Genomic DNA, 56588 nt, shown 5'->3' with positions numbered 1-56588 from the left:
TGTGCGGTCCCGTTGCGCTGACGGAGGTCAGCGACCGGCGCGGCTCGGCTGTGTGGAAGGCCGGCGGTCCGGACGGAGCGGCGGCCATCAAGCTCGGCACCGGAGAGGCCGCCGAGGTCACCGCCCGCGAGGCGTCCGTACTGGACCGGCTCCCCGGTTACCGGGTGGCTGTCGGCCGGATCTCCGAGGGCGTCTGGTACGTCACGCCGTGGGAGGAGGGGCCGAGCACCTGGCAGCAGTTCACATCCGTCCGCGCCGGGCGGGACGCCGCTCGGCCCGAGGCGCTGGCGAGCGCCGTCCAGGTCACCCGGGCGGTGGCGGACCTGCACGGCCTCGGCTGGATCCACGGCGACCTCCAGCCCGCCCACGCCATCCACACCGAAGGCGGGGTGCGACTGATCGACTTCGCCTGGGCCCGGCAACTCGGCGAAACGCCCTGGTCGGCGTTCCGGGGCACGATGGTGCACCTCACCGCGCCCGAGCTGGCCGCCGAGATCACGACCGACGGCCAGCCCGTGCTGACCACCTTCATGTCCGACGTGTACGCCCTCGCCGCCTCCCTGTGGACCTGCGTCACCGGAGACTGGCCGCTGGACTACGAAGCGGCGGGCATCGACCGGCAGAGCATCGGCCCGGCCGCGCTGCTCGGAGCCATCGGCGAACGGGCCGTCCCGCTGGCCGGCACCGAGGTCTGGCCCGAGCTTCAGCAGGTACTCAAGCCCGTGCTGCTCGGCAATGCGAAGGACCGTCCGCTGGCCACCGAACTCGCCGACCAGCTCACCGCCTTGCACGAGGCGGGCCGCTGATGGTCGAGTTACGGGAACTGCGGCCCGGGGACGCCTCGGCCCTGCCCGGCATCTACACCGCCGAGGCGGTGCGGTACCTGGGCCGCCCGCCGATGGAGCGGACGGAAGCGGTCTTCCGCATCCGCCAGGCGCTCGCGCCTCCCGTCGGGCTGCCCCGCGACCACGTGCTCGGCATCACCGCCGACGGCGCACTCGTCGGCGTCGCCACCCTGCACCAGCGCTCCGCCGACGGTGCCGCCGTCAGCTACCTCCTGCGACCCGACGTCTGGAACCGGGGATACGCCACCCTCGCCGTCCGCCACCTGCTCGACCTGGCCCGACGCCTCGGCATCTCCCGGGTGCACGCCCGGCACCACCCGGACAACCCGGCCTCCGGCCGTGTCCTCACCAAGGCGGGATTCGTCCCGACCGGCGAGCACTCCGGGTTCCTGACCTACTCCGCCGTCCTGCCGTAACCCGTTTCCCCTGTCCGTCCCGGAGCACCCCCGCGGGGCCCGGGCCGGGGGCGGGGCGGGTCAGTGGCGGCGGGTGAGGAGGGCGGCGGTGCGGGCGCGGTGGTGCCAGGCGGTGCCAGGCGATGAAGGCCAGCGGGAGCATGAAGAAGAACGGGGTGCCGGCGTTCTCGCCGTGCATCGCGGTCAGTTGGGTGATGAACGCGCACAGCAGGAAGCCGATCAGTGCGGTCGCGGCGGGTCCGGCCAGCCGGGGCAGCAGCAGGCCGACGGCGCCGGCCAGTTCGACCGCGCCGGTCAGGTACATGAACCAGTCGCCGACGCCGATCGCGTCGAAGACGGTGGTGGCGGCGGGCAGCGCCAGCAGCTTGGGCGCCGCGCTGGCCAGGGCGAAGAAGAGCGCCAGCAGGATCCGCAGCGTCAGGACCGTGCGGGCCACGGCCTTCTTCGGAGCGGCGGCAGTGGCGGCGGTGGTGGCGGTCGTGGTGGTGGACATCTTGTCGGTTCTCCCCGGTCGGTCGGTGGGTTGTCGTTGCTCTCACTGGCTTCGACGGGCCCCATCGCCCGGACTCATCGGTCCGGGGAGGAGAAGTTTCCGTTCCCGCAGGGACGTTCACGGCACCGGGGGGACGTCCCACCAGCGGTCGGCGGTGGCGCGGGCGAGTTCGGCGTCGTACTGGCGGGCGTCGAAGTGGAAGTCGGGCGGGACCGGTTCGTCGGCCGGGGTCTCCCAGTCGGACCAGACCACGAGTGCGCCGTGCCGCCGGACGACGGCGGCCAGGTAGCCGCAGCAGCCGCCCGTGCACTCGGGTTCGCCGAGCTCGACCCGCCGGGCCTCGCCGGTCGCCCGGAGCGGGCCGTCCCCGGCGGCGGGCAGCAGCCACGGGGCGTGGGCGCCGAAGCCGTCCGGGCCGGCCGCCGTGTCGACGAGGTCCTCGCCGTCGACCCGGATCCGTGCTTCGGCGGGTGCGCGGACGCCCGTGCGCACCTCGATCTCCAGTCGGTTGAACACCGCCCCACCCTAGGACGCAACGGCGCGCGGGCACCGTGCGTTGCGGCTCCGTCACCGCACGCCTCCGACGGTCGACCCACCGCGTCCGGGCGGGTACGGCGGGTGGATCGGGCGGCGGGCGGGGCGGGGTCCGCGTTGCGGTCGCGGGCGGGCGGGCGGACGGTGGAAGCAGCCGTGTCCGGCAGCCCGCCGCTCCCCCGGAGAGCGTTCATGACCGCAAGGCCGATCAGTCCCGCCAGGCCCGTGCCCGGGGCCGTCGCGGTCCCGTTCGCCGGTCCGGCGGATCCGCACGCGACGGTGGCGGAGCTGGCCCGGCAGCTGGCCGGGGCGGCTCGGGCGGGCGATCCGCTGGACGCCTTCCTGTACGCGGCGGGCATGGTGCAGGCCGCCGAGGACCGGCTCGCCGGTACCTGGACGGCTCCGCGCCGCCTCGCCCGCCACCTGCGCGACCGCACCGGCCCGCCGGCCGAGCCTCCCGCCGGTCCGCCCACCGGTCCGCCCACCGATCCGCTCGGGTCCGCGCTCGACCGGGCGGCCCGGCTCGCCGCACGAACTCCCGTGCTGGACAAGGCCGTTCGCTGGACGCGGGATCTCGCCGACGCGACCGACGAGTTGGCCGCGCCGGTGCTGGACTCGGCGCCGCTGCCCTCCGCGCTGTACCGGCGGCTGTTCCGGCTGGTCGAACGGTTCGACGCCGCACCGGTGTTGCGCCGCACGCTCGGTTCGGCGGTGCGCCGGCCGCCGTCCTGTTTCTGCAGTTTCGACCAGTATCCGGCGGACCTGGCCGAGTTGGCCCGCCGGTTCGACGCGGCCCGCCCGCTGCCGGCCGGGCTGCCGCTGCTGGTGGTGGGGGTGCGGACCTCCGGGAGCTACCTGGGGCCGCTGCTGGCGGCGGCGTTGCGGCGGGCCGGGCACCGGGCGGTGACGGGCTGCACGGTGCGGCCGGGGCAGGCCGTCCTGCCGGGCCGGGAACGGGAGTTGGCCCGGCTGCTGGCGGCCGGCGGGCAGGCGCTGGTGGTGGACGATCCACCGGTCACCGGGCGTTCGCTGGCCGAGGTCGCGGCCGGGCTGTGCGGGCAGGGGTTCCCGGTGGACGCGGTGAGCGTGCTGGTCGCGGTGGAGCGGGAGCCGCCGTCGCTCGGCCCGTACCGGGTGGTCGCGCTGGCCCGACCCGACTGGGAGGTCGACCGGTTGACCTCGCCCGACGCCGTCCGGGCGCTGGTCCGCCGGGCCGTCCCGGGCGCCGCCGACTGGGCCCGGCTGGAGGTCGGCCCGGCCGGTTCCCCGGGGCGCGGCCTGCACCGCACCGTCCCGGTGACGGGGCACCCGGCGGACGGGCCGCCGGTGCCGCTGCGAGTGGAGACCGTCGGGCTGGGCCACCTCGGCCGCCGGGCCGCCGAGTACGCCGCGCTGCTGCCCGGTCTGGTGCCCGAAGTCCGTTGGCTGGAAAACGGGTTGATGGTCCGTCAGGATATTTCTTCTGCCGCCCCCGTCCGGGCGCTGGACGCGGCCCGCTACGTGGCCGCGCGGCAGCGGGCGCTGGCCGTGGGCGTCGACCGCAGCGTCCGGCTGGTCGGGCGCGGGCCGGTGTGGGAGGAGGCGGGGCGCCTGTTCGCGCCGCTGTTCGGCCGCGGGGCGGTGGTGCTGCGTCCGCTGCTCGCCGACCCGGTGGCCCGCGCGCTCACCCGCGCCGCCCGGCCGTACGTGGTGGACGGGCGCACCGGCGCCGACCGGTGGACGGGCCGGGACGGGCGCTGGGTGAAGACCGACTGGGCGGAGGGCGCGTTCAGCCACCTGGACCTGGCCGCCTACGACCCGGCCTGGGACCTGGCGGGCCTCGCGCTCTCCCCGCCCCACCACGCCGGCGCTACGGACGAGGGCCCCGGGGCCCGGTACGGCGCGGAGGTCCGCTCCGCGTACGAGCGGCTGACCGGGGAGCGGATCGACCCGGCCCGCTGGTGCCTGGCCCGGCTGGTGCAGGTGCAGCACGGGGTGTCGGCGCGGCCGCTGGGCCGGGCGGAGCGGCGGCGGGCCTCGGCGCGGGCGGTGCAGGAGTTCCTCGCCGAGGTCTACCTGCGCGACCTGCCCGCCGCTCCGACCGGGGCGGACGGGGCGGACGGGCCGGGCGCGGGGTGGTGCGTGCTGGACCTGGACGGGGTGCTGGAGACCGATCCGCTGGGGTTCCCGGCCTCGTCGCCGCTGGGCATGCTCGCGCTGCGGGCGCTGCGGGCGCACGGGTTCCGCCCGCTGCCGGCCACGGGGCGTTCGCTGCCGGAGGTCCAGGACCGTTGCCGGGCCTACGGGTTGGCGGGCGGCGTGGCCGAGTACGGGGCGGTGCTGCACCTGCCGGGCCGGCCGCCGCTGCCGCTCGCCGACCGGGACGGCAGCGAAGTGCGCGCCGTGGCAGGGGAGTTGGACGGCCTGGTGGTCGATCCGCTGGCCCGCTGGACGGCCCGGGTCTCGCGCCGCCACCCGGGCGGGCGGTACACGGGGCTGGACCGGCGCACCGCGGACCGGATCGCCGCCGCGACCGGCACCCGGGTGGTGCGGGGCGAGCAGCAGACCGATTTCCTGCCGCCGGGGGTCGGCAAGGCGGCCGGAGTGCGGGCGCTGCTGGCCGAGTTGGGCGATCCGGGCGCGGTGCCGGTGTTCGCGGCCGGGGACGGGCCGGCCGACCGGGAGCTGCTGCGCTGGGCCCGGCTGGGCACGGCGCCCGCGCACGCGGCGCCCGAGGCCAAGGCCGTGGCCCGGGTCGGCGGCTCGTCCTACCAGGCGGGGCTGGCAGAGGCGGTGGCCGTCCTGCTCGGCCACCGCCCGGGCGGCTGCGCCCGCTGCCGACCGCCCCGCCCCTCGGCGCAGAGCCGGGCGCTGCTGGCCCTGCTGGCCCTGCCGGAGGCGGGGATGCCGGGCCTGCCCGCCCGGCTGCTCCGACTGGCCTGCCGGTCGGGCGGGTTGGCGGTCGGCGGCGGCGGACGGAGGGCGGGATGAGTGTCGGCGGCCGCGTCCCGGTGTACGAGCTGATGGGGGTGCGGGAGGTCGCGGGCGGGCTGCTGCTGGTGCCGCCGGGGTCGGCGGGCCGGGCCGCGGACGAGCTGCGACTGCGGTTGGCGGCATGGGAGTTGGGGCGCGGCCGGTGGGAGGCGGTGGCGCAGGGGTTCTCGGACGTGCTGGTCGCGCGTTGGCGTCCGGCGGACGGCGGGCCGCCGGTGCTGGTGAAGTGCCCGCGCACCGGGGAGGCGGTGCGGGCGCTGGTGCGCGAGCGGGACGCGATCGCGGTGCTGGCCGCACAGGTGCGGCGTCCGGAGCTGCGCGAACTGCTGCCCCGGACGCTGGACTCGCGGCTCGGCGGCCGCCCGCCGGTCCTGGTGCAGGAGGTCCTGCCGGGCGTCCCGGGCGACGTGCTGCTCTCCCGCCGTCCCGAACTGGCCGCCGCGCTGACCGCGTCCGCGTTCGACGTCCTGGCCGAACTGCGCGGCGCGACGAGCGGATCGAGCTGGGACGGGCGGTTGGTGGACGGCTGGCTGGGCCACCGGCTGGCGGTGCTCTCCGACCGGGTCCGCTGGTGCCGGGGCGCGGAGGGCACGGCGGGCCTGCTGGCGCTGCGCGCCCGCCTGCGCCGCGAGTTGACCGAGCACCCGACCGAAGTGGCCTGGACGCACGGCGACTTCACCCCCGGCAACCTGCTTCTGCGCTCCCCCGTCCCGAACGAATCACCCGACGAATCGCCCAACGGACAGCCCCCCGCCCCCTCCTCCGGCGGGCAGCCGACCGTCACCGGCCTGGTCGACTGGGCGGACGCGCTCGCCGACGGCCCGGTGGTGGTCGACCGGGCGAGCTTCGCCCTGGCCCTGGGCTGGCTGCTGGAGGGGCGTTCCTGGGGGGAGCAGGTCGTCCACGCGCTGCGCACCGGGGGCCTGCGGCGGCCCGAGACCGGCGAACTCCCGCTGTCCGGCGTCCTGTTGGCCTGGCTGTGGCACGTCTCGGCGAACCTGGAGAAGTCCCGCCGCTTCGCCCGCAACCGGCGCTGGCTGCGCGAGGTCCTCGTCCCGGTCCTGCGCGAACTCGCCGGCTCCGCGCCACCGCCCCGGTGACACCGGCCGGACGGCGGCTCAGTGCTGCCAGACGCCGATCCAGGCGACGTGGAGTTGGGCGGTGTCGGTGGTCGGGGCCTCTTCGAAGCCGACGGCCAGGTTGATCAGGAGTTCCATGGGGGTGTCGGGGATCGCGGCGGGGTCGGTGACCTGGAGGCGGGGGGTGCCGTCGACGTACCAGGTGATGCCGTCGGGTTCCCAGTCGACGCCGAAGACGTGGTAGCCGGCCGCGAAGTCGACGGGGCCGTAGCGCTGGTGGGCGTTCGCGTCCCGGCCCTGGGGGGTGCGGCCGTGCAGGTTGAGGTCGACGTAGCGGTTGGAGTTGATGAACTCGGCGACGTCGATCTCGGGGAGGCCGCCGCGGGTGGCGGCGGGCAGCAGCCAGAAGGCGGGGAACATGCCGGTGGAGTCGGCGGGGGCCTGGATGGCGGCGGCGACGTAGCCGTAGGTGAAGGTGTGCCGGGGCTGGGCGTTCCAGTTGTCGCGGCCGGTGGAGACCAGGCCGGAGGTCCAGGGGTAGGTCTTGCCGTCGCTGCCGGTGGTGGCGCGGCGGGTGGCGGTGAGGGTGAGGGCGCCGTCGGCGACCGTGACCTGGCCGGGGCGGTACCACTCGCTCTCCTGGTTGCCCGCGTTGGTGCAGCCGTTCTGGTTCCAGTCGTAGCAGGTCGTCCAGTTCGCGGAGTCGAGGCCGTGGCCGGTGAAGTCGTCGTACAGGGCGGGGTGCCAGGGCCGGGGGCTGTCGGGCGGCGCGGCGGGGGGCTCGGTGGCCGGGACGCCGGTGGGGACGGTGGAGGCGGTGGAGGCGGAGCCGCGCGGGTCCTGCATGCTGCCGACGGCCGGGCCGCCGCAGGCGGTGGCGGCCAGCAGCGCGGCGGCCATCCAGATCCGCCCGCGTCCCTTCCGCCCGGGCCCCGCCGCTCCTCCCGGGCCTTCCGGGCTCTCCTGACCCTCCGGGCCGCCGGGCGGCTCCCGCCGGACCGCCAGGACCAGCACGGTGGTCAGTACGGCGAGCACCAGGACCACCCGGGCGGAAGTGAACTGCCTTGCCAGGTACAGGGTTTCGGTGACCAGTGCGGTGAGCGCGGCACTGACCGCGACGGCCAGCACCGCCGTCGACCACCACTCGCCGGGCCGCAGCGCCGGGCGGGCGAGCCGGACGGCGGCCGCACCGGGGCAGCTGAGCAGGAACGCGGTGACGGCCGCGACCCGCAGCGGGCCGGCGGCGGGCAGCGCGGTCGCGGCGAACGCGATCCAGCCGGAACCGGCCAGCAGCAGCGGCCACCGGCTCCCGGGGTGTCGCCGGACGGCTTCGAGGGTCCTGCTCATGACGCGCCTCCTTCCGTGACGGATCCGACAGGCCCGACGGATCCGACAGGCCCGACGGGCCCGGCGCCCCGGACCGGCCCGGCGCCCCCGCCAGGCCCGACCGGAGCCCTCGGCCCCGCAGGCCCCGCAGGCCCCGCCGGCCCCGTGGGCCCGGCCGGGGCGGTGGGCGGCAGGTACTGGTAGACGATCGCGTCGGGGCTGCTGTACACCGGCCGCAGGGCGGTCAGGTGGGCGGCGGTGTACTGGATCTCGTCGACCGCGGCGGCCGGGAGCAGGCCGGTGAGCCGGCAGGCGGCGAGCTGGGCGCGGGTGAGCACCAGGTAGGAGGGCTGTCCGGTGGAGAGCGCGTCGGTGAGGGCGGTCTGCGGGTCGGTGGCGAGCAGGAGGCGGCCGGCGGGGTCGGCGTCGGTGAGGATGATCCACGTGTGCTGGTCGTAGTGGAGTTCGCCGCCGGGTTCGTCGGAGGTGAGGGAGACGATCCGGGAGCCGGGCGGGGTCTGTTCGGTGGCGTAGCGGACGGCGGCGGCTTCCTGCGGGGTGAAGTGGTTGACGGCTTCCTTGCTGTAGTAGCCGAACAGCAGTCCGCCGAGCAGGGCGAGCAGGACGGTGCCGGTGACGGCGGGCCGGACGGGCGGGTGGGGCAGGCCGGGGGCGAGCAGGGCGGCGATCAGGAAGGAGGTGGCGGGCAGCGCGAACAGGTAGGCGCGGAACAGCATTTCGCCGTCGTAGCCGTTGGCGAGGAGCAGCACGAGCGGGGCGAGCAGCAGCAGCGGCAGGGTGGTGCGGCGGACCCAGCGGCGGCGCAGTACGGCGGCGAGGGCGAGCAGCAGGACGGCGGCGGTGGTGGCCCGGTCGGTCCAGGAGGCGAGGACCTGTCCGGGGGCGGCGGCGCCGAGTTGGGCGAGGCCGGAGACGGCGTTGCGGTCGGGGGCGGCGAGGGCGGCGATCAGGCTGTGCAGGTTGGCGGCGACGAACGGGCGGGCGACGGTGGCGTCCCAGGCGACGGTGAGGGCGAGGGCGGCGGCGAGGACGGGCAGCACGGTGCGGCGGTTGCGGCGGGGCAGGGCGAGGACGGCGAGCGAGCTGACCAGCATGACGGGGGTGAGCTGGTGCGAGGAGGCGATCGCGGCGATCAGCACCAGCAGCAGCGCGTACGGGCCGGCCCGCCAGCCGAATCTCCCCGCTTCCCGTCCTCGCAGCGAGAGTTGACGCATCGTCAGGGCGATGACGGTGACGTACAGCAGGTAGGCGAAGGCCTGCGGGGAGAAGTAGTCCTGGCCGACCCAGGAGGTGGCGTAGTAGAGCCACAGGGCGCACCAGACCAGGCGGCGGTCGCGGGTGAGGCTGCGGAAGAGCAGCAGCAGCGGGCCGAGCAGCAGCAGGTTGGCGATCAGCGGGTACCAGGAGGCGTAGCCGAGGGCGGAGTGCAGGCCGGTGGCGCGCAGGACGAGGGCGTGGAGGGCGAAGAAGCCGGGCCACTGGTTGTAGACGTCGAGCTTTCCGGCGTCGGGGACGGTGCCGCCGTGGCGGAGCATCGCGTCGACGACGGCGATGTGCTTCCAGGCCCAGGAGTAGCGCAGGGTGGGGTAGAGCAGGCTGGGGGTGGCGTGCACGAAGGCGATCAGGGCGAGGACGTACCGGGCGAGGTGGCGCTGCGGCAGCCAGGGGGTGCGCAGGGCGGTGAGGAAGCCGGCGGTGAGGACGGCGAGCGCGGCGTAGTAGGTGGGCGGGAGGGCTTGGAGCAGGCCGAGGTCGCCGATCCGGTCGAGGCGGGTGGTGCGCAGGGCGGTCAGCCAGAGCAGGACGGCGAGCGGCAGGGCGTAGCGGACGGTCCGGGCCCGCCGGGGGGTGGCCGTCCGGGTGGCGACGGGGCGGCGGTCGGGGCGGCGGTCGGCGGGGCGCAGCGGGGTGGCGCCGGCCGGGGGGTCGGTGGCGGGTGCGGTCCTGGCGGGTGCGGTCACGGCGGGCTCCTGGCCGGGGGTCACTGGCGCGGCGGTCCGCCGGTGGGGCGGCCGAGGCGGGCGCGCAGGCGGCGGTAGGCGCGCCAGCCGAGGGTGGCGGCGCTGTCGCGGAGCGGGCCGGTACGGGTGGCGCGCAGGTGGATCCAGTCCTCGAAGGTGCGGGGGGTGGTGGTGTTCAGGACCATCAGGCGGCAGATCCGCAGCGGGTCGTCGGCGGCGGAGCTGAGCGCGTTGCCGACGGCGGCGGCGGAGGTCCAGCCGGCCCGGGCGACTTCGCGGCGGACGGCGGGGCTGTGGTAGCCGTGGGGGTAGGCGAAGGCGGTGGCGGGGTGGCCGAGGGCGTCCTCCAACTCGCGTTTGCTGCCGGCGACTTCCTGCCGGAGCCGGTCGGGGCGGGCGGTGTCGAGCGGGAGGTGGGTGCGGGAGTGGCCGCCGATCTCCAGGCCGAGGGCGTCGAGGGTGGCGACCTGCCGCCAGTTGAGCATGGGGGTGGGGGGCAGCAGGCTGCCGCCGGGGAGCGCGCCGGGGGCGTGGACGGCGCCGGTGGTGAGGTAGACGGTGGCGGGCAGGCCGCGGTCGGAGAGGATCGGGGCGACCGTCCAGTAGAAGTCGGCGTAGCCGTCGTCGAAGGTGAGCACCGCGCAGTGCGCGGGCAGTGGCGGGCCGCCGTGCAGGGCGGTGACCAGCCGGGCGAGCGGGACGACGGACAGTCCGGCGTCCTGGATGCGGTCGAGTTGGGCGCGGAAGGTGTGCGGGGCGACGGTGTAGGGGGCGAGCCAGGGCGGCGGGTCGTCGGACACCGAGTGGTAGAGCAGCACGGGGGCGACGCTCATGGCGCACCCCGTCCCTGTCGCGCACCGTCGTTCTGACGGTCCGTCAACTGCCGTGCCCTTCCCAGGAGGTAGCCTCCGGTGGTGAGCAGGACGCCGGTGGTGAGGGCGGTGGCGGTGCCGAGCCGGCCGTGGCGCAGGGCGGTGCCCAGGGCGGCGGGGACGGTGCGGCGCAGGTAGGCGCGTTCGCTGGCGAGGGCGGGGCCGGGGCCGCTCCGGCGGGCGACCAGGGCCTTGGAGCGGCCCTCGGCGAGGCAGCGGGCCGCGAAGTAGCGGGGGGTGGCGCGCTGCCGGGGCACCTGGTGGCGGACGGCGGCGGCCGGGTCGTAGTGCATCCGGGTGCCGGGGTGGCGGGCGGTCAGGCGCAGGCACAGTTCGGTCTCCTCGCAGCCCGCGGGGTGGCGGCCGACCCGGCCGAGTTCGGTGCGGAAGCCGCCGGCGGCGCGGGCGGGCGCGGTCCGGAAGGACATGTTGGCGCCGATCAGGTTGCGGACGTCGCCGGGTTGCCGGGGCATGCCGCTGTGGCTGCAGCCGACCACCCAGTCGAAGGCGGGCGGGAACCAGCGGGGGCGGCCGTGCTGCCAGTGCGGGGCGACGAGTCCGCCGGCGCCGAGGACGTCCTGGTCGCGGTAGGCGGCGAGCAGGGCGGCGGTCCAGCCGGGGCGGGCGGCGGCGTCGTCGTCGAGGAAGGCGGTGACGGTGCCGCGGGCGGCGGCGAGCGCGGTGTTGCGGGCCCCGGACAGGCCGGGCCGTTCGCGGTTGGCGAGCACCGTGACGTCGGGCAGCTCGCGGGCCATCCGCTCCAGCCGGTCGTTGTGGTCGATGACCAGGAGCAGTTCGCCGGGCGGCGGGCTCTGCCGTCGCACCGAGTCGACGGCGGCCTGCAGCAGGGTCCAGCGGTCCGGGGTGTAGGCGCAGATCGCCACCGTCAGCTCGGCGGCGGTCGGGGCGGGGCTGGTGCTCATGTCGGCTCCTCCTCGGGGCGGGGGCGCCCGGACGCCGGCGCGGGGGCCAGCAGGCGGGGCAGGGCGGCGAGCAGCGGCAGGGCGATCGCGCATTCGGCGATCAGCCAGGCGGCGCCGATGCCGGTGAGGCCGAACGGCGGCAGCAGGGCGGCGGTCAGGGCGACGACGGTGGCGGCGAAGGCCAGCCGGATGCCGACCATCCAGGGCAGTGCGCGGCGGACCCGGGCGATCTGCAGGACCACGTTGGGCACCGTGTTGGGGATCGCGGACAGCGCCATCAGGCGCAGCGCGGTGCTGCCGCGGGCGGCGTAGTCGGGGCCGAACAGGCCGAGGATCCAGGGTGCGGCGGCGGCGATCGGCAGGGCGGCGGCGGTGACCAGCAGGGTGGAGTGGCGCAGCAGGCGGCGGGCGTGCTCGGCGAGCCGGGCCGGGTCGCGGGTGCCTTCGACGACCAGCGAGTGGCCCATGCTGAACGCGGCGACGTACAGGGTGGAGGCGATGACGTACGCCAGCGAGTAGTAGGCGCTGCCGTCGGCGCCGAGCCGGTCCAGCACCATCAGCGGGAGCACGGTCGTCCCGGCGAAGGTGAACAGGTTGCCGAGGTAGTCGGCCCCGGCCCAGCGGGCGATCCGTTCGGGCGGGCGGGGGCCGCCGGTGTCCGCGGCGGGGGCGGCCTGGTGGGCGGGGACGGCGCTGCGGAACAGCACCAGGTTGGTGGCGGCGATGGCCAGGACCAGGGCGGCGGCCCAGGAGACCAGGATGCCGGTGCCGACGGCCAGCGCGGCGCACAGCGCGAGCAGTGCGGCCTTGGCGACCGCGAACAGGGTGTTCTCGCCGAGCACCCAGCCGGCCCGGCGGACGCCGGTGAGCGCCCCGTCCTGGAGCACGAACACGGCGTACCCGGCGGTGGCGGCGACGAACGCGACGGCCAGCACGGGGCGGCGCAGTTCGCCGAGCGCGGGTGCGACGACCGGGACGAGCAGCAGGAACGCGACGGCGACGACGGCGCTGCCGGCCGCGGCGACCAGGTAGCAGCGCAGCACCAGGCTCCGGGTGCGGCGTCCGGCGGTGGGGACGAACCGCACCAGGGCGTCGCCGAGGTTCAGGCTGCCGAGCGTGGACAGGAACATCGTCGCGGACAGCGCGGTGTAGCTGCGGCCGACCTCGGCGGCGCTGTAGGAGCGGGTGGCGAGCACCCAGAACAGCGAGCCCAGTCCGGCCGACAGCAGCGAACTCGCGGCCAGCAGGTGGCCGTTGTGCAGCAGCGGCTCCTGCCGGGAGCGGGCCGTCAGCGCCCGGACCCGGGCCCGCAGCAGCGTCGGGTAGCCGCACGTGCAGGGTTCCGCGGCGGGGTGGGGCCGGATCCGGGCGCCGGTGCTCATCGCCCGGCCCCGTCCGCGGGCCGCCTCGGGTGCCGTTGCCGGTCGGTGCGGTGTTGGGCGTGCAGGCTGCGCAGGTAGCCGAGCGGGCCGTACAGCAGGCCGAGCAGTTCCCGGCGGCGCAGTGCCCGCAGCAGCGGGTCGTCGGCTCCGGCCGGGGCCGTGCCCCGGTGGGCGGTGCGCCACAGGCCGCGCGGCAGCAGCGGCAGCAGCCCGGCCAGCAGCCGGGGTTGGCGGCGGACGGCGGCGGCCAGGTAGGCGCCGAAGCCCGCGCCAAGGCCGAACGCCTGCGGCGGCAGGGTGTCCAGGGCGCGCCGGTGCGGGTGCCACACCAGCGCGTCGGGCCGGTAGCTGACGGTGTGTCCGGCGGCCAGCACCTGGAGGAAGGCGAGCAGGTCCTCGCCGCCGTACGCGGGGGTGCCGGTGCCGGTCGCGGGGTCGAACCCGCCGACGGCCCGCAGCACGTCGGTCCGGAAGGCCATGTTGGCGCCGGTGCCGAGCCGTCCGGTGGCGAACGGGTACAGCGGGTCGCCGGTCCGGGTGCGCAGCGTGTAGTCCCGGGGGGCGAACCCCTTGCCGTAGCCGCTGTAGCGTTCCAGGAGCAGTTGGGCCCGGGTGTCGAGCTCGGCCGGCATCACCAGGCCGGTCACGCAGGCCGGGCCGGGGGCCGCCCGGAACCCGGCGACCAGGGCGGGCACCCACCGCTCGTCGAGGATCAGGTCGTCGTCGGCGAACGCGCAGATCCCGCCCCGGGCCGCCGCCAGCCCCCGGTTCCGGGCCCGGGCCAGCCCCGCCACCGGCTCGCGCACGTACCGCACCCGGTCCCCGTACCGCTGCGGCAGCAGGTGCCGGACGGCGTCGTCGGCGGGCGCGTTGTCCACCACGATCACGTCGAGGGACGGGTAGCCGCCGCGCAGCAGCGAGTCCAGGCAGCGCACCAGCAGTTCGGGCCGGTTGTGCGTGCAGACCACCACGCTGACCACCGGCCCGGCCGTACCGGCACCGTCCTCCGGCTGCTCCCCGCCCGCCCCGAACCGCTGCCGCGCCGCGGCGTACAGCGCGGCGTGCAGGTGGTCGGGGCGGTCGGCGTCGGCGGTGACGGTGCCGAGGGGGTGGCCGGCGGAGCGGACGAGGGCGAGGGTGGGGCCGGTGGGGTGGTAGGGGGTGCGGTGGCCGGGGCGGTGGAGTTCGCCGGGGCGGGCGAGGTCGAGTTCGGCGACCCGGACGGGGGGTGCGGTCGGGGTGTTCATGGTCGGTCAGCCTCCGCCGGGGGTGCGGTGCTGCTGTCGGCGGGTGTAGAGGTAGCGGGGCGGTCCCTGAGCGAGGCCGCGGCGTTCCATCCGGCGCAGGGCGCGCAGGCGGCGGCGGTCGAGGGGGGTGTCCGCGGCGGGGGGCCGGTGGCCGCGGTGCCAGCCGATCGCTCCGGCGGGCAGTCGCAGCAGCAGGTCGCCGAGCAGCGCGGGGTGGCGGCGCAGGGCGGCGGCGAGGTAGGCGCCGAAGCCGATGCCGAGGCCGCTGACCTGGACGGTGAGGGCGTGCAGGGTGCGCCGGTGGCGGTGCCAGACGACGGCGTCGGGCCGGTAGGCGACGGTGTGTCCGGCGGTCAGGACGAGGTGGAAGGCGAGCAGGTCCTCGCCGCCGCGGGCGGGGGTGCCGGTGCCGGTGGCGGGGTCGAACCCGCCGAGGGTGCGCAGCAGTTCGGTGCGGAAGGCCATGTTCGCGCCGATGCCGCAGCGTCCGGTGGAGTACCGGTCGAGCGGTCCGGCGCCGGGGGCGTCGAGGTTCCAGTCGCGGGGGGTCCAGCCGCGTTCCGTCCCGGCGTAGCGTTCGAACAACTGCTGGGCGGGGGTGTCGAGTTCGGCGGGGACGACGAGTCCGGTGACGCAGCCGGCGCGGGGGTCGGCGGCGAACGCGGCGGCCAGGGCGGCCAGCCAGCCGGGGTCGGCGAGGGCGTCGTCGTCGGTGAAGGCGCAGAGCGTGCCGCGGGCGGCGGCCAGGCCGCGGTTGCGGGCCCGGGAGAGTCCGGGGGCGGGTTCGCGCAGGTAGCGGATCCGGCCGGGGTAGCGCTCCGCGACCAGCCGTTCGGTGTCGGGCCCGGCGGGGGCGTTGTCGACCAGCAGGACTTCGACCGTCCCGCCGGGGCCGGCCGCGGTGAGGGTGTCGGCGGCCCGCAGGACGGAGTCCAGGCAGTCGGCGAGCAGTTCGGTGCGGTCCCGGGTGCAGATCACCACGCTCATCCCGCCGGCCGGGCAGCGGGCCGCCCGCGGCGCCGGCCGCCGCGCCGACCGCCCTTCCGGCCCGCCGCGCTCGCCCGGTGCTGCGGGGGCGTCCGGTACTGCGGGGGCGCCCAGTTCCCGATGAGCGGCGGCGGCCAGCGCCCGGGCGAGCGCGGCGGGCCGGCCGCTCGTCCCGGTGGCGTGCACCATGCCGAGCGGGTGTCCGTGCAGCCGCACCAACGCCGACACGCGTCCGTCGGGGGCGGCGGGGCCGCGGCCGCCGGGCGAGCGCACCTCGCCCGGGTCGGCCAGGTCGAGTTCGACCACGGTGACGGGGGTGTGCGGCGAGGCGGGTGCGGCGGGCGGCGGGCAGGCCGCGCGGTGGCGCCGGTCGCGGCCGTTCATCGTCCTTCCCCCGCGCCGGGGCGTTCGGCGAGCAGGGTGCGCAGCACTCTGCGGCCGTCGGAGACGGCGTGCAGGTGGGAGCGTCCGCTGCGGCGGGGGAGTTCCAGGCTGGGGACTTCGGCGATCCGCAGTCCCGAGCGCAGCGCGTGCGCGATCATCTCGGCCTCGATCTCGAACCCGGTGGCGCGCAGGTCGAGTTCGGCGAGGAAGTCGCGGCGGAACGCGCAGTAGCCGTAGCACAGGTCGGTCAGCAGGCCGCCGTAGAGGCGGTTGACGACCAGCAGCAGGGCCTTGTTGCCGAGCGCGCGCAGCGGGGTGAGGTCGAGCGAGCCGCCGCCGGCCATCCGGCGGGAGCCCTTGACGAAGTCGTAGCCGTGGTCGAGGAAGTGCAGGAAGTGCGGGATCTCGCCGGGCCACATCGAGCCGTCCGCGTCGATCATCACGATGTACTCGCCGGTGGCGGCGGCGAATCCGGTGCGCAGCGCGCTGCCCTTGCCGGGGGCGCTCTGGGCGACGTTGCGGACGGCGGGGCGGCAGGTGCGGGCCATGGCGACGGTGGCGTCCCGGGAGGCGCCGTCGACCAGGATGACCTCGTCGACGCAGCTGGGGATCTGCTCGAACACCCAGGGGATGTTGCGGGCTTCGTCCCGGGCGGGGACGACCAGGCTGACGGTGTGTCGGGTCCGGTAGTCGCCGGAGCGCCGGCTGGGCCCGCGGGTCAGCGGCCGGGCGGGGGCCCGGTCGCCGGTGCGGCGCATCGGCGCGTGGTCGGCGATCCGGTCGGCGGCCCGCCGCCGGGGGCGGGCGTCGGTGGGTGAACTGCCGTCCGGCAGTGCGTGGTTGGCTGGGGGTTGCCCGGTGGGCAGGGTGGCGCTCATCGCGGTGTGCCTCTTCGCCGAGGCGGAAGCGGGCAGGTCGGTGCCCGCACGGAGGACGGGTGCGGCGGTCGGGGACGCCGGCGCGTCGAGGCGTCGGTGTGCCGGGGCGTCAGGACGTCGCCGCGGTGGTGGTGCTCCCCCCGGTGCTCCCCCGCTGCCCGGTCTCCCTGCCGGTCCCCCGTCGGGACGGTCGGCGCCGCAGAAGGGCGATCGACGTCCGGGGCGCGTGGTGCGCCGTGCGCGGCCCGCTCGGCGGGTTCGGGAAGAGTGCCCCGTACCGGCGGTGCCAGGTCCTCATCGTGCGCCCGCCGCCGACGGGCCGTCAACCCCCTTCGCCCACCTTTGTCCGTTTCTGCCGCATGCTCCGGGCGCTCCGCCGGCCCGGCCGTCCCGGGAACGGAAGGTCCGGGGGTCCGGAGCGCCCGGGCGGTCCGGCACCGTGTCCGAAACTGCCAACCCGGGCCGGGACCCGCGCGGAGGGGGCCGGCGGCGAGGTCTCAGCTCTCGGGGCCGGACTCGAAGGTCTCGGACGTCCCGCTCTCGGGCGACCCGCTCTCGGGCGACCCGTTCTCGGACGGCCCGTTCTCGAACGACCTGCTCTCGGACGGCCCGTTCTCGAACGTCTCGGCCTCGGCGATCCGGCGGGCGATCTCGGCGGGGCGCACGGGGCGGCCGAAGTGCCAGCCCTGGGCGAGGTCGCAGCCCATCAGGCGCAGGCGTTCGGCGTCGGCGCGGCTCTCCACGCCCTCCGCGGTGACCGACAGGCCGAGGGTGTGGGCGAGCGAGACGAGGCCGCTGACGATCCGCCAGCCGAGGTGGGTGTCCTTGGCGGGGTCGTGCAGGTCGCCGACGAAGGAGCCGGCGATCTTGAGGTTGGAGACGGGCAAGTCGCGCAGGTAGGCGAGGTTGGACCAGCCGGTGCCGAAGTCGTCGACGGAGAGCGAGACGCCCATGTCGACCAGGGCGTGCAGCGCCTTGAGCGCCTCGTCCTCGGGGCCGACCACGGTCGACTCGGTGATCTCCAGCTGGAGCATCGACGGGTCGAGGCCGGTGCTGCGCAGGGTGCGTTCGATGTCGCCGACCAGCCCGGCGTTGCGGGCCTGCCGGACGGCCAGGTTGACGCTGAGCCGGGGGGCCCGGTCGCCGAACCGGGCGACCCAGTCGGCGGCCTGCTCGCAGGCCTGCTCCAGGACCCAGCGGCCGAGCGGCATGATCAGGCCGGTCTCCTCGGCGACGCCGACGAACTCCTCCGGGCCGAGCACCCCGAGCTGCGGGTGGCGCCAGCGCACCAGTGCCTCGACGCCGGTCATCACGCCGGAGGAGAGGTCGACCATCGGCTGGTAGTCGATGAAGAACTCGCCGCGGTCCAGGGCGGCGGGCATCCGCACGGAGACGGCGTACCGGCTGACGGCGCGCGCGTTCTCCTTGGGGTCGAACAGCGTCCAGCGGCCGCGGCCGGCCTCCTTGGCGCGGTAGAGCGTGAGGTCGGCGGCCCGGACGGCGGCGCCGGGGGTGGTGGTGGCGATCCGCCGCTCCAGCACGCCGACGCTGGCGCCGACGGCCAGCCGGTGGTCGCCGATCACCACGGGTTTGGTGAGCGCGGCGAGGACGGTCTTGGCGGCGGCGACGGCCTCCTGCTCGCCGCGGCAGTTCTCCAGCAGCACCACGAACTCGTCGCCGCCGAGCCGGGCCACCATGTGCCCGAGCGGGCTGAGCGCGTTCTCCAGCCGGCCGGCCACCACGGTCAGCAGCTGGTCGCCCATGTCGTGGCCGAGGCTGTCGTTGACGATCTTGAAGCCGTCCAGGTCGACGTAGCACAGGCCGAAGCGGACGTCCGGCTCCGGGTCCTCGAAGAGCTTCTCCAGGCGCTCGAAGAACGCGGCCCGGTTGGGCAGGCCGGTCAGCGGGTCGTGGGTGGCCTGGTGGCGCAGCCGCTCCTGCAGGCGGTAGCGGTCGGTGACGTCCTCCAGCATGGCGACCTGGTAGAGCGGCGCGCCGTCGTCGTCGCGGATCAGCGAGACGGTCAGGTGGGTCCACACCACCTCGCCGTCGCGCCGGTAGTACGGCTTGTCGAACTGGAAGTACTCGCGCTTGCCGCTGATCAGCTCCTCGTAGGCCTCCCACACGCCGGGGGTGTCCTCGGGGTGGACCAGGTCGTTGACCCGCACGCCCCGCATGTCCTCGGGGCCGCCGCCGAAGATCTCGCCCAGGGCCCGGTTGACGGCCAGGATGTTGCCGTCGGTGTCGCCGAGGCCGATGCCGATCGCCGCCGACTCGAACAGGGCGCGGAAGCGGGCCTCGGAGACCCGCAGGGCCTTCTCGACCTCCTGCCGGGCGGTGTCGGCGGCCAGCCGGATCGCTTCCTGCTCGCGCAGCGTGCGCTCGCGCAGGGCGGCCGCCCAGCCGGCCGCGAAGGCGCCGCCGAGCTCCGGGCCGCGGCCGTCGGGGACGGGGCGGCGCTGGAGCAACTGGACGGCGTCGGCGAGCAGTTGCGGGTCGGTGAACTGGTTGTCGATGAGCAGCGCCCCGACCTGGCCGGCCAGGTCGGGGCGGAACGGGTGCTCCCGGGCGGCGCGGTGCAGCAGTTCGGAGGTGCGGGCGATCAGCGGGTTGAGCACGCCGGGGCGGACCGCGGCGCCGTGCCCGGTGCGGAGCATGGCCGCCCAGGCCTCGTGGAACCCGGCGGCGTCCGCACCGGGCACCCCGTCCTGACCGGGCACCCCGTCCGCGCCGGGCGGTGCGTCCGTGTCGGCCGGCCCGGTCACCGTCCGGGGGTCCGGGTCGGGCACCCCGTCCGGGCCGGGTGACTCGTTCACGACAGGCGCCCGACGCCGGCCATGCCCGTCATCCGCTCGGGGTGCGGGCCGACCGACGCCTCGTCGTCGGGGTGCCACTCGGGCAGGTAGACGACGCCGGGCTCGACCAGCTCGTAGCCCTCGAAGAAGGCGGTGATCTGCTCGCGGCTGCGCATGGTGAGCGGCGTGGGGGTGGAGCGGTACAGGCTCTGGTGGGAGCCGGCCTGGTCGGGGCGGCCCTCCAGGGAGGCGTGCGAGAGGATCAGCATGCTGCCGCTGGGCAGCGCCTCGCGGAGCTTGGTGAGGATCCGGTCGGGGTGGTCCGCGTCGGTGACGAAGTGCATGACGGCGTTCAGGATCACCGCGACGGGCTCGCCGGGGGCGAGCAGTTCCTCGACCTCGGGGCGGGCCAGCAGGTCGTCGGTGTTGCGCAGGTCGGCGTCGACGATCCGGCAGCGCGGGTCGTCGGCCAGGATGAGGCGGCTGTGGGCGACCGCGACCGGGTCCATGTCGACGTAGACGACCCGGGCGTCGGGCTGGTACTCGCGGGCCACCTCGTGGACGGCGCCGAAGGTGGGGATGCCGGAGCCGATGTCCAGGAAGCGGCTGATCCCCTCCTCGGCCGCGAACTGGGTGGCGCGGCGCAGGAAGGCCCGGTTCGCCCGCATGATCTTCGGCAGGTCGGGCCAGAGCTCGATCGCCTTGCGCGCCATCTGCCGGTCGACTTCGAAGTTGTGCGAACCGCCGAGGTAGTAGTCGTACACCCGGGCCGCGTTCGGCTTGTCGAGGTCGGTCCCTGCGGGCACCCAGTTCGGACGCGCCATGACGGCACTCCTTCCGGCCTTCCGGCGTGGCAGTCGAAAATGGCAAGAGGACATAAAGATCTTCCTACACCTGCGATCTGCGCCGCAAGCCGCGGCGTCCGAACGGTGGCGTGGCGCGTCCCGTGTGGCGGTGGCCCGCGATCGGCGCAGAATCACCCCCATGGGCGGTCGCATCGAGGACTACGCGCTCCTCTCCGATCTCCAGACCGCCGCCCTGGTCGGCAGGGACGGCTCGGTCGACTGGCTCTGCCTGCCCCGCTTCGACTCCCCCAGCTGCTTCGCCGCACTGCTCGGCACCCCCGAGCACGGCGCCTGGCGGATCGCCCCGCTCGGCGCGGGCGACTGCACCGGGCGCCGCTACCTCGGCGACACCCTGGTGCTGGAGTCCCGCTGGCGCACCCCGGACGGCGAGGTGAAGGTGACCGACCTGATGCCGCACCGGGACCGCGCCCCGCGGCTGGTGCGGATCGTCGAGGGCGTCAGCGGCGCCGTCCCGGTCCGCGGCGAGCTGCGGCTGCGCTTCCACCACGGCCGGGTCGACCCGTGGGTGCGCCGCACCGAGCACCACCGGGTGGCCGTCGCCGGGCCGGACGCCGCCTGGCTGCGCGTCCCGCCCGGCGTGCACACCTACGGCGCGAACGGATCCGCGGCCGGACCGGGCACCGGGGCCGGGCTGGCCACCGTCTCCGAGTTCACCGCGCTGCCCGGCGTGCGGGTCCCGTTCGTGCTGACCTGGCAGCCCTCCCACCTGGCCACCGCCCCGCGCACCGACCCGGAGGCGCTGCTGGCCGCGACGCTGGCCGACTGGCGCGCCTGGGCCGGTCAGCTGAGCTACCGGGGCGAGTGGCGGGACGCGGTGCTGCGCTCGCTGCTGACCCTGAAGGCGCTGGCGTACGAGCCGACCGGCGGGATCGTCGCCGCACCGACCAGCTCGCTGCCCGAGGTGCCGGGCGGGGAGCGCAACTGGGACTACCGGTTCTGCTGGCTGCGCGACTCCGCGATGACGCTCTCGGCGCTGCTGCGCGGCGGCTTCCGGCAGGAGGCGGCGGCCTGGCGCAAGTGGCTGCTGCGGGCGGTGGCCGGCGACCCGTCCGACGTGCAGGCGGTGTACGGGGTGGCCGGGGAGCGCGGCCTGCCGGAGACCGAGGCCGACTGGCTGCCCGGGCACCTCGGCTCGCGGCCGGTGCGGTTCGGCAACGCGGCCGTCGGGCAGCTCCAGCTGGACGTCTACGGCGAGGTGGTGGACACCCTCGACCTGGCGCTGCGGGCCGGCCTGCCGATGGAGCGGCAGGTCTGGGGCCTGCTGCGCACCCTGCTCGGCTCGCTGGCCGCCCGCTGGCGGGAGCCCGACGAGGGGCTGTGGGAAGTGCGGTGCGGGCGGCGGCAGTTCACCCACTCCAAGGTGATGGCCTGGGTGGCCGCCGACCGGGCGGTGCGGATGGCCGAGGCCACCGGCCTGCCCGCCCCGCTGGAGCAGTGGCGGGCGCTGCGCGACGCGGTGCACGCCGAGGTGTGCGAGCGGGCCGTCGACCCGCGCCGCAAGGTGTTCGTCCGCTCGTACGGGGCGACGGAGCTGGACGCCGCCACGCTGTTCGTCGCCACCACCGGCTTCCTGCCGCCGGACGACGAGCGGGTGGTGCGCACCGTGGAGGCCGTCCGGCGCGACCTGGACCACGGCGGGCTGGTGCGCCGCTACCGGACGGGGGCGGCGGACGGCCTGACCGGTTCCGAAGGGGCGTTCCTGGCCTGCTCGTTCTGGCTGGCGGACGCGCTGGCGGTGATCGGGCGCCGGGCCGAGGCGCGCGAACTCTTCGTCCGGACGGCCTCGTTGGCCAACGACCTGGGGCTGCTCAGCGAGCAGTGGGACCCGCTGGCCCGGCGCCAGCTGGGCAATACCCCGCAGGCGTTCACCCACGTCGCCCTGGTCAACACCGCTTTCCGGCTGGGGAGTTGAGGTCTTCCCGGATCGCCCGGCCCGGGAACGGCAACCGCCCACCTGCAGACTCTGCAGGTGGGCGGCGCCTTCGGGGTGGTGCGCTGCGGCTTCGTCCCGCGTCAGTCGGGCTCGGCCGCTACCCGCTGCGTGCTACCGGCTGCCTGGTGTCAGCTGGTGGCGGTGCAGGTCAGGGTCGGGACGGCGTTGCTGCCGGAGTAGCTGGCGCCGAAGCCGAAGCTGGTGGTGCCGTTCGCGGCGACCGCGCCGTTGTAGCCGGCGTTGTTGACCGTCACGGACTGGCCGGACTGGCTGACGGTGCCGTTCCACAGGTTGGTGACCTGCTGGTTGCCCGCGTAGGTCCAGGTGACCTTCCAGGACTTGATCGCGGTGTTGCCCGCGGTCACGGTGACGTCGGCGTTGAAGCCGGCGCCCCAGTCGCTGCTGACCTTGTAGGTGGCGGTGCAGCCGGCGCTGCCGGTGCCGGTGCCGGCCTGGGTGGTGGCGGTGACGGCCGCGGCGGCGGAGAGGTTGCCGGCCGCGTCCTTGGCCTTGACCGTGTACGAGTACGCGGTGGCGGCGCTCAGGCCCGAGTCGGTGTACGAGGTGCTGGTGGTGGACCCGATCAGGGTGCCGCCGCGGTACACGTTGTAACCGGTCACGCCGACGTTGTCGGTGGAGGCGCCCCAGGTCAGCGAAGCGCTGCTGGAGGTGGTGGTGGCCGCCAGGTTGGTCGGGGCGGTCGGGGCGGTGGTGTCGGTGGTGCCACCGGCGGAGGTGGTGACGCTGAGCGCCGCGGAGGCCGTGGAGACGTTGCCGGCCGCGTCCTTCGCCTTGACCGTGTACGAGTACGCGGTGGAGGCGGTCAGGCCGGTGTCGGAGAACGAGGTGCTGTTGGTGGACCCGATCAGGGTGCCGCCGCGGTACACGTCGTAGCCGGTCACGCCGACGTTGTCGGTGGAGGCGGTCCAGGTCAGCGCGACGCTGCTGGAGGTCGCGGTCGCCGCGAGGCCGGTCGGGGCGGTCGGCGCGGTGGTGTCGGTGGTGCCGCCGGTGCCGAGCGCCGGGTAGGCGTTCTTCAGCAGCTCCTGGAACTGGGCCGAGAACCAGTGGCCCGCGACCGGGGCGTTGGCCAGGGCGCCCGACATGTTGTTGTTGTTGCGCGCGTTGCCGGTGTACGTCGGGTCGCACATCCGGTCGAAGCCCTTGCCCTCGTCGTTGGCGATGGCCGAGCTCGCGCCGTCCGACTCACCCGGAGGCTTCACCCACACGTACGCGGCGATGCCGTCCTCGGGGGCGGCCTTCGGACGCTCGCCGAGGCCCGCACCGGACTGGTTGCACCAGTTGCCGGCCTGGAAGCGGCGGTCGATGCGGCCGCCGTCGACGTACGCGTCGACCGAGGTCTTCGGGCCCGGGCCGGCCGGACGGTTCGCGCCGCCCCAGCCGTTGCGGGAGGTGTCGATCAGCATGCCGATGTTCGAGTTGAACCCGGACGCGATCGCCTTGGTCCGCCACGCCTTGGCGAAGGACGCCTCGTCGACGTAGCGGTTCCAGTCGACCCACTTGCTCTGGCGGACCGAGGTGCCGTTCACCGTGTCGTCGATGGTGAAGTTGGGCTCGTGCAGCGCCGAGTAGTTGGCGGTGTTGGTGATGAAGCCCTGGACGTCGTTGACCGTCGCGCCGGACGCGGTGGCGGCCTGCTTCATCATGTCGATCGCGGGCTGCAGGTTGGAGTCCCAGCCCAGCCAGCCGTGGTGACCGGCGTCGATGTAGTTGTAGACGTTGGAGATCGCGCCGAGCTTGGCGAGCGCGTAGCCCACGCCGTTGACGTAGTTGCCGTTGGCCTTCATGGTGTCGCACGCGGCGGTCGCGGTGGCGGTGCCGCCCGCGTTGGTCACCAGGTTCGGCAGCGAGTCGATCTCGATCGTGGTGACGATCCGCAGGTTCGCGTAGGCCGGGTCGGCCAGGATCGCGGCGATCGGGTCGATGAACTCGCTCTTGTAGCGCGGCAGGTCGTCGGGGCCGAGCTCGCCGTTCGAGGCCAGGGCGGCGCAGTCGCGGCCCGGCAGGTCGTAGATGACGACCTGGAACACGTACGGCTTGCCCGCGGCCTGCTGCACCGCGGCGTTCAGGTGGTCGCGCAGACCCATCACACCGTTGCCGCCGCTGATGGCCGCGATGCGGTCCATCCAGACGGCGGTGGGCTGGTTGGAGACAGCCGAACCGCCCGGCTCGGCGGCCGCGTGGGCGGCCCACTCGGGGTTCACGTAGACCCCGGCGCCGACGAAGGGGTTGTCCACACGGGTCGCCGCGTGGGCGGCGGTGGTCGACATGGCAAGGGGGAGGACGGTCGCGGCGCTGAGCACCGCAGCCGCTGCCGCCGTCCGGAGACGGCGCGTCAGGTTCGACGACACGGTAAGGGAGTCCTTTCGGGTGGGGGACGGACTCGACGGAAACGCTCCCAATCAATGGGAGCGCTCCCATACTTGGCCCGGGCTGAGCCGAACTCAGCTCGGGGACAACCGATATGAAGCCATGACCTCGCACTCCCGTCAAGAAGTTCGACAGAACCCGTGGGAGCGCTCCCGCCGACCTCGATGGACACCGCCCCTCCCCGGGCGGCCGCCCGGCCGCTCCCCGCCACTCCCCCGGCCCCGGCCCCGGGCCGACCCCGGGCCGCTCGCCACCAGCGCCCCAACAGGCCCGCCGAGCACCACAGTTCACCGCCGCACCAGCACGTTCCGCCGGTCCCCCGCCCCGCGCACCCGCGTCCCGGCCCTGCCGCACCCTGCCCGGGACGCCGGCTCGCGGCCCTGCCGCCGCCCGCCCCGGGGCCGGCCCGCGCGCGGGGACACGCCCCTCAGCGGGCGCTTTCCGGCCGAACTCGCTTCCCCCGCACGCCCGTTCACTTCCCCAGGCCCCGCTTCCACCCGGCCGGGAGCCCGCCGTGCCCCCGCAGCCGTCCCGCCCGGCCCCGCCGACCGGCCCGCCGCGCGAAACTTTCACGCCCGCCCCTCCCGGCGCCCCGGCCCGCCCCTCCCGGAGCCCGGGGCGCCGCCCTCGGCCCGGGCCGCCGGCCGAAGTCGCGCGTCGCGGCCGGGTACGGGGCGGGGGCATGGCAGGCTGGTCCCTCGATCCGGAGGAGGAACCCGTGGTGGTGCGACCCCTGTTCGACGACGACCAGCGCCGGGCCCGGCTCGCCCGGCGGCACCGGCTCGCGCCCGGCACCGCGGCCGACCGGGCCGAGCAGGTGGTGGACGACCTGGTCGCCGTGCACGCCACCGACCCCGCCACGGTGTTCCTCGCCGTCGCGGCCCGGCTGGCCGTACCGGGCACCGCCGACACCGAACGGGCCCTGTACGCGGACGGGACGGTGCTGCGCCGCCACGGCATGCGCAAGACCCTGTTCGTGATCCCCGCCGACCTCGCCCCGGCGCTGTACGCCTCCACCACCGCGAAGGCCGCCGCCGCCGAACGCACCCGGCTGCTCAAGGACTTCGCCGCCTCCGGCCGGGACGCCGCCTGGACCGCCGGCGCGCAGGACGCCGTCCTGGCGGCGCTGACCGCCGCGCTCCCCGACTCGCCCGACGGCCTGACGGGAAGTCAACTCGGCGAGCTCGTACCGCAGTTGCGCGAGACCATCGACTACGGCGTCGGCACCTCCTACCAGACCGCCCAGCCGGTCAGCATGCGGCTGCTGCGACTGCTCGGCATGGAGGGCACCCTGGTCCGCCGCCGCCCACTGGGCGGCTGGACCAGCAGCCGGCACCGCTGGGTGCCCGGCCCGCCCCTCCCCGCCGCCCCGTCCGCCACCGAACGCGCCGCCGCACAGGCCGAGTTGGCCGGGCGGTGGCTGGCCTCCCACGGACCCGCCACCGAGGACGACCTGGTCTGGTGGACCGGCTGGGGCGTCCGCGAGGTGCGGGCCGCGCTGGCCGCGTGCGCGGCCGTCGAGGTCGAACTCTCCGGCGGGGCAACCGGGTTCGTGCTGCCCGACGACCTCGCCCCGGTCGCCGACCCGGCGCCCTGGGCGGCCCTGCTCCCGGCCCTCGACCCCACCGCGATGGGCTGGAAGCACCGCGACTGGTACCTCTCCCCCGAGCACCGCCCCGACCTGGTTGACCGCTCCGGCAACCTCGGCCCCACCGCCTGGTGGAACGGCCGGATCGTCGGCGGCTGGGCCCAGCGCCCCGACGGCGAGGTCCGGCTCGGACTGCTCACCGACCCCGGCCCCGAGGCCCGCACCGCCCTCGCCGCCGAGGCCGCCGCCCTGCGCACCCTGCTCGCCGACACCCGCGTCACCCCGCGCTTCCGCACCCCGCTCGAACGGCGGCTCGGCGACTGACCGAACCGGGCCGGACCGGACCGGACCGGGCCGGCGGGCGGGCGGGCGCGGGGTCCGGCAGCCCGTGGCGGCGGGACGGCGGCGCCCGGTTCCAGCGCACGCCCGGTTTCAGCGCACGCCCGGTGGTGTCAGCGCACGCCCGGTGCCAGGCGGTCGAGCAGGGCCTGGAGGTCGTCCACGGTGGCGGCGGCCTGTTCGGGGTCGGCCAGGCGGACGGACTCCAGGCGGACCGCCGCGAGGTGGCGGGCGGTGTAGAGCAGGCGGCGCCAGGCGGCCTCGGGGTCGGTGGCGAGGGGGCCCCAGGTGTCCCAGAAGGCGTCGCGTTCGGTGCCCGGCCGGCGGGCGGCCATGAAGATCGTCCAGTCCGCCTCGGGGTCGCCCCAGTGGGCCCGGTCGCAGTCCAGGACGCCGGTGATGACGGGGGCGGGGGCGTCCGGGGAAAGCATAAGGTTGATGTTCCACAGGTCTCCGTGCAGGAGCCTGGGTTCGGTGATCCGGTCGAGGACGGCGCGGTGGCGGCCGGCCAGCGCGATCAGTTCCTCGACGTCGTCGAACGGCGTACCGGTGTCGGCCAGGTCGGCGGCGATGTTGGCCAGACCGGCCAGGACGGCCTCGCTCCAGGTGCGGTGCCCGGGCCCGGCCACGGGGCCGAACCAGGGGCCCCGGACGCCGTGGATCTCCCGGGCCACGGTGCCGAGTTGGGCGTAGAAGCCGCGCCAGGCGGGGCGCGGGTGCAGCGGCAGGCCCTGCGGGGCGGGCAGCCCGTCCAGGAAGGTCTGGAACAGGTGGTCGCGGCCCAGCACCTGGTGGGTGAAGTCGGCGGCCAGCACCCGCGGCACCAGGTGCGCGACGGGGGCCAGGTACGGGACGGTCGCGTACTCGTTGCGCATCAGGGCGCGTTCGCTGCGGAACTGCCGGTCCGGCTCGGGGGCCACCCGCAGGACGGTCTGCCGGCCGTCGGCGAACTCCAGCCGGTAGGTGGAGTTGTACATGCCGCCGCCGAGTTCGACCGCGGTCAGCACCTCGGTGCCGGGGCCGAAGGCGCGCCGGCACATCTCCTCGATCGCCTGCGGCGGCACCGCCTGCTGGAACGCCCCGGGGGCGCGGTCGATGGGCTGGTACTTCATGGGTCCGGTTCACTCTTCCTTGTCGTCGGGGGACGTGCGGGGCTGCGGGGGCGGCTGCTCCCCTGCGGGCTCGGAGTCGAGCTCGGGAGCGGAGTCAGGCCCGGCAGCGGAGTTGAGCTCGGCGGCCAGGTCGGCGATGCGCAGCAGGGCGTCCCGGCAGTCCTGTTCGGTGGCGGCCTCGACCAGCGCCGTGCCGATCCGGATGCCGGAGTTGGCGTCCATGGCGGGCATCACCTCGCCCGGCTTGATCTTGATCTCGACGTCGACCACGCCGGGGATCCGCTCGACGTGCTCGCGGCCGAGCCGGTTGACCGCTCCGGCGAGGGTCGGGATGTCGGTGAACCCGACCACCCGCCCGCCCGAGCCGCCCGGGTCTCCCTGCCCGGCGGGTCCGCCGCTGCGGCCCGGCCGGTCGCCGGTCACCGCGCGGACCGCGGCGGCCCACAGGTCGATGCCGAGGACGCGTTCGGCGAGCGCGCCGATCATGTGGCCGCCGGGGCGGGCGGCCAGTTCGCCCGCGGTGAACTCGCCGGGGCCGCCGAAGACTTCGAAGTGGAACACGCCGTCGCGGTGGCCGAGCGCGGCCAGTGCCCGGCCGGTGAGTTCGGCGGCCTCCCGGTAGAGGGCGGGGTGGTCGGCGGGCAGCAGCGAGACGGTGGCGGCGGGGTGGCCGCGCTTGGTCTCGATCAGCGGGACGAGGTAGCGCGAGACCAGCAGGGCCGCGAGGGCGCCGTCGCGGACCAGCCCGTCCAGGTGCCACTCCTCGCCGGGCACCCGGTGCTCCACCAGCAGCCGTCGCCTGGTCTCCGACTGCGCCACCAACTCGGCGGCGAGCGCGTCGAGTTCGGCCGGTCCGTCGGCGGCGGCGACGCCGATGGTGGCCGCTCCGGCGGTCGGCTTGACCACGTACGGGGCGGCCACCCCGGCCGCGGCGGCGGCCCGGGCGACGCTGCCGCGGCCCGCGTCGGGGACGACGGCCCAGTCCGCGGTGGGGATGCCGGCGGCCCGCCAGGCCGCTTTCTGCAGGGCCTTGTCGCGGCAGCGCAGCGCCACCTGCGGGTCGATCGCCCGGGCGCCGAGCAGGCGGCCCAGCAGGGCGGCGGGCACCATGCCGTGCTCCTGGACGGAGACCACCGCGTCCACGGCTCCGTCCGCCCCGTCCCCGTCCCCGTCCCCGTCCGGTCCGGCGGGGCCGAGCGCGCCGACGTGGTGCAGGGCGGACCACAGCGACTCCACCACCAGGTAGGAGTCGACGGCGCAGGCGTGGGCGAGGCGGTCGCGGTAGGGGTCGACCCGGCGATGCTCGCCGCCCTCGTAGAGCAGGGAGACGGTGTGGCCGTCGGCCAGCAGTGCCTCGATCGCCTCCGACCGGGCACCGATCAGCACCACGTGCATGGCAGTCCTCCTGGTCGTCTCGCGCTCACGCCTCGGCCGGGGCGTCGGCGGCGCGGTAGTGGGTGAAGGCCGGTGCGGCGACGCTGACCAGGGCGGCCGCGGCCACCGCGGCCAGGCCGCCGCCGAGCATCGCGGTGCCGGTGCCGAGCAGGGCGCCGAGCGTGCCGGCCCGGAGCCGGCCGAGCTGGGTGCCGCCGACGCCGACCACGAACTCGACCGCGCTGATCCGGCCGCGCAGCCGGTCGGGGGTGCTGAGTTGGACGACCGTGGAGTGGAAGACCACCGCCAGGGTGTCGGCGGCTCCGGCGAGGGCCAGCAGCAGCAGTGCGGTCTCCAGGCTCCTGGTGACGGCGAGGGCCGCGACGGTCGCGCCGTACGCGGCGCAGCAGAGCAGGGCGGCGCCGCCGGGGCGGGCGATCCGGCCGGCCGGGCCGGAGCAGGCGGAGGCGAGGACGCCGCCGACCGCGCCGGCGGCGGCCAGCAGGCCGAGGGTCTGCGGGTGGCCGCCGAAGCGTTCGGCGCAGAGCGCGGGCAGCAGGGCGGCGGGCGAGGCGACCAGGGCGATGCACAGGTCGGCGAGGAACGCCCCGGCGAGTTCGCCCCGGCTCCGTACCAGGGCGAGGGCCTCGCCGGCTCCGGCGAGGCGGCCGGGCGGGCGTTCGCCCTGCGGCGGCATGGCGGGGAGCCGGGCGATGCCGTACAGCGCGGCCGCGAAGCTGAGCGCGTCCAGCAGGTAGCAGGCGGTCAGGCCCCAGGTGGCGGCGGCGAGTCCGGCGCAGGCCGGTCCGGCGACCGCGCCGAACTGCATGGTCAGGGCGTTCAGTGCGGCGGCGGCGGCCAGTTGGCGGCGGGGCAGCAGCCGGGGGGTGCAGGCGCGCCGGGCGGGGGCGTTGACGCTGCCGACCAGGGACTGCAGGGCGACCAGCAGGTAGAGCAGACCGGGCGAGCGCAGGCCGGCCAGGGCCTGGGCGGCGAACAGCACGGAGACGCCGGCCTGCAGGCTGCTGGTCCACAGCACCAGGCGGCGGCGGTCGGTGCGGTCGCCGAGGCTGCCGCCGACGGCGGCGAACAGCACCACGGGGACGGCCACCGCCAGGCCGAGCGCGCCGACCGCGGCGGAGCTGCCGGTGAGCCGGTAGATCTGGAGGGCGACGGCGAACACCGTCATCTGCCCGCCGATCTGGGAGAGTCCCTGGCCGAGCCAGAGCCGCCGGAAGGCGGGTGAGTCGCGCAGCGGCGCGGTGTCGAGGAGCAGCCGGGTGGTCAGGACGGGCACAGTGCCCCGTCCAGGCGCCGCAGGACGTCGTCCTCCTCGGCCCGGTCCCGGTGGACGACGCAGAAGTCGAACCCGCCGCGGACGCCGGGGACGGAGGGCAGCGAGACCAGGACGCCGCGGCGGGTCTCGGGGCGGTAGGCGCAGTCGGCCGCGGTGGCGGCGGCGAGGAAGTCGTCGAGGTCGAGGGCGGGCCAGTGGGCGGGGGTGCGGTGCTGGGTGACGCTGAGTCCGGGGTGGCGGGTGGTGTCGACGACCCGGCCGGCGATCGGCCCGTAGAGGTGGAGCGAGCCGGTGACGCGGGCGTTGAGTTCGGTGAAGACCAGGCGGCCGGTGGCGTCGACGACGGCGTCGGCGCTGAGGTGGCCGCGGTAGCCGAGGGCGCGGTAGGCCTCGGCGAGCCGGGCGGCGCCGGCCAGCAGCCGTTGCCGGACGTCGGCGGGGAGGCCGCGGGCGGGGGTGGATTCGCGGACCAACCGCCGTTCCCGGTAGTCGAGTTCGCCGGTGGCGGTGGGGCGGACGCCGGTGTCCTCGGCCAGGTACTCGGCGTAGACGGTGCGCGAGGCGGGCTGGAACTCCTCGACCACCACGGGGTAGCGGTCGTCCCGGGAGGCCCAGGCCCAGTGTTCGGCGAGGTAGTGGGCGATCGCGTCGGGGCCGGGTGCGAGGCGGTGCAGGAGTTTCGCGCCGACGTGGTCGGTGCGGTGGTCGTCGTCGCGGACCACGAGCTGGTTGCCGGCGCCGGCGCCGTTGTGCGCCTGTTTGACCAGGACGGCGCCGGTGCCGGCCAGCAGCCGGGGGATCTCCTGGGCGGCCTCGTGGCTGCTGCGGCAGACCGCGCCGGGGGCGGTCGGGACGCCGGCGGCGGCCGCGATCGCCCGGAACTCGGCCTTGCTGTTGGCGAGTTCGCCGCCGCCCTGGTCGATGAAGGCGGCGCCGGGCACCAGGTGGCGCAGGCCCAGGGCGGCGGCGTACCGCGGGACGAGCGGGCTGGGCCAGCAGGACAGCAGGCCGGTGGCGGGGCCGGGGGCGGCGGCGAGCGCTTCGGCGGTCCGGTCCAGGAAGTCCGGGTCGAGCAGGCTGTAGGGGTCGATCACCTTGCCCTGGTAGCGGCCGGGCGGCGGGACCAGGAAGGTCAGCGAGGCCGGGTCGGTTCCGGTGAGCGAGGTGGCGTGCCGCAGGAAGGCGGCGGGCGGCGCGACGGGCAGCACCAGGACGTCGCCGTCCTCGGCGAACCAGAGCAGCCGCTGCGAGTAGGACCGGAAGTCGACCCAGGACAGCATCGGGTCGACCTCGTTGGCGATCAGCAGGCGCATGTCGTGGTCCCGTTCCGCCGGTTCAGGCCGCGTAGTCTTCGAGCCCGCCGGTGCGGACGGTGTCCAGGGTGAAGCAGTGGAAGCCGCCGCCGAACAGCCGCCGGTGCCGGTGCCGGACCGGGACGACCGTGAAGCCCTCGTGTTCGAGGACCTTGACGAGTTCCGGGCACGCCTCGTTGACCAGGACCCGGTCGGGGCCGACCGAGAGGACGTTGAGGTCGATGTAGGGGGTGGTCAGGACCAGGTCGCCGTCGTCGTACACCGGGAAGTTGGCCTCCTCGGGCTGTGGCGGCACGATCAGCTTCCAGCGGCGGAAGGGTTCCGGCAGCAGGTCGCGCAGGCCCTCGTGCCGGGCCAGGAAGAGGCCGGGGCGCAGGGCCAGCAGCATGCTGTCGATGTGGTTGTCGCTCATCCGGTGCACCCGGTGGACGCGGCGGGTGCCGCCAAGGTGGCGTTCCAGCCAGTCGCAGGCGGCGGCGTGGTTGGCGTTGGCGATGTTGACGATGAGGTCGCGGCCGAGCCGCAGGCACTGGGCGCCGTCGAGCATCATCTCGAACCCGACGTCGTACGGGGAGGGTCGGGGGGCGGAGATCGGTTCGGTCGGGCCGCCGAGGGTGGTCTCGGTGTCGCGGGCGTAGGAGAGGTCGAAGGAGGCGTCGGTGAGGACCGGCCGCGGCATGGTGGACCAGCGGGCGCCGCGCCGGAAGTACTCGGTGAAGACCGGGGCCAGCAGCCGGGTCTCCAGGTAGCGGGAGCGGATGGCGGGCGCGGTCTCGATGATCTCGTCGCCGAGGATCAGCGTGTTGTCGCGCAGGTTGAGCGGCGGCACCGGGGCGGCGTTCCAGCCGAACCCGGCGATCGGGTCCGCGTCGGGGGGCAGCGGGACGGGGCGGTGCACGGTGACGCCGAGGGCGGTGAGGGTGTCGGCCAGGCCCTCGACGTCCTCGTGGAGTTCCTCCGCGTACTGCTGCTTGATCCGCCAGGCGCGGTCGCCGACCGGGCCGTGGGCGTTCTGGCGCAGCCGGGGGTAGGCCCAGTCGGAACGGAACAGGTTCTCGTGGAAGAACAGGTCGAAGGAGAGCTCGCGGTCGTGCGAGGTGTAGTTCGCGGCGGAGCCGACGACGATCTCCTTCAGCGGCGACCACTCGTCATGGCTGTTCAGCTGCATGGGCCACTCTTTCGCGTGGTGGGCGGGTCCGGGGGTGGGGCCGGCATACCGCGTCGGGCGGTGCGCCGGCCCCACGTCTGACGTCTGCTCACGACGTCTGTTCAGTCGGTGCTCCGGGACGGGGTTCAGTGGTCGTAGCTCATGGCGCGCTCCTTCCCTGCCGGGGCCCCTGTCGGGGGCGGGCTGCCGGACTGCTCACCGGTCGATGGCGACCGGGAGCACGTCCAGGCTGCGAACGGTCGCCGTCGGGCGCCGGGTCGGCGGGCCCGCGAGGCGGAGCCTCCCGGGTGCGCCGAGCAGGCAGACGATCAGCTCCCGTATCGCCACCTGGCCGAACACGGCCCCGACGCACGCGTGCGTTCCCCAGCCGAACCCCAGGTGACGGTTGGGGGTGCGGTCGAGCAGCAGGGTGTCGGGGTGGGGGAATTCGCGCGGGTCGCGGTTGGCCGCCGCCATCAGGGTCAGCACGATCTGTCCGGGCCGGACGGTCGTGCCGTGGATCTCGACCGTCCGGGTGGCGACCCGGCTGGTGCCCTGGGCGGGGCCGTCGTAGCGGATCAGCTCGTTGACACCGGGGGTGAGCAGCCGCGCGTCCTCGAACTCCTGGAGCAGGCCGGGGCGTTGCAGGAGGGTGAGGACCACGTTGCCGACCGTGGCGTAGACCGTGCCGTAGCTGGCGTTGAACATCATGCCGGTGCTGTTGGAGATGTAGTGCGGCGGGAGATCGGCCTTGACGGCCCGCTGCTTGACGTCCCGGAGCACCCCGGGCCGGTCGTCCGCGTCGGCGAACCACTCCTCGGCCAGCGCGTTCAGCCTGGTTCTGGCGCGGTCGCCGCGGGCGGCGTTCTCGGGCTTGAGGCCGGCGTCCATGCGTTCGGCGATGGCCGCGGATATCTCGGCGTAATCATCGGGATCGGGTTCCCGGACGCCCAGCAGATCGGCGGTGATGGAAAGCGCGAGCGGTGCGGCGACTTCACGCATCAGGTCGAAGGAATCGCGCTCGGCGAGTGCGTCGAGGATTCCCGCGGTGCGCCGTCTGGCGCGCAGTCCCACTCCCGGCAGGTCCTGGGCGTGGAACGCATTCATGATCAGTGAGCGCATCGGGGCCTGCGCGGGCGGGTCGAGGGTCTGCAGGCTCTGGCGGAACTCGGGGATCTCCTCCCCGGTGCGCCGCCGGTCGCGGGCGAACACCTCGTGGTTGCGCAGCACGTCCCGGCAGTCCTGGTAGCGGGTCAGGACCCAGGACTTCATGCCCTCGTGCCAGAAGATCGGGTGTTCTTCGCGCAGCCGGGCGTAGTGCGGATAGGGATTTTCGAGCATGGCCGGATCCAGCGGATCGTAGTGCGGGTCCACAGCACAATTCCCAACGGTTGCCTGTTTTGCAAGGAGTTGGTGATGATTTGGTCCGCATGATGAATGCGCCAGGAATGATCGTCTGTCGCCGGACCGGTCTTGTGCGCCGTGAGCGAATTTATCAATGCGACATGACCCTGGCAAGAGTCCCCAGGAAAGTATTGCGATAGCACCGGACGGAAGTATTCCGTCCACAAATGTCCGGAAGTGTCGCGCACTGCGGCCGGGGCTCGCGGCGGGTCGGTGCGGGCGGCGGGCCGATCGGGTGAAGCCGGGCCGGGCGCCGCTCCGACTGCGGTTAGGATCACCGGGGCTGACGTCGCGTCAGACTGATTCGGGGGAACATCGGGGGACGGCGCCTTGCGCATCCGCATGCACACACGCACGCCGTTCGGGCCTGCCCGTGCCCGCGTCCACTCCTTCTCGCGCCCGCGCCCGCTCCCGCCCGCGCCGGTGGCGCGCCCTCCCCTCCCCCGCCAGAAACGTTTCGCCCACGCATCACCCGCTCCCTGACCCTGCCGGAGGACACTTCGCCATGACCACCACCGCCGCCGCGCCCACCACCGACACGGAGTTGCTCCGGGCCGCCGCCGAGCACGTCCGCCGGCACGACACCGCCGCCCTGCTGCGCGCCCTGCTGCCCGGGCTGGACGGGGTGGAGCTGCGGGCACTGACCGACCGCTGCCGGTTCGCGCACACCGCGCTGCTGGTCTTCCCGCCGGACGCCGACGCGCTGCACCGGATGCTCGCCGACGCCGGGCTGCCGGCCGACGCCCCGGCCCGGCCGAGCACGGTGGTGCGGGAGCGGCTGGCGGCCCGGCACGGCCGGGACGCCCCGGGGCTGGAGGTGGGCATCCTGCGGCCGCCGGTGACCGGGGCGGACGGCGAGCAGCGGGTGGTCGAGGTGTTCGCGCTGACCGTGCCGCCGGGCTCCGACCTGTCCGAACTCGCCGAGTTGGAACGGGAGTTGCAGCACGAGGCACACCTCGGCTTCGAGGTGGACCGCCCCGACCCGCTGGTGCTGCGCGGCCTGTGCGCGCTGTGGGAGCGGCACGGCGCGCGCCCGGACGGCGGCGGCTACAACCCGCACGAGGACGGCACGGTGCTGTACTTCACCGCACCGGCCGGCTCGAAGGCGGGCTTCGCCCGGGTCGAGCTGTACGCGCCCGGCGACCACCGGGAGCTGCTGGCGGAGCACCTGGCCCGGCACCGCGCCGGGCAGCCCGCCGAGGCGCTGCTGCGGCAGCTGACCGGGGCGTGGACCACGCAGGCGCTGGCGGCCTTCGCCGAGCTGGGCGTCCCGGAGGCGATGGACCCGCAACTCCCGCGCAGTGCCGAGCAGTTGGCCCAGGCCGTGGGGGCGGACCCGGAGACCCTGCGCTCGCTGCTGCGGTACCTGGCGATGCTGGGCGCGGTGGTCCAGGACGGCGGCGGCTTCCGGCTCGCCCCGTCCGGGGAACTGCTGCGGGCCGACGCGCCGGGTTCGCTGCGGCCGCTGGCGCTGCTCTACGCGGGGCCGTTCTACCGGTCGTTCGGCGAACTGGCCGGGACGGTCCGGACCGGACAGGTGGCGTTCGACCGGCTGTTCGGCGAGAACCACTTCGACCACTTCGCCCGGGACCCGTACCTGGCCGAGCTGTTCGACCGGTCGATGGCGGCGAGCACCCGGATGTTCGACCCGCTGCCGAACCACCCGGCGGTGCGGGCCGCAGCCGCCGCCTCCACCCCCGGCGCACCGCGCACGGTGGTCGACCTGGCGGGCGGCACCGGCGAGTTGCTGGCCCGGCTGCTGACCGCGCACCCGGCGCTGCACGGCGTGCTGCTGGAACGCCCGCAGGTCGCGGACGCGGCCCGGGAGTTCCTGGCCGGGGCGGGCTGCGGCGACCGGACGGCCTGCCTGCCGGGCGAGTTCGCGGACGTCCCGCCGGGCGGGGACGTGTACGTGCTCTCGCGGGTGCTGCACGACTGGACGGACGAGCGCTGCCGGGAGATCCTGCGGCACCTGTCGGCGGCGATGCCCGCGCACGCGGACCTGCTGGTGGTGGAACGGCTGCTCCCCGAGGACGACTCCCCCTCCCTGGCCACCGCCTGGGACCTGCACATGCGCTGCAACGTGGGCGGCCGGGAACGCACCGCGGAGCACTACGCCCGGCTGTTCGCGGACGCGGGGCTGGAACTGGTCGGCCACGACCCGCTGCCGCTGGACGCCCACGTCCTGCACGTGCGCAAGTCCGCCTCCGCTTCCAGGATCTGACCTTCCGTCAGTTCACCTCAGTGCCCGTCGAGTACGTCGAGTGCGCCGAGCGCGGCGGGCGGCCGGGCGCCCGCCGCGGCCGAGCCGCGCAGCAGGGTGGCGAGGTCGTGCGGGCCGGCCGGTTCGGGGGTCGGGTCGGCGCCGGTGATCCGGTCGAGGCGGAAGCCGCGGCCGGCCCGGCGGGTCCGGCACCAGGCGATCAGGTACCAGTGGCCGCCCGCGGTGAGCAGCCCGGCCGGTTCGACCAGGCGTTCGCTGCTCCGCCCGGCGGCGTCGGCGTAGTGCAGGCGCAGCACGGTGCCGGTGGCGAGGGCGTGTTCGACGGCGGCCCGGTGGGCGGCGGCGCCGGGCGGGGCGGGTGCCGCGGGGAGGGCGACGATCCGGCGGGCCAGGTCGCGGGCGGTGGCGGCGGCGTCGGCGGGCAGGACGGCGGCGAGTTTCTGCGCGGCGGTGCGGGCCGCGGCGGCGTAGGGCGCGCCGTGGTCGGTGGCGGCGAGCGCGACGGTGAGCGCGGCGGCCTCCTGCGCGGTGAACCGGACCGGCGGCAGGGTGGTGCGCGGGTCGATGGACCAGCCGCCGCCCCGTCCGGTGGCGGACCGGACGGGGAGGCCCGCGGCCATCAGGGCCTGGAGGTCCCGCTGGACGGTGCGGGTGGCGACCTCGAACCGGGCCGCCAGCCGGGCAACGGTCAGCGGGCGGGGCGCGGCCGCCCGCAACTCCTCGACCAGGGCGTACAGGCGGGCCGTTCGGTTCACCCGAAGGACCCTACCGGCCCGCGGCGGCGAGGAACTCCCGCTCGCGGTGGCGTTCGCGGTCGGTGACGGTGAGCGGGTAGAGGGTGAAGCCGTGCATGGCCCCGGCCACCACGTCGAGCCGGGCCGCCCCGCCCGCCTCCCGCCAGCGCCGGGCCAGCAGCACCGAGTCGTCCAGCAGCGGGTCCTCGGTGCCGACCACGAGCCGGGCCGGCGGCAGACCGGCGAGGTCCGCGTAGAGCGGGGACAGCGCCGGGTCACGGCGCCGCCCGGCATCGGTGCCGGGGCTGAACATCTCGTAACTCCCTTGCAGACTGCGGGTGTTGCTCAGCAGCGCACGGTCGCCGAAGCTGCGCTGGCTGGGGGTCATGGCCAGGTCGTAGGGGCCGAAGGCCAACTGGGCTCCGCAGTAGGCCCCGGGATGCTCCGCCCGCAGGCGCAGCAGGGTGAGGACGGCGAGGTGCGCCCCGGCCGACTCCCCCGCGATCAGCAGCCGGTCGGTGCCGAACTCGGCGACGGCGTGCTCGGCGAGCCAGCGGGCGGCACGCTCACAGTCGTCGGGGGCGGCGGGGTAGGGGTGCTCGGGGGCGAGCCGGTACTCGACGCTGACGACGGCCAGCCGGGCCCCCCGGGCCAGCTCCCACAGCCGCTCGTCCTGCCCGTCCGCCGACCCGAACGCCCAACCCCCGCCGTGCAGATGGAGCAGGACGCCCTCGGGGCTGCCGGGATCGAGCACCCGGACCCGCACCCCGCCCGGGAGCCGCCGGTCCCGGGCCTGCGGAAGACGCCGGGGCGGCGTGTCACCCCCGAGCCGGTTGCGGCGCAGCCGGGCGAGCGTCTCCGCGTCGAGCGGTCCGCGACGGACGGGCCGGCTGCCCGCGGCCCGTTCGAAGGCCCGGTTGAAGGCGAGCGTCTCCTCCAGGCAGTCGAGGTCCCGCAGGTGGGCGCGCAGGGGGTGCCCGTCGAGGGGCTCGCCGCGCAGGAAGTCGGGGAAGTCGGGGTAGTCGGGCGTGGTGCGGTGCGTCGTCGTCATGCCGCAGACGATGCCGGGGCGTGGCGACAGCAGCGTGTCACCCTTTCCGGGTGATCCGGGTCACTGGGCGGGCTGCCGGGGCCCGCTCAGCCCTTCGGTGCACTCAGGACGCAGAACTCGTTGCCCTCCGGGTCGAGCAGGGTCACCCAGTGCTGCCCGTCCTGCACGGGGTCGACGCGCCGGGCGCCGAGGGAGATCAGCCGGGAGACCTCGGCCTCCTGGTCGTCGGGGCGGAAATCGGGGTGGAGCCTGTTCTTCGTCGTCTTGCCCTCGGGGACGCCGACGAAGAGCAGCCCCGGCATCCGGTCCGGCTCGGGCCGGATCTCGATGATCTCCTCGGTCTCGTCGACCACGACCCAGCCGAGAGCCTCGGCCCACCAGCGTCCGAGGGTGATGGGGTCGGCGGAGTCGACCATGATCTGTTCCCATTCAAGTGCCATGGGGATGAGCATAGACAAGGCCGACCACCCCTCTGAGCAGGGACGATCTCCGTCGGCCGCCGGTTGAACGAGCCGGCAGGAGCGGCAGGCGTGACGGGTCGTCAGGCGCGGCGCTCCGCAGGGCGTTTGGCTCCCACGGCAGTCACTGTCCGTGCTCCGGCGGTCGCTGATCGGCGCTAAGCTGTGGAGGATCGGAAAGTCGGAAGGGCGGGGCTCTCCGCTTCTGCGCGTGTCGACGGAGCCTCACGAAGCATCTGGGGAGAGGGGCGGACATGGCCTGGCCGGAACGCGAGGTGGATCCGAGCAAGAGCGCCCGGCACTTCTACGGCGCCGAGATCCGACGGCTCCGGACGGAGCGGGGGTGGTCGCTGGCCAGGCTTGCCGAGGAGGTGCACTTCTCCCCGAGCACGATGTCCCGGGTGGAGAACGGGGACATCAGGGTTCCCGACAGCCTTTCGGAGAAGCTCGACAGCGTCCTCATGACCGACGGCTTCTTCGCCCGGATGTTCCCGCTGGCCCGACAGGAAAGCCATCCCGCGAAGTACCAGGAGTTCCTTTCCCTGGCCGACAGCGCCAGGGTGTACGAGTCCTACAGCCCTGGTATCCACGGCCTGCTCCAGACCGAAGCCTGTGCCCGGCGCATCCTCCGTTCCGGCATCCCCTACGGCCCGGACGAAGAGGTCGAGCAGCGGGTCCAGGCCCGGCTTGAACGACAGATCCGCATGTACAACAGCGCAGAGTGCCGGTACTGGTTCATCCTCGACGAGGCCGCGATCCGCCGTCAGATCGGGACTCCGGCCGAGATGACGGAGCAGCTGACCGCCATCCTTACGGCGGCTCAACTGTCGAACGTCGTGGTGCAGGTGCTCCCCTTCTCCGCCGGCGTCCACTCCGAGACCTCCTCCATGTCCATCCTCAGGCTGGAGGACAACCGGCAGGTGGCATACGAGGAGAGCACCCGGGCCGGAGTCTTCTTCGAAGAAGAGCGTGATGTAGCAGAACGCCGGGCACTCTACGATCTATTGAGGGCTCAGGCGCTGTCCAAGGCCGAGTCCGAGCGACTGATCAGAGCTGCGATGGAAGGACTAATCCCCGATGGCTCATGACGACCTCAAGTCACCCACGGATGAACGCCGTTGGCGCAAGAGCAGCTACAGCAACTCCGACGGCGGCGAGTGCATCGAAGTCGACGACGCCCACCCCGGCCACGTCCGGGACTCCAAGGACCCCCAGGGCCCGATCCTGACCTTCCCGCCCGCCGCGTGGAACGCCTTCTGCCACGCCGCCGCCACCGGAGAGTTCGGCGAGGTCTGACTCCCCCACCCACCCGCCGCCCGAGGCCCCTTCCTCCGCGAGGGGCCTCGCCCCCCGAGGAAGGACTGACCCCCGATGGCTCATGCCGACCTCAAGTCACCTGCCGATGACCGCCGTTGGCGCAAGAGCAGCTACAGCAACTCCGACGGCGGTCAGTGCATCGAAGTCGACGACGCGAACCCCGGCCACGTCCGGGACTCCAAGGACCCCCAGGGCCCGATCCTGACCTTCCCGCCCGCCACATGGGGCGCCTTCTGCCACGCCGCTGTCGCCGGCGAGTTCGGCGAGGTCTGACTTCCCCATCCGCTGCCGCCCGAGGCCCTTCCTCCGCGAGGGGCCTCGTGTCGTTTCGGGTGGTCAGGCGGCTTGGAGGATGGCGCGGGGGGAGGTCATTTCGATCAGGTGGGCGCCGGTGGTGCGGATCCGGTCGGCGGTGGTGCGGGCGGTGGTGGGGCAGAGGGCGAAGACCCAGGTGCCGGGGATCAGGACGGTGTCGACCCAGCCGGCGGCAATGTCGGCGAGCAGGTGTTCGAGGCGGGGGGCGCGTTCGGTGGAGCGGGTGCCGTTGTCCAGGTAGAGGATCGGGCGGGCCAGTCCGCGGCGGTCGGCCAGGCCCTCGAGGGCGTGGCGGTGGGACATCATCTCCCAGCGGTCCTCGGGGTAGCAGCGCAGGTAGATGGCGGTGCTGTTCTTCGGCATGGGGTGCCTCGCAAGGTGGGTCCGGCCTACCGCGGTTCGGCCACGGGTGCGATGGGTGGGTCCAGTCTGCGCGGCATCGGACAACGTTGTCCAGGGATTCCGGCCACGTTTCCGAAAGCCGATAGTTGTTAAGCAATGTTTAAGTAATCCATGGCGAAATTCCTCACTGAGTGCCAGTTCACAGACACGTACCGATTCAGTTCTCGACGGCCCGGCCCGCCGCGCACACTGCCCCCGCTCACCGGTGCGGGCCTAGCGTGAGGGGGACGGCGGCGGCGACGGAGGGAGCACTCGGTGTTCGGACGGTTCTCGCGGGCGGGGACGGGCAGCGCGAAGTGGGCGCGGGCGGGTGCGGGGCGGATCGCCATGGGGGTGGCGGACATGGACCTGCCGGGGCCGCCCGCGGTGGGGGCGGCGTTGCGGGTGCGGGCGGGGCATCCGGCGTTCGGGTACCCGGTGGCGGAGGCCGCGGACCGGGTGCTGGTGGCGGACTGGTACCGGCGGCGGCACGGGGTGGAGGTGGATCCGGGCTGGGTGATGCTGCTGCCGTTCGCGCCGGGCACGGCGGTGCGGCTGCTGCTGGAGGCGGTGCGGCCGCTGTCCGGTCCGGCGGTGTTCGTGACGCCGGAGTGGGGCGGGTTCGCCCGGGTCTGCGGGGCGGCGGGGGTGGCGATGCGGGAGCTGCCGCTGCTGGAGACGGGTGATCCGGCCGACCCGTACCGGCTGCCGCTGGCCGAGGTCGCGGCGGCCCGGCCGGGCCTGGTGCTGCTGAGCAGCCCGCACAACCCGTCCGGGCGGATCTGGCCGGCCGCGGACGTCCGGGCGCTGGCCGCGGCGGCCGCGCCGGGGCTGCTGGTCTCGGACGAGGTGCACGGCGACCTGCGACACCCGGACGCGGGCGCGGCGCAGCCGGTCGCGGTGGCGGTGACGGGCGGGGCGGCGAACGTGGTGACGCTGAACTCGGTCGGCAAGACCTTCAACGTGTCGGGCCTGCCGAGCTGTTTCGCGCTGGTGCCGGACGCGGGGCTGCGGGAGCGGCTGGCGGCGGTGATGGCGGGTTTCGGGCTGTGGGAGGGCGGGCTGCTGGGGGCGGTCGCGCAGCGGGCGGCGCTGGCCGAGGGCGGGCCGTGGCTGGACGGGCTGCTGGCGCACCTGGTGCGGGCCCGGGAGTTGGCGGTGGGGGCGCTGGGCGGTGCGGTGCTGGCCCGTCCGCAGTCCTCGTACCTGCTGTGGCTGGACGGTGCGGGGCTCGGCAGCCGGGAGGAGCTGCTCACCGAGCGTCACGTCGAGCTGGCGGACGGTGCGGATTTCGGAGCGGCCGGTTCCGGGCGGCTGCGGCTGAATTTCGCCCTGCCGTTGGACCGTCTCCGCACCGCTCTCACCCGGCTGACCTGCGAATAGTCGATCCGGGCGGCATCGAGGTTTGCCCCGGAGCAGACTGAGCAGGAACAACCGGGCTCAAGTCGCGAACCGAGGGATGGTGAAACCCGGTGACATCTGTACGTCCGCAACAGGCCGCTCCGACCGCCGATCCGGCACACAGCGTGACGCTTCGGGCGGAGTTGACCGAGGCGTCGGCCGAACGGCACCTGGGCGCCATCTGCTTCAAGATCGGGCCCCCGGCGCTGGTCGGGGTCGAGGCGGAGTGGTTCGTCCACGACGTCCGATGTCCGGGTTCCCCGGTGGATCCCGACCGGGTGGCGGCCGCGCTGGCGGTGCTGCCCGACTCGGCCGACGGCCCGGTGCTCCCGGCGGGCTCGCGGCTGACGCGCGAACCCGGCGGGCAGGTCGAGCTCAGCTCCCCGCCCGCCGCCGACCCGGCCGACTGCGCGGCCGGACTGAGCGCCGACCAGGCGGTGCTGCGGGCGGCGCTGGCCGCCGAGGGCCTGCGGCTGACCGGCAGCGGCACCGATCCGATGGACCGCGAGCGCCGGATGCTCGCCACCCACCCGCGCTACCGGGCAATGGAGCACTACTTCGACCGCGGCGGCCCGTGGGGCCGGATCATGATGACCGGCACCGCCTCCGTGCAGGTCTGCGTGGACGCGGGCACCGAGGCCGACCACGCGCAGCGCTGGCGCCTGGCGCACGAGTTGGGGCCGGTGCTGGTCGCCGCGTTCGCCAACTCGCCGCTGCTGGAGGGCCGTCCGACCGGCTGGAAGTCGACCCGACAGCTGGTGTGGTCCCGGATGGACCCCTCCCGGACGCTGGCCCCGCCGCCGTCCGCCGACCCGCGCGCGGCCTGGACGGCCTACGTGCTGGACGCCGCGCTGCTGTGCGTGCGCCGCCCGGACGGGCTGCCCTGGGACGCGCCGGCCGGGCTGAGCTTCCGCGAGTGGCTGCGCGGCGCGGGCGAGCGGCCCGCGGCACTGGCCGACCTGGACTACCACCGCACCACGCTGTTCCCGCCGGTGCGCCCGCGCGGCCACCTCGAACTGCGGATGATCGACGCCCAGCCCGGCGAGGGCTGGCGGGTGCCGCTGGCCCTGGTCAGCGCGCTGATGGACGACCCGGTGGCGGCCGACGAGGCCCGCGCCGCCCTGGAGCGGCTGGGCCACGCGGGCAGCCGCGCGCCCCGTTCGGGCCTGTGGCGGCGGGCCGCCGCGCTCGGCATGGCCGACCCGGACCTGCGCCGCGCCGCGCTGCTCTGCTTCGCCGCCGCGGAACGGGCGCTGGCCCGCCGCGGCGGGCGGCTGCGCGCCGACCTGGTCGAGTTCGCCGAGCGCTACCCGGCCCGCGGCCGCTGCCCGGCCGACGACCAGCTGACCGCCCTGCGCACCGGCGCCGCCCCCGCCCTCCAGGAGGACGCCCCGTGCTGACCGCCCGCTCCTTCGCCCCGCAGGAGGCCACCTCGTGCTGAACGCCGACCGGACCGACCCCGCCCTGCTGCGCGACCTGATCGCCGTCGAACTGCTCGCCGCCCGGGAGCGCACCGGGCAGCTCACCGAGGCCGTCGACGACGCCGAACTCGTCGCCCAGCACTCGCCGTTGATGTCGCCGCTGGTGTGGGACCTGGCGCACATCGGCAACCAGGAGGAGCTGTGGCTGCTGCGCAACGTGGGCGGCCGCGACCCGATGCACCCGGAGATCGACCCGCTGTACGACGCCTTCGAGCACCCGCGGGCCGAGCGCCCCCGGCTGCCGCTGCTGCCGCCCGCCGAGGCCCGCGCCTACGCGCACGAGGTGCGCGGCCGGGTGCTGGACCTGCTGGCCGCCTCCCCGCTGGAGGGCGCGCCGCTGCTGGACGCCGGGTTCGCCTTCGGCATGATCGCCCAGCACGAGCAGCAGCACGACGAGACCATGCTGATCACCCACCAGCTGCGCACCGGCCCGGCCGTGCTGGACGCCCCGCCGCCGCCCGCCGCCACCGGCCCGCTGCCCGCCGAGGTCCTGGTCCCCGCCGGGCCGTTCACCATGGGCACCGACACCGAGCCGTGGGCGCTGGACAACGAGCGCCCCGCCCACCCGGTCGAGCTGCCCGCGTTCTGGCTGGACACCACGCCCGTCTCGGCCGGCGCCTACCAGCGCTTCCTGGCCGACGGCGGCTACCGGGACCCGCGCTGGTGGACGCCCGAGGGCTGGGCGCACCGGATGTCGGCCGGCCTGGAGGCGCCGCTGTTCTGGGAGCAGGACGGCGGCCAGTGGCTGCGCCGCCGCTTCGGCCGCCTCGAACCCGTCCCGGCGGACGAGCCGGTGCTGCACGTCAGCTGGTACGAGGCCGACGCGTACGCCCGGTGGGCGGGGCGGCGGCTGCCGACCGAGGCCGAGTGGGAGAAGGCCGCCCGGCACGACCCGGCCACCGGCCGCTCCCGGCGCTTCCCGTGGGGCGACGCCTCCCCCGGCCCCGAGCACGCCAACCTGGGCCAGCGGCACCTGCGCCCGGCCCCGGTCGGCGCCTACCCGGCGGGTGAAGCGCCGTGCGGGGCACGGCAGTTGATCGGCGACGTGTGGGAGTGGACGGCCAGCGACTTCACCGGCTACCCGGGCTTCACAGCCTGGCCGTACAAGGAGTACTCGGAGGTGTTCTTCGGCCCTGAGTACAAGGTGCTGCGCGGCGGCTCGTTCGCGGTCGCCCCGGTCGCCTGCCGGGGCACCTTCCGCAACTGGGACTACCCGGTGCGGCGGCAGATCTTCTCCGGCTTCCGCACCGCGCGCGACGCCGAGCCGAGGACGGCCGAGCCCCGGACGGGGGCCGGGGCCTGATGTGCCGCCACTTCGCCTACCTGGGGCGGCCGGTGCCGATCCGCTCGGTCCTGCTCGACCCGCCGTACGGGCTGCTGCGCCAGTCCTGGGCGCCCCGGCTGCAGCGCTACGGCACCGTCAACGCGGACGGCTACGGCGTCGGCTGGTACGCGGCCGGGGACGAGCGTCCGGCCCGCTACCGGCGGGAGGGCCCGATCTGGGCCGACGGCGACCTCGCCGACCTGGCCCGGGTGGTCAGCTCGCACGCCGTGCTCGGCGCCGTCCGCTCCGCCACCCCCGGCTGCGCCGCCGGGCCGCAGGCCGCCGCCCCGTTCGCCGCCGGGCGCTGGCTGTTCAGCCACAACGGCGCGCTGCCCGGCTGGCCGCGCTCCTTCGCCCCGCTGGCCGAACTGCTGCCCGCCACCGAGCTGTTGGAGCTGGAGGCGCGCACCGACTCGGCCCTGCTGTGGGCGCTGGCGCTGAACCGGCTGCGCGCGGGCGTCAAACTCGGCGAGGCGCTCGCCGAAGTCTGCCTGCTGACCGCCGAGTTGTCCGATGCCCGGGTCAACCTGCTGGCCACCGACGGCAGTTCGCTGGCCGCCACGGTGTGGGGCGACACCCTGTTCCAGCACCGCGACCCGGACGGCTCCGTGCTGCTCGCCTCCGAGCCCTTCGACGACGGGCCCGGCTGGTCCGAAGTCCCCGACCGCACCCTGCTGGTGGCCGACGCGGCCGGCAGCTCGCTGACCCCGCTGGCCCCCGTCGGGCCGCGCACCCGAGAGGACGCCCCGCGATGACCGGATACCGGCTGACCCGCCTGCTGCCCCCCGACCACCTGCACCACGCGCTGCGCACCGACGCCCGCGAGGGCCTGAGCGGCCGGCCCAAACGGCTGCCCCCGAAGTGGTTCTACGACGCCCGCGGCTCCGAACTCTTCGAGGAGATCACCCGGCTGCCCGAGTACTACCCGACCCGGGCCGAGCGCGAGATCCTCGCCGACCGCGCCGCCGCCGTCGCCGCCGCCACCGGCGCCCGCACCCTGGTCGAACTCGGCTCCGGCTCCTCCGAGAAGACCCGCCTGCTGCTCGACGCGCTGCGCGCCGCGGGCACCCTGGAGCGCTACGTCCCGGTCGACGTCAGCGAGAGCGCCCTGGCGGCCGCCGGGAAGTCGCTGATCGACGACTACCCGGGGCTGGAGGTCTCCGCCGTGCTGTCCGACTTCACCCACGGTCTGGGCCTGCCCGACGGCGGCGGCCCCCGCCTGGTCGTCTTCCTCGGCGGCACCCTCGGCAACCTGCTGCCCGCCGAGCGCACCGTCTTCCTGGCCGGCCTGCGGGCCCAGCTGATGCCCGGCGACTGGCTGCTGCTCGGCACCGACCTGGTCAAGGACCCCGCCGTCCTGGTCGCCGCCTACGACGACGCCGCCGGGGTCACCGCCGCGTTCAACCGCAACCTGCTGTCGGTGCTCAACCGCGAGCTGGGCGCCGACTTCGAGCCGGAGCAGTTCGCGCACGTCGCCCTCTGGGACGCCGAGAACGAGTGGATCGAGATGCGGCTGCGCTCGCTGCGCGAGCAGACCGTCAAGGTCACCGAACTCGGCCTGCCCGTGCACTTCGAGGCCGGCGAGGAGCTCCGCACCGAGGTCTCCGCGAAGTTCCGGCGCGAACGCGTCGAACGCGAGCTCTTCGCCGCCGGCCTGCGGCTGACCGACTGGTGGACCGACGGGGAGGGCCGCTTCGGGCTGTCGCTGTCCCGGCCCTTCGAGGACGGCTCCGACTAGGCCGTGCCCGAGGGGGCTTCCGGCGGGGCCGGCGGGCGGGCGGCCTGGCGCAGCAGGCCCGTCCACAGGCGGGCGCGGCCGGTGCGGTCGAGTGCTTCGTGCGCGGCGAGCAGGCCGCCGGTGACCGCGCCCAGGAAGCCTCCGGCCAGGCAGTCCTGGCCGGAGAGGTAGAGGCCGTCGACGGCGGTGCGCGGGCGCAGCCGGTCCGCCCGGCCGGGCGTGCGGCCGTCGCCGAAGGCCGTGACGTCCTTGGCGAGCCCGTAGAGGCTGCCGCCGGGCCAGCCGGCGAAGTGTTCGGCCGTCAGCGGGGTGCCGAGTTCGTGGTAGGCCACCCGGCCGCGGGTGGACGGCAGTTGGCGGTGGAGCAGGTCGAGCAGTTCGGCGCTGAGTTCGGCCTTCAGCGCCAGGTAGGCCCGGTCCCGGTGGCGGTGGCGGGAGCCGTGGAAGGGCGCGAACAGCTCGGGGCGGACGTAGGCGAGGATCTCGCCGGTGGACCGGCCGGGGTACCGGCCGGTCCAGGTGGGGTCCTTGGCGCAGGAGAAGGAGAGGAAGCAGCCGCTGGTGCGTCCGCCGGTGCCGTCGAAGAAGGCGTCGCAGTCGCCGTCGGTGACCAGCAGGTTGTGCCGGGGCAGGCCGAGTTCCGCGGGGTCGCCGTCGAGGCCGAGGAAGAGCACCACGAACGGGAATCCGCGCCGCATGCCGTCCAGCGGGTCGGGGGCGCCGGGGCACTCCGGGACGCCGGGGCGCTCCGGGGCGCCGGGCGGCCGCGCAGCGGGCAGCAGGGTGCGGTAGGTGTGGTGCGCGCCCGCCGCGCTGACCACCACCGGGGCCCGGACCCGGGTGCCGTCCGCCAGCCGGACGCCCGTCGCCCGCGTCCCGGTCAGTTCGATCCGGGCGACCGGGGCCCGGACGAAGACCTCGCCGCCCGCGGCGCGGATCGGGTCGAGCATCGCGCGGGCGATCGCGGCGCTGCCGCCCACCGGGTACCAGGCGCCGGTGCGGAAGTGCTCGAACATCACGGCGAGCAGGAAGAACGGCAGCTTGGCGGTGGAGTCGGCCAGCAGCAGGGCGCTGCGGGTGAGGACGGCCTGCCGCAGCCGCTCGTCGGCGATCAGCCCTTCCACCACGTCCCGGGCCGGGCGCATCGCCTCGGGCGGTACGGCGGCCGTCCGCAGCAGGCGGGCCAGCCCGCGGGCCACCGGGCTCGAGAGGCGGCCCACCGCCAGCGCCGGGAGCACCGCCCGGCACCGCCCGACCAGGGCGAACAGGGCGTCGATGCCGGCCCGTTCGGCCGGGAAGCGGGCGGTCAGTTCGGCCCGGTGGGCGTCGAAGCCGACCGGGCCCCGGTGCACCTCGCCGGCCAGCCGGTACTCGTCGCACGGGTCGCCGACCGGGGCCCAGCGCAGCGCGCCGCCGGTCAGGTAGTCGGAGAGCACCCGCACCGGTTCGCGCGGGCCCAACTGGCCGACGTAGTGGATGCCGACGTCCCATTCCCAGCCGCGGCGCCGGTAGGCGTGGGTGTAGCCGCCCGCGGTGTAGTGCTGCTCGAACACCGCCACCCGGCGCCCCTGGCGGGCCAGGCAGACCGCGGTGGTCAGGCCGCCCGCCCCGGACCCGACCACCACCGCGTCGTACCGGTCCGCGACCGCGCCCGCCGTCAGCGGCCTGCCCACCAGCACGCGTTCCGCCACGTCCGTCACCTCCGCCGCACCGGCCCGGGGCGGAGGGGATCCACCGCCCGCGGTACAACTCCCCCGGCCGTGCCGGGTTACGGTCCCGCCCCCGGACGGCGGTACGGGGGCGTCCGTTATTCGGTGGCGCGGGGGCGGGGCCGTCCGGAGAATGCCCGGGTGCAGATGACTGAGCAGCGGACGGCGACCGTCGTGGTCGAGTGGCAGGGCGAACTCCTGGGGGCGGTGGGCCCGTTCGCGGCGCAGTCGCCGTACTGGGCGCAGATCGGCGAGGTGGCCGCGGCGGCGTCGCGGGCGGCGGGGGTGCCGCTGGCGGTGCTGCGGCTGCTGTCGGTGGCGGGCGGCGAGGGCGGCCGGGGCGGCGGGGCGGTGTACCTGGCGGCGGCGTCCGGGCGTCCGACGGGCGCGCTGGCCGCGAGCCCGGTGCTGCCGGACGCCGGGCACCCGCTGCGGCTGCGGTGGGCGTCGGCGGACGGGCTGGCCGCGGAATGGGCTTGGGCGGACGGCGAGTTGGCCTCGCTCGGCCGGTCCAGGAGCGGCCCGGTGGAGCAGGTGCGCAGCTGGAACCTGTCGGCGCTGTCGCGCTTCCCGACCGCGGACGGCCCGGTGTGGCTGAAGAGCACGCCGCCGTTCGCGGTGCCGGAGGCGGCGGTGATCGCCCGGGTGGAGCGGGCCCGGCCGGGGCTGGCGCCGCGGGTGCTGGCCGCCGACGGGCGGCGGGTGCTGCTGGCGGACGTGCCGGGCGTGGACTGCTGGGGCGCCCCGGAGGACGGCATGCTGGAGGTGGTCGACCGCTGGGCGGCCGCGCAGGCGGCGGTCGCGGCGGACGGCCCCGGCGAGTTGGCGGACTGCTCGCCGGCCGCGCTCGCGGAGCGCTTCCCGGCGCTGCTGGAGCGGCTGCGCCCCGACCTGTCGGAGCAGGAGTACGCGCAGGCCCGGGAGCTGGCCGGGCAGTTGCCCGCGCTCGCCGACGAACTCGCCGCCTGCGGGCTGCCGTTGACGCTGGTGCACGGCGACTTCCACCCGGGCAACTGGCGTTTCGACGGCGAGCGGGCCACCGTCCTGGACTTCTCGGACGCGGCCTGGGGCCACCCGGCCCTGGACGGCCTGCGGCCCGCCCCGTTCCTCTCCCCCGCACGCTGGGCGGACGTCCGCTCCCGCTGGATCGACGCCTGGCGCGGGCTGCTGCCGGCCTGCGCCCCGGAACGGGCCCTGGAGCTGGCGCCGCCGCTGGTGCACGTGCACTTCGCGCTGCGCTACCAGGAGTTCCTGGACGGCATCGAACCGAGCGAGCACCCGTACCACGCGGGCGACCCGGCCGACGAGGTGCGGCGGGCGCTGCGGAGGGCGGCGGCCCGGTGAGCGGCAGGCTTCCTGCCGTTCCGGTGGACGTTGCCGGAGCCCGGGGCCTGCGTCGGGGCTTCCGGGGCCGCGAGGCCGGGGTTTCCGGGGCCTGCGTCGGGGCCGCCGGGGCCGCGAGGCCGGGGTTTCCGGGGCCTGCGTCGGGGCCGCCGGGGCCGCGAGGCCGGCCGACCGCGGTTCAGAACAGGCCGCCGCCGGTGGCGAGGGCCGTGCCGAAGGCGGCGGCCAGCGCTCCGGCCAGCAGCAGCGCCGCCGCGCCGGTGAGGGCGCCGAGGGTGGTGAGGGCGGCGACGTGGCGGGGCCGGTCGACGGTGTCGGCGGGGAGGGCGCCCTCGGGGCGGCCGGGCAGGTAGCGGACGGCGATCCGGTCGCCGACGGCGCGCGGGGTGTCGCCGTCGTCCTCGACCCGGACGGGCAGGTGGTCGGCGGTGCGGAAGCCGAGGACGGCCCGGCGGTCGGTGTGCACCTGCCGGGTCTCGGTGTGCCGGTGGGTGCTGGTGTACGTCTCCAGGACTTCGGCCTCGGCGGTGAGGCCGTGGGCGCGCAGGCGGCGCAGCCGGGCGTCGTGGCGCAGCCGTTGGACGGCGAGGGCGGTGCCGAGGGCGGCGAGCAGCAGTCCTGCGGCGCCGATCGCCGTGCCGGCCGTCGCGTCCGCCCAGTCCATCCGTCCTCCTGGTCCTCGGTTCCGCACCCATGGACGTGCGGGGCCGGGGGCCGGTTCCCCGGAGGGTTCAGGGCAGGCGGCGGTAGCGCAGGTCGAGGCCGTCGAGGAGGGCGTCGAGGCCGGTGGTGAAGGCGCCCTCGTCGATGGTGCGGCGGTGTTCGGCGAGGCGGTGGGCGTCGCCGAGGTGGGGGTAGTCGGCGGTGGCGTAGAGGGCGGCGTCGTCGGGGAAGCCGGCGGCGAAGGAGCCGAGGGCGGAGCCGGTGACGAAGTAGCGCATCAGGGCGCCGATCCGGGTGGCCTGGCCGCGGGGCCAGCCGGCGTCGACCAGGCAGCCGAAGACGGCGTCGGCCAGCCGCAGGGCGTTGGGGCGGCGTCCGGGGCCCTGGGCGAGGACCGGGACGAGGTGGGGGTGGGCGGTGAGGGCGGCGCGGTAGGAGCGGGCCCAGGCGTGCAGGGCGGTGCGCCAGTCGTCCGGCGCGTCGAACATGGTGAGGTCGACCTCGCCCATCACACTGTCGACGACGGCGTCGAGCAGGTCGTCCTTGGTGGCGAAGTGGTTGTACAGCGAGGGGCCGCTGACCGAGAGTTCGGCGGCCAGGCGGCGGGTGGAGAGGGCGGGCAGGCCCTCGGCGTCGACCAGGGCGAGGGCGGCGGCGATGATGCGGTCCCGGCTGAGCAGGGGGGTGCGGGGTCGGGCGATCTCCGCCTCCTGGGGTGCGGGCTGCTGGGTCGGGCCATTCTCGCAGGTGCCCGCGGGTGCCCTTCCGCATCCGGTGCGGGCGGGCTACAGTCACCATAAAACTTGCACTGCTAGTTTAAGTCGGGGTGCCCATCCGCATGGACCTGGAACTGACCGAGGAGCAGGCCGCCGTGCGGGAGCTGGCCGCCGCCTTCACCGACCGGGAGATCGTGCCGTTCGCGGCCGAGTGGGACCGGGCGGAGTCGATCGACCTGGGCATCCTCAGGAAGCTCGGCGACCTGGGCTTCCTCGGGCTGACCCTGCCGGAGGAGTACGGCGGCAGCGGCGGCGACCACCTGGCGTACTGCCTGGTGCTGGAGGAGCTGGGGCGCGGCGACTCCTCGGTGCGCGGCGTGGTGTCGGTGACGCTGGGGCTGGTCGCCAAGTCGGTCAACGCGTTCGGCACCGAGGAGCAGAAGCGGCAGTGGCTGCCCCGGCTGTGCTCGGGCGAGGCGCTGGGCTGCTTCGCGCTGACCGAGCCCGGCACCGGCTCGGACGCCGCCAACCTGACCACCCGGGCCGAGCGCGACGGCGACGACTGGCTGATCTCCGGCGCGAAGATGTTCATCACCAACGGGACGTGGGCGGACGTCGCCCTGGTCTTCGCCCGCACCGGCGGTCCCGGGCACCGCGGCGTCACCGCCTTCCTGGTGCCCACCGACGCGCCCGGCTTCGAACGGCGGCTGGTGCACGGCAAGTTGGGCCTGCGCGGGCAGGCCACCGCCGAACTCTCCTTCGACCGGGTCCGCGTCCCGGACGGCGCCCGGCTCGGCGAGGTCGGCAGGGGCTTCACGGTGGCGATGGCGGCCCTGGCCAAGGGCCGGATGTCGGTCGCGGCGGGCTGCGTGGGCATCGCGCAGGCCGCGCTGGACGCGGCGGTGCGCTACGCCGGGGAGCGCGAGCAGTTCGGAAAGCCCATCGCCGCCCACCAGTTGGTGCAGGAGCTGCTGGCCGACATCGCCGTCGACGTGGACGCGGCCCGGCTGCTGACCTGGCGGGTCGCCGACCTGATCGACCGCGGGCAGCCGTTCGCCACCGAGTCCTCGGTCGCCAAGCTGTACGCCTCCGAGGCGGCGGTGCGCTGCGCCAACAACGCGCTGCAGGTGTTCGGCGGGTACGGCTTCATCGACGAGTACCCGGTCGGCAAGTACCTGCGCGACGCCCGGGTGATGACCCTGTACGAGGGCACCAGCCAGATCCACAAGCTGCTCATCGGACGCTCGCTGACCGGCGTCAACGCGTTCTGACCCGCCTGCCCCCACCCTTCCCACCCTCCCGACAAGGAGCCCGACGAAGTGCTTCCGGTCTTCATCGCCGCCGCCCGCCGCACCCCGATCGGTCGGCTGCGCGGCGCACTGTCCGCCGTCCGGCCCGACGACCTGTCGGCGGCCGTGCTGCGCGGACTGCTCGACTCGGTGCCCGCGCTGGACCCGGCGCGGATCGACGACGTGTACTGGGGCGCCGCCAACCAGGCCGGCGAGGACAACCGCAACCTGGCCCGGATGGCCGTGCTGCTGGCCGGGCTGCCCGAGGGCGTGCCGGGCGCGACCGTCAACCGGCTGTGCGCGTCCGGGATGGAGGCCGTCACCACGGCGGCCCGGGCGATCGGCTCCGGCGAGGCGGACGTCGTCGTGGCGGGCGGCTGCGAGTCGATGAGCCGCGCCCCGTTCGTGCTGCCCCGCCCGGACGAGGCGCTGCCGCACCGGATGGAGACCTTCGACACCCGGCTCGGCTGGCGCCTGACCAACCCGCGGATGCGCGAGCTGCACGGCGTGCTGTCGATGGGCGAGACCGCCGAGGAGGTCGCCGCCCGGTACGGCATCGGCCGCGAGGCGCAGGACGCGTTCGCGCTGCGCAGCCACCGGCTGGCCGCCGCCGCCCGGGAGGCGGGGCACTTCGACGCCGAACTGCTGCCCGTCGCCCGCCCGGACGGGGCGCTGGTGGAGCGCGACGAGTCGATCCGGCCGGACACCACCGCCGAGAAGCTGGCCGCCCTCAAGCCGGTGTTCCGCCCCGGCGGGACGGTGACGGCGGGCAACGCCTCGCCGATGAACGACGGCGCGGCGGCGCTGCTGCTGGTCAGCGAACGGGCGCTGGCAGAGCTGGAGTTGGAGCCACTGGGCCGGTACGTGGCGGGCGCCTCGGCGGGCGTGCACCCGGACGTGATGGGCATCGGGCCGGTGCCGGCCACCCGGCGGGTGCTGGAGCGCTCCGGCTGGAAGCTCGCCGAGCTGGAGACCGCCGAGTTCAACGAGGCGTTCGCGGCCCAGGCGCTGGCCTCGGTGGGCGAGTTGGGGATCGACCCGGAGCTGGTCAACCCCTCCGGCGGGGCGATCGCGCTGGGCCACCCGCTGGGCTGCTCGGGCGCCCGGATCCTCACCACCCTGCTGCACCGGATGCGCCGCACCGGCGCCCGGCGCGGCCTGGCCACCATGTGCGTGGGCGTCGGCCAGGGCTCCGCCGTGCTGGTCGAACGCGGCTGAACCCGCTTTCCCCCCAACGGACATGACGAACCATCAGGAACGGAGTACGGCAATGGGCAGGTTCGACGGCAAGGTCGCGGTGGTGACCGGCGCGGCGCAGGGCATCGGGGCGGCGACGGCCCGGCGGCTGGCCGAGGAGGGCGCGGCGGTGGCCGTGGTCGACCTCACCGCGGAGCGGGCCGAGGGCACCGCGGCGGAGATCGCCGCGGCGGGCGGCACCGCGCGGGCGTACGGGTGCGACGTCGCCGACTACGACGCGGTCGAGGCGCTGTTCGCCACCGTGGCCGAGGAGTTGGGCGGGGTGCACGTCCTGGTCAACAACGCCGGGATCACCCGGGACAACCTGTTCTTCAAGATGCCCAAGCAGGACTGGGACGCCGTCCTCACCGTCAACCTGACCAGCGCCTACAACTGCGCGCACGTCGCCCAGAAGTACTTCGTCGCGCAGAAGTACGGCAAGATCGTGTCGCTCAGCTCGCGCTCCGCCCTCGGCAACCGCGGCCAGGCCAACTACGCGGCGGCGAAGGCCGGCATCCAGGGCCTCACCGCGACGCTGGCCATCGAGCTCGGCCCGTTCAACGTCAACGTGAACGCCGTCGCCCCCGGCTACATCGCCACCTCGATGACCGCCGCCACCGCCGAGCGGGTCGGCGCCACCCCCGAGGACCACCAGGCCGAGGTGGCGGGCCGCACCCCGCTGCGCCGGGTCGGCCGCCCCGAGGAGGTCGCCGCCGTGGTCGCCTTCCTGGCCAGCGAGGACGCCGCCTACGTCAGCGGCCAGACCCTGTACGTCAACGGCGGCGCCCGGTAAGGCAGTAGGGCGACGGCGTCGAAGGGCGGCCGGGTGTCGGCGGGGTCCGCTACAGTCCGGCGGATGACCGAACTGGATTCCCTCCCCGGCACCCGGGCCGCCTACGACGCCGTCGCCGTGCGCTACGCGCAGCAGTTCGCCGACACCCTGCGCGACCGGCCGGTGGAGCGGGCGCTGCTGGCCGCGTTCGCCGAGTCGGTGCGCACCGGCGGCGGGGGCGAGGTCGCGGACCTGGGCTGCGGGCCTGGGCACATCACCGCCCACCTGCGGGAGTTGGGGCTGCGGGCGTTCGGCGTCGACGCCTCCCCGGCGATGGTCGAGCTGGCCCGGCGGGCCAACCCGGGCGTGCGGTTCGAGGTCGGTTCGATGGCGGCGCTCGACCTCGCGGACGGCGCGCTGGGCGGGGTGCTCTCGCGGGCCTCGCTGATCCACGTCCCGCCGCCGGACCTCCCGGCCGTGCTCGCGGAGTTCGCCCGGGTCCTCGCCCCGGGCGGCCGGCTGCTGATCGGCTGCCTCGCCACCGACGACCCGGCGGTCCCGGCCCAGCCCTACGACCACTCGGTGGTGACGGCCTACCGCCTGTCCCCCGACCACCTGGCCGGGCTGCTGCGCGGCGTCGGCGTCCACGAGGTGGCCCGGGTGCTGTGCGAGCCGAAGCCCACCGACAAGCGGCAGTTCAGGGAACTGCTGCTGCTGGCCGCCAAGGAGCCGGTGCACTGACCGGCGGGCGCCGCCCTAGCGGCCGGCGGCGTTGGCCTCGGCGAGTTGGCGCAGGTGGCGTTCGGCGGCGCGGAGTTTGCGGTTGTCGGGGCCGGGGAGGTGGGCGCGGAGCTCGATGATGTCGGGGGCGATCCGGATGGCTTCGGCCGGGTCCTTGACCGCGCGCCAGCAGGCTTCGGCGTTGGTGACGGCGCGCTGGGTCTCGGGGTGGTCGGGGCCGTCGGTCTGCAGCAGGGCGGTGGCGACCTGGCGGTAGAGCTCGGCAGCGACGGAGGGACGGCCGCCGACCCGGGAGACGTGGGCGCGGACCTGGCGGACCTGGAGCACGACGGGGGCGCGGGCGCCGTACGCGGCGACGGCCTTCTCCTCCAGGGCGAGGGCGAGCGCGGCGGCGGCGTCGTGGTCGCCGGCCTCGGCGCTGCGGACGATCTGGCCGATCGCCTCCAGGTACTCGCTCGGCGGGACCTGCCCGGGGTCGGCCGCCGGGGTGCCGTTCTCCTTGCCGAGCCGGACGGTGCCGGGCCCGGGCAGCGGGGTGGTGGCGGCCAGCGGGTCGTGCCGGGGGGCGGGTTCCGGTTCGGGGGCGCGCTCGACGAACGGGGCGGGGGCCGGCTTGCCGAGCGGGACGGTCGCGGTCGCCGTGTCCGGGCCCGGCAGCGGCAGGGTGGCGGCCAACGGGTCGGCGGTGTCCGGGAGTTCGAGGGTCTTCTCGAGTGCCACCAGGGGCGCGGCGGGCGTGTCCTTGCCGAGTTCGACCCGGTCCGGCTTGCCCAGCGGCACCGTCGTGGTGGCGGAGAGGGTGTCGGCGGGGACCATCGGGACGCCCCGGACCAGCGAGACGATCATCTTGCGGCGCGGCGGGGTCGCCGGGACGCCCGGCTTGCGCAGCGAGACCAGGACGCGCGGGGTCCAGCCGGGGGCGAGCCGGGGCCGGGCGGGTTCGGGCGCGGCGGCCGGGGCGGCCGTCCCGGGGCGGGCGGGGGCGGCGGGCGTCGCGGCGGGGTCGCCGGGGCCGATCTGCCGGGCGGTGTTGCGGAAGTAGGGCCGGTCGGCGGGGTGCGCGGTGATCACCACGGTGTCGGCGCGCAGCACCGAGTGGACCTGCTGGCGGACGAGTTCGGGGGTGAGCAGCTGGTCGGCGCCGGGGCGGCCGCGGTGCAGGGTCTCGATCAGGGCGCGGGTGAAGGTGCCGAGCTGGTCGGGGTCGTGGTTGACGACGGCCCAGAGCGGGACGCCGTCGGAGAGCTGCTGTCCGGCGGTGGCGGCGAGGCCGGGCCAGACCACCTGGTCGGCGCTCAGGTCGCCGATCACCAGGGTGTCCAACTCGGTGCCGCGGTGGCGCAGTTCGTTGGCGACGGCGGACCAGGGCAGGCTCTCGGAGGCCTTGTTCTCGCGCAGCGAGAGGTAGAGCTGCTCGCCGCGCCGGTCGGTGACCAGGTGGCCGCCGAGGTGGATCAGCAGCGGCCCGGGGTGGCGGGCGGCGGCGCGCAGGTGGGCGAGGACGGTCTGCGGGTCGTTGGCGCCGGGCAGGTGGACGGCGTCGACCTGGTCGGCGGAGAGCAGCACCTGCGGGGCGACGCCGGCCAGCGCCGCGGAGAGCACGGAGGCGTTCGCGGTGCCGCCGCGCCCCCAGCGGCGGCCGCCGCCGTAGCCGCCCTCGACCACCAGGACGCGGCCGCGCAGGCCGCCGCCGATGCCGTGGGCGGCGGGCGCGGGCGCGGTGGCGATAGCGGTGGCGGGCGGCGGGGTGTCGGCGGCGGGGGTCTTGAAGGCGGCGGCCGGGAAGGTGCCGGTCCAGCCGGTGCCGCCGGGCG

Annotated in this window: 47 protein-coding genes (1 of these 47 running past the window's edge); 20 read left to right on the top strand and 27 right to left on the bottom strand. The window is 75.5% G+C overall.

Translation table 11 applies throughout. The features are described 5' to 3' along the window. On the top strand, window positions 1-806 hold the 3' portion of the coding sequence (locus tag IH44_RS0118370; RefSeq protein WP_051817035.1) for a protein kinase. 52 nt of this gene lie to the left of the window's left edge; the window shows 806 of its 858 coding nt (coding positions 53-858); the start codon falls outside the window, past its left edge; its stop codon occupies window positions 804-806. Continuing rightward, complete coding sequence (locus tag IH44_RS0118365) at window positions 806-1261, top strand: GNAT family N-acetyltransferase (RefSeq protein WP_051817034.1); 456 nt, start codon at window positions 806-808, stop codon at window positions 1259-1261. Before IH44_RS0118370 ends, IH44_RS0118365 begins: the two co-directional genes overlap by 1 nt. On the opposite strand, the gene IH44_RS0118360 is transcribed toward IH44_RS0118365, so the two are convergent. Together IH44_RS0118360 and IH44_RS0118355 are read right to left on the bottom strand one after the other, a co-directional pair. Continuing rightward, the gene (locus IH44_RS0118360) at window positions 1191-1754 is read right to left on the bottom strand and encodes a DoxX family protein (RefSeq protein WP_063759639.1); all 564 of its coding nucleotides are present in this window, start codon (window positions 1752-1754) and stop codon (window positions 1191-1193) included. The genes IH44_RS0118365 and IH44_RS0118360 overlap by 71 nt on opposite strands. 117 nt (window positions 1755-1871) lie before the next feature. Continuing rightward, complete coding sequence (locus tag IH44_RS0118355) at window positions 1872-2270, bottom strand: hypothetical protein (RefSeq protein ID WP_030460685.1); 399 nt, start codon at window positions 2268-2270, stop codon at window positions 1872-1874. Between the two features lie 210 nt (window positions 2271-2480). Here IH44_RS0118355 and IH44_RS0118350 point away from each other — a divergent pair, with 210 nt between their 5' ends. Next, entirely contained in the window at window positions 2481-5258 is a 2778-nt protein-coding gene (locus IH44_RS0118350) for an HAD hydrolase family protein (RefSeq protein WP_157852381.1), read from the top strand. Beyond that, window positions 5255-6361: a phosphotransferase gene (locus IH44_RS45465; RefSeq protein ID WP_030460683.1), complete on the top strand. Its 1107-nt coding sequence runs from the start codon at window positions 5255-5257 to the stop codon at window positions 6359-6361. Before IH44_RS0118350 ends, IH44_RS45465 begins: the two co-directional genes overlap by 4 nt. A gap of 18 nt (window positions 6362-6379) precedes the next feature. Here IH44_RS45465 and IH44_RS0118340 read toward each other — a convergent pair whose 3' ends face one another. From IH44_RS0118340 to IH44_RS0118295, 10 genes are all read right to left on the bottom strand, one after another. Then, window positions 6380-7687 carry a family 16 glycosylhydrolase gene (locus tag IH44_RS0118340; protein ID WP_030460682.1) on the bottom strand — a complete coding sequence of 436 codons (1308 nt, stop codon included), beginning with the start codon at window positions 7685-7687 and terminating at the stop codon, window positions 6380-6382. After that, window positions 7684-9648, bottom strand: a complete 1965-nt coding sequence (locus IH44_RS0118335; RefSeq protein WP_157852379.1) for a glycosyltransferase — start codon at window positions 9646-9648, stop codon at window positions 7684-7686. The genes IH44_RS0118340 and IH44_RS0118335 overlap by 4 nt, the downstream gene beginning before the upstream one ends. 20 nt (window positions 9649-9668) lie before the next feature. After that, window positions 9669-10481: a polysaccharide deacetylase family protein gene (locus tag IH44_RS0118330; RefSeq protein WP_051817033.1), complete on the bottom strand. Its 813-nt coding sequence runs from the start codon at window positions 10479-10481 to the stop codon at window positions 9669-9671. Next, window positions 10478-11443, bottom strand: a complete 966-nt coding sequence (locus tag IH44_RS0118325; RefSeq protein WP_051817032.1) for a glycosyltransferase family 2 protein — start codon at window positions 11441-11443, stop codon at window positions 10478-10480. Before IH44_RS0118325 ends, IH44_RS0118330 begins: the two co-directional genes overlap by 4 nt. Then, the gene (locus IH44_RS0118320) at window positions 11440-12825 is read right to left on the bottom strand and encodes a lipopolysaccharide biosynthesis protein (protein ID WP_030460678.1); all 1386 of its coding nucleotides are present in this window, start codon (window positions 12823-12825) and stop codon (window positions 11440-11442) included. The genes IH44_RS0118325 and IH44_RS0118320 overlap by 4 nt, the downstream gene beginning before the upstream one ends. Then, a complete protein-coding gene (locus tag IH44_RS41155) occupies window positions 12822-14072 on the bottom strand; it encodes a glycosyltransferase family 2 protein (RefSeq protein WP_051817031.1) in 1251 nt (416 codons plus the stop codon). The genes IH44_RS0118320 and IH44_RS41155 overlap by 4 nt, the downstream gene beginning before the upstream one ends. A gap of 6 nt (window positions 14073-14078) precedes the next feature. Beyond that, on the bottom strand, window positions 14079-15443 hold the full coding sequence (locus IH44_RS0118310) for a glycosyltransferase family 2 protein (protein WP_051817030.1): 1365 nt from the start codon (window positions 15441-15443) through the stop codon (window positions 14079-14081). Then, entirely contained in the window at window positions 15440-16321 is an 882-nt protein-coding gene (locus IH44_RS0118305; protein ID WP_030460675.1) for a glycosyltransferase family 2 protein, read from the bottom strand. The genes IH44_RS0118310 and IH44_RS0118305 overlap by 4 nt, the downstream gene beginning before the upstream one ends. 497 nt (window positions 16322-16818) lie before the next feature. After that, a complete protein-coding gene (locus IH44_RS0118300) occupies window positions 16819-19137 on the bottom strand; it encodes a bifunctional diguanylate cyclase/phosphodiesterase (protein ID WP_232794997.1) in 2319 nt (772 codons plus the stop codon). Continuing rightward, entirely contained in the window at window positions 19134-19940 is an 807-nt protein-coding gene (locus IH44_RS0118295; protein WP_030460673.1) for an SAM-dependent methyltransferase, read from the bottom strand. The genes IH44_RS0118300 and IH44_RS0118295 overlap by 4 nt, the downstream gene beginning before the upstream one ends. A 160-nt stretch (window positions 19941-20100) precedes the next feature. Here IH44_RS0118295 and IH44_RS0118290 point away from each other — a divergent pair, with 160 nt between their 5' ends. Beyond that, entirely contained in the window at window positions 20101-21894 is a 1794-nt protein-coding gene (locus IH44_RS0118290) for a glycoside hydrolase family 15 protein (protein ID WP_030460672.1), read from the top strand. A gap of 149 nt (window positions 21895-22043) precedes the next feature. Here IH44_RS0118290 and IH44_RS0118285 read toward each other — a convergent pair whose 3' ends face one another. Next, a complete protein-coding gene (locus IH44_RS0118285) occupies window positions 22044-24206 on the bottom strand; it encodes a glycoside hydrolase family 6 protein (RefSeq protein WP_081966956.1) in 2163 nt (720 codons plus the stop codon). An 818-nt stretch (window positions 24207-25024) separates the two neighbouring features. Here IH44_RS0118285 and IH44_RS0118280 point away from each other — a divergent pair. After that, window positions 25025-26218: a winged helix DNA-binding domain-containing protein gene (locus IH44_RS0118280; protein ID WP_035955547.1), complete on the top strand. Its 1194-nt coding sequence runs from the start codon at window positions 25025-25027 to the stop codon at window positions 26216-26218. A 128-nt stretch (window positions 26219-26346) separates the two neighbouring features. On the opposite strand, the gene IH44_RS0118275 is transcribed toward IH44_RS0118280, so the two are convergent. The 6 genes from IH44_RS0118275 to IH44_RS0118250 form a co-directional block, all read right to left on the bottom strand. Next, window positions 26347-27345, bottom strand: coding sequence for a phosphotransferase family protein (locus IH44_RS0118275; protein ID WP_030460669.1), 999 nt, complete (start codon window positions 27343-27345; stop codon window positions 26347-26349). 9 nt (window positions 27346-27354) lie between these two features. Continuing rightward, the gene (locus IH44_RS42875; RefSeq protein WP_051817029.1) at window positions 27355-28740 is read right to left on the bottom strand and encodes an ATP-grasp domain-containing protein; all 1386 of its coding nucleotides are present in this window, start codon (window positions 28738-28740) and stop codon (window positions 27355-27357) included. Window positions 28741-28765: 25 nt separating this feature from the next. Further along, complete coding sequence (locus IH44_RS0118265) at window positions 28766-30016, bottom strand: MFS transporter (protein ID WP_051817028.1); 1251 nt, start codon at window positions 30014-30016, stop codon at window positions 28766-28768. Continuing rightward, on the bottom strand, window positions 30004-31329 hold the full coding sequence (locus IH44_RS46570; RefSeq protein ID WP_051817027.1) for a hypothetical protein: 1326 nt from the start codon (window positions 31327-31329) through the stop codon (window positions 30004-30006). The genes IH44_RS0118265 and IH44_RS46570 overlap by 13 nt, the downstream gene beginning before the upstream one ends. 22 nt (window positions 31330-31351) lie before the next feature. Beyond that, complete coding sequence (locus tag IH44_RS0118255; protein ID WP_030460665.1) at window positions 31352-32497, bottom strand: glycine amidinotransferase; 1146 nt, start codon at window positions 32495-32497, stop codon at window positions 31352-31354. A 195-nt stretch (window positions 32498-32692) separates the two neighbouring features. Then, complete coding sequence (locus tag IH44_RS0118250) at window positions 32693-33817, bottom strand: cytochrome P450 (protein ID WP_051817038.1); 1125 nt, start codon at window positions 33815-33817, stop codon at window positions 32693-32695. Window positions 33818-34385: 568 nt separating this feature from the next. On the opposite strand from IH44_RS0118250, the gene IH44_RS0118245 reads away from it, so the two are divergent. After that, window positions 34386-36104 (top strand): methyltransferase, encoded by a 1719-nt coding sequence (locus IH44_RS0118245; protein ID WP_030460663.1) that lies wholly within the window; start codon window positions 34386-34388, stop codon window positions 36102-36104. Window positions 36105-36121: 17 nt separating this feature from the next. Here the strand turns inward: IH44_RS0118245 and IH44_RS49125 are convergent, their stop codons facing one another. The 3 genes from IH44_RS49125 to IH44_RS0118230 all read right to left on the bottom strand — a co-directional run bounded on the left by IH44_RS49125 (window position 36122) and on the right by IH44_RS0118230 (window position 38329). Then, window positions 36122-36859, bottom strand: coding sequence for a YafY family protein (locus IH44_RS49125; protein ID WP_030460662.1), 738 nt, complete (start codon window positions 36857-36859; stop codon window positions 36122-36124). Between the two features lie 10 nt (window positions 36860-36869). Beyond that, window positions 36870-37889 (bottom strand): alpha/beta hydrolase, encoded by a 1020-nt coding sequence (locus IH44_RS0118235; RefSeq protein ID WP_081966953.1) that lies wholly within the window; start codon window positions 37887-37889, stop codon window positions 36870-36872. A gap of 86 nt (window positions 37890-37975) precedes the next feature. After that, window positions 37976-38329, bottom strand: a complete 354-nt coding sequence (locus tag IH44_RS0118230; protein ID WP_198545009.1) for a VOC family protein — start codon at window positions 38327-38329, stop codon at window positions 37976-37978. Between the two features lie 272 nt (window positions 38330-38601). Between IH44_RS0118230 and IH44_RS0118225 the strand changes: the two genes are divergently transcribed. From IH44_RS0118225 to IH44_RS0118215, 3 genes are all read left to right on the top strand, one after another. Next, window positions 38602-39435, top strand: a complete 834-nt coding sequence (locus tag IH44_RS0118225; protein WP_030460659.1) for a helix-turn-helix transcriptional regulator — start codon at window positions 38602-38604, stop codon at window positions 39433-39435. Continuing rightward, window positions 39425-39643 carry a DUF397 domain-containing protein gene (locus IH44_RS0118220; RefSeq protein ID WP_030460658.1) on the top strand — a complete coding sequence of 73 codons (219 nt, stop codon included), beginning with the start codon at window positions 39425-39427 and terminating at the stop codon, window positions 39641-39643. Before IH44_RS0118225 ends, IH44_RS0118220 begins: the two co-directional genes overlap by 11 nt. Window positions 39644-39718: 75 nt before the next feature. Then, window positions 39719-39937 carry a DUF397 domain-containing protein gene (locus IH44_RS0118215; RefSeq protein ID WP_030460657.1) on the top strand — a complete coding sequence of 73 codons (219 nt, stop codon included), beginning with the start codon at window positions 39719-39721 and terminating at the stop codon, window positions 39935-39937. Between the two features lie 63 nt (window positions 39938-40000). Here IH44_RS0118215 and IH44_RS0118210 read toward each other — a convergent pair whose 3' ends face one another. Next, a complete protein-coding gene (locus tag IH44_RS0118210; protein ID WP_030460656.1) occupies window positions 40001-40342 on the bottom strand; it encodes a hypothetical protein in 342 nt (113 codons plus the stop codon). A 294-nt stretch (window positions 40343-40636) separates the two neighbouring features. On the opposite strand from IH44_RS0118210, the gene IH44_RS0118205 reads away from it, so the two are divergent. From IH44_RS0118205 to egtD, 5 genes are all read left to right on the top strand, one after another. Continuing rightward, the gene (locus IH44_RS0118205; RefSeq protein ID WP_157852377.1) at window positions 40637-41743 is read left to right on the top strand and encodes an aminotransferase class I/II-fold pyridoxal phosphate-dependent enzyme; all 1107 of its coding nucleotides are present in this window, start codon (window positions 40637-40639) and stop codon (window positions 41741-41743) included. Between the two features lie 161 nt (window positions 41744-41904). Further along, on the top strand, window positions 41905-43161 hold the full coding sequence (egtA, locus tag IH44_RS0118200; RefSeq protein ID WP_232794996.1) for an ergothioneine biosynthesis glutamate--cysteine ligase EgtA: 1257 nt from the start codon (window positions 41905-41907) through the stop codon (window positions 43159-43161). 34 nt (window positions 43162-43195) lie between these two features. Beyond that, window positions 43196-44545: an ergothioneine biosynthesis protein EgtB gene (gene egtB / locus IH44_RS0118195; protein WP_030460653.1), complete on the top strand. Its 1350-nt coding sequence runs from the start codon at window positions 43196-43198 to the stop codon at window positions 44543-44545. Beyond that, entirely contained in the window at window positions 44545-45321 is a 777-nt protein-coding gene (gene egtC / locus IH44_RS0118190; protein ID WP_030460652.1) for an ergothioneine biosynthesis protein EgtC, read from the top strand. The genes egtB and egtC overlap by 1 nt, the downstream gene beginning before the upstream one ends. Then, window positions 45318-46304, top strand: a complete 987-nt coding sequence (gene egtD / locus IH44_RS0118185; RefSeq protein ID WP_030460651.1) for an L-histidine N(alpha)-methyltransferase — start codon at window positions 45318-45320, stop codon at window positions 46302-46304. The genes egtC and egtD overlap by 4 nt, the downstream gene beginning before the upstream one ends. On the opposite strand, the gene IH44_RS0118180 is transcribed toward egtD, so the two are convergent. Further along, on the bottom strand, window positions 46301-47995 hold the full coding sequence (locus IH44_RS0118180) for an NAD(P)/FAD-dependent oxidoreductase (RefSeq protein ID WP_030460650.1): 1695 nt from the start codon (window positions 47993-47995) through the stop codon (window positions 46301-46303). The genes egtD and IH44_RS0118180 overlap by 4 nt on opposite strands. Window positions 47996-48154: 159 nt before the next feature. On the opposite strand from IH44_RS0118180, the gene IH44_RS0118175 reads away from it, so the two are divergent. Further along, window positions 48155-49357 (top strand): phosphotransferase, encoded by a 1203-nt coding sequence (locus IH44_RS0118175; RefSeq protein ID WP_198545008.1) that lies wholly within the window; start codon window positions 48155-48157, stop codon window positions 49355-49357. A gap of 178 nt (window positions 49358-49535) precedes the next feature. Here IH44_RS0118175 and IH44_RS0118170 read toward each other — a convergent pair whose 3' ends face one another. Both IH44_RS0118170 and IH44_RS0118165 read right to left on the bottom strand, forming a co-directional pair. Next, window positions 49536-50021 carry a DUF3592 domain-containing protein gene (locus IH44_RS0118170; RefSeq protein ID WP_030460648.1) on the bottom strand — a complete coding sequence of 162 codons (486 nt, stop codon included), beginning with the start codon at window positions 50019-50021 and terminating at the stop codon, window positions 49536-49538. A 67-nt stretch (window positions 50022-50088) separates the two neighbouring features. Beyond that, the gene (locus IH44_RS0118165; RefSeq protein WP_030460647.1) at window positions 50089-50721 is read right to left on the bottom strand and encodes a TetR/AcrR family transcriptional regulator; all 633 of its coding nucleotides are present in this window, start codon (window positions 50719-50721) and stop codon (window positions 50089-50091) included. Between the two features lie 137 nt (window positions 50722-50858). Between IH44_RS0118165 and IH44_RS0118160 the strand changes: the two genes are divergently transcribed. The 4 genes from IH44_RS0118160 to IH44_RS0118145 all read left to right on the top strand — a co-directional run bounded on the left by IH44_RS0118160 (window position 50859) and on the right by IH44_RS0118145 (window position 54774). Next, window positions 50859-52007 carry an acyl-CoA dehydrogenase family protein gene (locus tag IH44_RS0118160; RefSeq protein ID WP_030460646.1) on the top strand — a complete coding sequence of 383 codons (1149 nt, stop codon included), beginning with the start codon at window positions 50859-50861 and terminating at the stop codon, window positions 52005-52007. Window positions 52008-52055: 48 nt separating this feature from the next. Continuing rightward, window positions 52056-53243, top strand: a complete 1188-nt coding sequence (locus IH44_RS0118155) for an acetyl-CoA C-acyltransferase (protein ID WP_030460645.1) — start codon at window positions 52056-52058, stop codon at window positions 53241-53243. A 52-nt stretch (window positions 53244-53295) separates the two neighbouring features. Continuing rightward, on the top strand, window positions 53296-54054 hold the full coding sequence (gene fabG, locus IH44_RS0118150; RefSeq protein WP_030460644.1) for a 3-oxoacyl-ACP reductase FabG: 759 nt from the start codon (window positions 53296-53298) through the stop codon (window positions 54052-54054). 63 nt (window positions 54055-54117) lie between these two features. Further along, complete coding sequence (locus IH44_RS0118145; RefSeq protein WP_030460643.1) at window positions 54118-54774, top strand: class I SAM-dependent methyltransferase; 657 nt, start codon at window positions 54118-54120, stop codon at window positions 54772-54774. 15 nt (window positions 54775-54789) lie between these two features. On the opposite strand, the gene IH44_RS0118140 is transcribed toward IH44_RS0118145, so the two are convergent. Further along, window positions 54790-56588 (bottom strand): hypothetical protein (locus IH44_RS0118140; RefSeq protein WP_030460642.1); only part of this gene is annotated, 1799 nt, incomplete at its 5' end.

Source organism: Kitasatospora sp. NRRL B-11411 (genome assembly GCF_000721345.1).
GTDB lineage: Bacteria > Actinomycetota > Actinomycetes > Streptomycetales > Streptomycetaceae > Kitasatospora > Kitasatospora cineracea.
Note: the sequence above shows the minus strand (reverse complement) of the source record. Positions and strands in the feature narration are given on the sequence as shown.

What these genes read in the sequence shown, in the direction of transcription:
- fabG (WP_030460644.1), top strand. Translation starts at nt 53,296, where the DNA reads ATGGGCAGGTTCGACGGCAAGGTCGCGGTGGTGACCGGCGCGGCGCAG.
- IH44_RS0118245 (WP_030460663.1), top strand. Translation starts at nt 34,386, where the DNA reads ATGACCACCACCGCCGCCGCGCCCACCACCGACACGGAGTTGCTCCGG.
- IH44_RS0118340 (WP_030460682.1), bottom strand. Translation starts at nt 7,687, where the DNA reads ATGAGCAGGACCCTCGAAGCCGTCCGGCGACACCCCGGGAGCCGGTGG.
- IH44_RS0118330 (WP_051817033.1), bottom strand. Translation starts at nt 10,481, where the DNA reads ATGAGCGTCGCCCCCGTGCTGCTCTACCACTCGGTGTCCGACGACCCG.
- egtD (WP_030460651.1), top strand. Translation starts at nt 45,318, where the DNA reads ATGACCGGATACCGGCTGACCCGCCTGCTGCCCCCCGACCACCTGCAC.
- IH44_RS45465 (WP_030460683.1), top strand. Translation starts at nt 5,255, where the DNA reads ATGAGTGTCGGCGGCCGCGTCCCGGTGTACGAGCTGATGGGGGTGCGG.
- IH44_RS0118170 (WP_030460648.1), bottom strand. Translation starts at nt 50,021, where the DNA reads ATGGACTGGGCGGACGCGACGGCCGGCACGGCGATCGGCGCCGCAGGA.
- IH44_RS0118230 (WP_198545009.1), bottom strand. Translation starts at nt 38,329, where the DNA reads ATGGCACTTGAATGGGAACAGATCATGGTCGACTCCGCCGACCCCATC.
- IH44_RS0118145 (WP_030460643.1), top strand. Translation starts at nt 54,118, where the DNA reads ATGACCGAACTGGATTCCCTCCCCGGCACCCGGGCCGCCTACGACGCC.
- IH44_RS0118275 (WP_030460669.1), bottom strand. Translation starts at nt 27,345, where the DNA reads ATGAAGTACCAGCCCATCGACCGCGCCCCCGGGGCGTTCCAGCAGGCG.
- IH44_RS0118360 (WP_063759639.1), bottom strand. Translation starts at nt 1,754, where the DNA reads ATGTCCACCACCACGACCGCCACCACCGCCGCCACTGCCGCCGCTCCG.
- IH44_RS0118290 (WP_030460672.1), top strand. Translation starts at nt 20,101, where the DNA reads ATGGGCGGTCGCATCGAGGACTACGCGCTCCTCTCCGATCTCCAGACC.
- IH44_RS0118350 (WP_157852381.1), top strand. Translation starts at nt 2,481, where the DNA reads ATGACCGCAAGGCCGATCAGTCCCGCCAGGCCCGTGCCCGGGGCCGTC.
- IH44_RS41155 (WP_051817031.1), bottom strand. Translation starts at nt 14,072, where the DNA reads ATGAACACCCCGACCGCACCCCCCGTCCGGGTCGCCGAACTCGACCTC.
- IH44_RS0118255 (WP_030460665.1), bottom strand. Translation starts at nt 32,497, where the DNA reads ATGCAGCTGAACAGCCATGACGAGTGGTCGCCGCTGAAGGAGATCGTC.
- IH44_RS0118320 (WP_030460678.1), bottom strand. Translation starts at nt 12,825, where the DNA reads ATGAGCACCGGCGCCCGGATCCGGCCCCACCCCGCCGCGGAACCCTGC.
- IH44_RS42875 (WP_051817029.1), bottom strand. Translation starts at nt 28,740, where the DNA reads ATGCACGTGGTGCTGATCGGTGCCCGGTCGGAGGCGATCGAGGCACTG.
- IH44_RS46570 (WP_051817027.1), bottom strand. Translation starts at nt 31,329, where the DNA reads ATGCGCCTGCTGATCGCCAACGAGGTCGACCCGATGCTGTCCTGGGTC.
- IH44_RS0118235 (WP_081966953.1), bottom strand. Translation starts at nt 37,889, where the DNA reads ATGACGACGACGCACCGCACCACGCCCGACTACCCCGACTTCCCCGAC.
- IH44_RS0118325 (WP_051817032.1), bottom strand. Translation starts at nt 11,443, where the DNA reads ATGAGCACCAGCCCCGCCCCGACCGCCGCCGAGCTGACGGTGGCGATC.
- IH44_RS0118225 (WP_030460659.1), top strand. Translation starts at nt 38,602, where the DNA reads ATGGCCTGGCCGGAACGCGAGGTGGATCCGAGCAAGAGCGCCCGGCAC.
- IH44_RS0118210 (WP_030460656.1), bottom strand. Translation starts at nt 40,342, where the DNA reads ATGCCGAAGAACAGCACCGCCATCTACCTGCGCTGCTACCCCGAGGAC.
- IH44_RS0118295 (WP_030460673.1), bottom strand. Translation starts at nt 19,940, where the DNA reads ATGGCGCGTCCGAACTGGGTGCCCGCAGGGACCGACCTCGACAAGCCG.
- IH44_RS0118285 (WP_081966956.1), bottom strand. Translation starts at nt 24,206, where the DNA reads ATGTCGACCACCGCCGCCCACGCGGCGACCCGTGTGGACAACCCCTTC.
- IH44_RS0118250 (WP_051817038.1), bottom strand. Translation starts at nt 33,817, where the DNA reads ATGCTCGAAAATCCCTATCCGCACTACGCCCGGCTGCGCGAAGAACAC.
- IH44_RS0118215 (WP_030460657.1), top strand. Translation starts at nt 39,719, where the DNA reads ATGGCTCATGCCGACCTCAAGTCACCTGCCGATGACCGCCGTTGGCGC.
- IH44_RS0118305 (WP_030460675.1), bottom strand. Translation starts at nt 16,321, where the DNA reads ATGAGCGCCACCCTGCCCACCGGGCAACCCCCAGCCAACCACGCACTG.
- IH44_RS0118365 (WP_051817034.1), top strand. Translation starts at nt 806, where the DNA reads ATGGTCGAGTTACGGGAACTGCGGCCCGGGGACGCCTCGGCCCTGCCC.
- egtC (WP_030460652.1), top strand. Translation starts at nt 44,545, where the DNA reads ATGTGCCGCCACTTCGCCTACCTGGGGCGGCCGGTGCCGATCCGCTCG.
- IH44_RS0118310 (WP_051817030.1), bottom strand. Translation starts at nt 15,443, where the DNA reads ATGAACGGCCGCGACCGGCGCCACCGCGCGGCCTGCCCGCCGCCCGCC.
- IH44_RS0118220 (WP_030460658.1), top strand. Translation starts at nt 39,425, where the DNA reads ATGGCTCATGACGACCTCAAGTCACCCACGGATGAACGCCGTTGGCGC.
- IH44_RS0118160 (WP_030460646.1), top strand. Translation starts at nt 50,859, where the DNA reads ATGGACCTGGAACTGACCGAGGAGCAGGCCGCCGTGCGGGAGCTGGCC.